The sequence below is a fragment of the Actinomyces sp. oral taxon 180 str. F0310 genome (assembly GCF_000185285.1).
Taxonomy (GTDB): Bacteria; Actinomycetota; Actinomycetes; order Actinomycetales; family Actinomycetaceae; genus Pauljensenia.
Genome location: NZ_GL622194.1, coordinates 2,097,044 through 2,154,714, shown reverse-complemented (window position 1 = coordinate 2,154,714; position 57,671 = coordinate 2,097,044). Strand labels below are relative to the sequence as shown.

Annotated in this window: 45 protein-coding genes and 3 pseudogenes (2 of these 48 running past the window's edge); 25 read left to right on the top strand and 23 right to left on the bottom strand. The window is 65.5% G+C overall.

Annotation, left to right across the window (positions count from 1 at the left end; all coding sequences use genetic code 11):
- The 3 genes from HMPREF9006_RS09190 to HMPREF9006_RS09180 form a co-directional block, all read right to left on the bottom strand.
- Positions 1–2,507, bottom strand: the 5' portion of a protein-coding gene (locus HMPREF9006_RS09190; RefSeq protein WP_009213324.1) for a fibrinogen-like YCDxxxxGGGW domain-containing protein. 955 nt of this gene lie to the left of the window's left edge; the window shows 2,507 of its 3,462 coding nt (coding positions 1–2,507); the start codon lies at positions 2,505–2,507; its stop codon lies beyond the left edge, outside the window.
- Positions 2,508–2,716: 209 nt separating this feature from the next.
- Complete coding sequence (locus HMPREF9006_RS09185; RefSeq protein WP_009213323.1) at positions 2,717–6,184, bottom strand: fibrinogen-like YCDxxxxGGGW domain-containing protein; 3,468 nt, start codon at positions 6,182–6,184, stop codon at positions 2,717–2,719.
- Between the two features lie 114 nt (positions 6,185–6,298).
- Positions 6,299–7,786, bottom strand: a complete 1,488-nt coding sequence (locus HMPREF9006_RS09180; RefSeq protein ID WP_009213322.1) for a flippase — start codon at positions 7,784–7,786, stop codon at positions 6,299–6,301.
- A 59-nt stretch (positions 7,787–7,845) separates the two neighbouring features.
- Between HMPREF9006_RS09180 and HMPREF9006_RS10675 the strand changes: the two genes are divergently transcribed.
- Positions 7,846–8,490, top strand: coding sequence for a hypothetical protein (locus tag HMPREF9006_RS10675; protein ID WP_034231682.1), 645 nt, complete (start codon positions 7,846–7,848; stop codon positions 8,488–8,490).
- Here the strand turns inward: HMPREF9006_RS10675 and HMPREF9006_RS09170 are convergent.
- The 7 genes from HMPREF9006_RS09170 to purU all read right to left on the bottom strand — a co-directional run bounded on the left by HMPREF9006_RS09170 (position 8,411) and on the right by purU (position 15,914).
- Positions 8,411–9,928, bottom strand: a complete 1,518-nt coding sequence (locus tag HMPREF9006_RS09170; RefSeq protein ID WP_009213320.1) for an O-antigen ligase family protein — start codon at positions 9,926–9,928, stop codon at positions 8,411–8,413. The two genes, HMPREF9006_RS10675 and HMPREF9006_RS09170, sit on opposite strands and share 80 nt — an antisense overlap.
- Positions 9,925–11,286, bottom strand: a complete 1,362-nt coding sequence (locus tag HMPREF9006_RS09165) for a glycosyltransferase family 2 protein (protein ID WP_009213319.1) — start codon at positions 11,284–11,286, stop codon at positions 9,925–9,927. Before HMPREF9006_RS09165 ends, HMPREF9006_RS09170 begins: the two co-directional genes overlap by 4 nt.
- Positions 11,283–12,632, bottom strand: coding sequence for a membrane protein (locus HMPREF9006_RS09160; protein ID WP_009213318.1), 1,350 nt, complete (start codon positions 12,630–12,632; stop codon positions 11,283–11,285). The genes HMPREF9006_RS09165 and HMPREF9006_RS09160 overlap by 4 nt, the downstream gene beginning before the upstream one ends.
- Positions 12,629–13,537: a glycosyltransferase family 2 protein gene (locus HMPREF9006_RS09155; protein WP_034232399.1), complete on the bottom strand. Its 909-nt coding sequence runs from the start codon at positions 13,535–13,537 to the stop codon at positions 12,629–12,631. Before HMPREF9006_RS09155 ends, HMPREF9006_RS09160 begins: the two co-directional genes overlap by 4 nt.
- A complete protein-coding gene (locus tag HMPREF9006_RS09150) occupies positions 13,530–14,300 on the bottom strand; it encodes a CDP-alcohol phosphatidyltransferase family protein (RefSeq protein ID WP_009213316.1) in 771 nt (256 codons plus the stop codon). The genes HMPREF9006_RS09155 and HMPREF9006_RS09150 overlap by 8 nt, the downstream gene beginning before the upstream one ends.
- On the bottom strand, positions 14,297–14,794 hold the full coding sequence (locus HMPREF9006_RS09145) for an adenylyltransferase/cytidyltransferase family protein (protein WP_034231679.1): 498 nt from the start codon (positions 14,792–14,794) through the stop codon (positions 14,297–14,299). The genes HMPREF9006_RS09150 and HMPREF9006_RS09145 overlap by 4 nt, the downstream gene beginning before the upstream one ends.
- Before the next feature lie 265 nt (positions 14,795–15,059).
- Complete coding sequence (gene purU / locus HMPREF9006_RS09140) at positions 15,060–15,914, bottom strand: formyltetrahydrofolate deformylase (RefSeq protein WP_034231676.1); 855 nt, start codon at positions 15,912–15,914, stop codon at positions 15,060–15,062.
- A 153-nt stretch (positions 15,915–16,067) separates the two neighbouring features.
- On the opposite strand from purU, the gene HMPREF9006_RS09135 reads away from it, so the two are divergent.
- Entirely contained in the window at positions 16,068–16,562 is a 495-nt protein-coding gene (locus HMPREF9006_RS09135; protein WP_009213313.1) for a GNAT family N-acetyltransferase, read from the top strand.
- 707 nt (positions 16,563–17,269) lie between these two features.
- On the opposite strand, the gene HMPREF9006_RS09130 is transcribed toward HMPREF9006_RS09135, so the two are convergent.
- On the bottom strand, positions 17,270–18,259 hold the full coding sequence (locus HMPREF9006_RS09130) for a malate dehydrogenase (RefSeq protein ID WP_009213312.1): 990 nt from the start codon (positions 18,257–18,259) through the stop codon (positions 17,270–17,272).
- 201 nt (positions 18,260–18,460) lie between these two features.
- Between HMPREF9006_RS09130 and HMPREF9006_RS09125 the strand changes: the two genes are divergently transcribed.
- Entirely contained in the window at positions 18,461–19,492 is a 1,032-nt protein-coding gene (locus HMPREF9006_RS09125; protein ID WP_034231673.1) for a cation diffusion facilitator family transporter, read from the top strand.
- 826 nt (positions 19,493–20,318) lie between these two features.
- Here the strand turns inward: HMPREF9006_RS09125 and HMPREF9006_RS09115 are convergent.
- The 4 genes and pseudogenes from HMPREF9006_RS09115 to HMPREF9006_RS09100 all read right to left on the bottom strand — a co-directional run bounded on the left by HMPREF9006_RS09115 (position 20,319) and on the right by HMPREF9006_RS09100 (position 25,146).
- Positions 20,319–22,319: a right-handed parallel beta-helix repeat-containing protein gene (locus tag HMPREF9006_RS09115; protein WP_009213309.1), complete on the bottom strand. Its 2,001-nt coding sequence runs from the start codon at positions 22,317–22,319 to the stop codon at positions 20,319–20,321.
- 429 nt (positions 22,320–22,748) lie between these two features.
- Positions 22,749–22,979 (bottom strand): annotated as a pseudogene (locus HMPREF9006_RS09110) (ferredoxin family protein); the annotation flags it as partial.
- A 27-nt stretch (positions 22,980–23,006) separates the two neighbouring features.
- A pseudogene (locus tag HMPREF9006_RS09105) lies at positions 23,007–23,579 on the bottom strand (MFS transporter).
- Between the two features lie 259 nt (positions 23,580–23,838).
- Complete coding sequence (locus HMPREF9006_RS09100) at positions 23,839–25,146, bottom strand: protoporphyrinogen/coproporphyrinogen oxidase (protein WP_009213305.1); 1,308 nt, start codon at positions 25,144–25,146, stop codon at positions 23,839–23,841.
- A 133-nt stretch (positions 25,147–25,279) separates the two neighbouring features.
- Here HMPREF9006_RS09100 and HMPREF9006_RS09095 point away from each other — a divergent pair, with 133 nt between their 5' ends.
- From HMPREF9006_RS09095 to HMPREF9006_RS09080, 4 genes are all read left to right on the top strand, one after another.
- Positions 25,280–25,678, top strand: a complete 399-nt coding sequence (locus HMPREF9006_RS09095; RefSeq protein ID WP_009213303.1) for a hypothetical protein — start codon at positions 25,280–25,282, stop codon at positions 25,676–25,678.
- 180 nt (positions 25,679–25,858) lie between these two features.
- Positions 25,859–26,734: a MerR family transcriptional regulator gene (locus HMPREF9006_RS09090; RefSeq protein ID WP_009213302.1), complete on the top strand. Its 876-nt coding sequence runs from the start codon at positions 25,859–25,861 to the stop codon at positions 26,732–26,734.
- The gene (locus tag HMPREF9006_RS09085) at positions 26,727–27,641 is read left to right on the top strand and encodes an ABC transporter ATP-binding protein (RefSeq protein WP_009213301.1); all 915 of its coding nucleotides are present in this window, start codon (positions 26,727–26,729) and stop codon (positions 27,639–27,641) included. Before HMPREF9006_RS09090 ends, HMPREF9006_RS09085 begins: the two co-directional genes overlap by 8 nt.
- The gene (locus HMPREF9006_RS09080; RefSeq protein ID WP_009213300.1) at positions 27,638–29,239 is read left to right on the top strand and encodes an ABC transporter permease; all 1,602 of its coding nucleotides are present in this window, start codon (positions 27,638–27,640) and stop codon (positions 29,237–29,239) included. Before HMPREF9006_RS09085 ends, HMPREF9006_RS09080 begins: the two co-directional genes overlap by 4 nt.
- Before the next feature lie 26 nt (positions 29,240–29,265).
- Here HMPREF9006_RS09080 and HMPREF9006_RS09075 read toward each other — a convergent pair whose 3' ends face one another.
- On the bottom strand, positions 29,266–30,057 hold the full coding sequence (locus HMPREF9006_RS09075; RefSeq protein WP_034232393.1) for a YhfC family glutamic-type intramembrane protease: 792 nt from the start codon (positions 30,055–30,057) through the stop codon (positions 29,266–29,268).
- Between the two features lie 189 nt (positions 30,058–30,246).
- On the opposite strand from HMPREF9006_RS09075, the gene HMPREF9006_RS09070 reads away from it, so the two are divergent.
- The 5 genes from HMPREF9006_RS09070 (at position 30,247) to HMPREF9006_RS09050 (ending at position 34,496) form a co-directional block, all read left to right on the top strand.
- Positions 30,247–31,653, top strand: a complete 1,407-nt coding sequence (locus HMPREF9006_RS09070) for an endonuclease/exonuclease/phosphatase family protein (RefSeq protein ID WP_034231643.1) — start codon at positions 30,247–30,249, stop codon at positions 31,651–31,653.
- Between the two features lie 269 nt (positions 31,654–31,922).
- The gene (locus tag HMPREF9006_RS09065; protein ID WP_009213297.1) at positions 31,923–32,228 is read left to right on the top strand and encodes an AbrB/MazE/SpoVT family DNA-binding domain-containing protein; all 306 of its coding nucleotides are present in this window, start codon (positions 31,923–31,925) and stop codon (positions 32,226–32,228) included.
- A gap of 36 nt (positions 32,229–32,264) precedes the next feature.
- Entirely contained in the window at positions 32,265–33,188 is a 924-nt protein-coding gene (locus HMPREF9006_RS09060) for an ABC transporter ATP-binding protein (RefSeq protein WP_009213296.1), read from the top strand.
- A gap of 5 nt (positions 33,189–33,193) precedes the next feature.
- Complete coding sequence (locus HMPREF9006_RS09055) at positions 33,194–33,943, top strand: ABC transporter permease (RefSeq protein WP_034231640.1); 750 nt, start codon at positions 33,194–33,196, stop codon at positions 33,941–33,943.
- Between the two features lie 4 nt (positions 33,944–33,947).
- Positions 33,948–34,496 (top strand): hypothetical protein, encoded by a 549-nt coding sequence (locus HMPREF9006_RS09050; RefSeq protein ID WP_009213294.1) that lies wholly within the window; start codon positions 33,948–33,950, stop codon positions 34,494–34,496.
- Between the two features lie 54 nt (positions 34,497–34,550).
- Here the strand turns inward: HMPREF9006_RS09050 and pgi are convergent, their stop codons facing one another.
- From pgi to HMPREF9006_RS09030, 4 genes are all read right to left on the bottom strand, one after another.
- A complete protein-coding gene (gene pgi / locus HMPREF9006_RS09045; protein WP_009213293.1) occupies positions 34,551–36,230 on the bottom strand; it encodes a glucose-6-phosphate isomerase in 1,680 nt (559 codons plus the stop codon).
- A gap of 154 nt (positions 36,231–36,384) precedes the next feature.
- Positions 36,385–38,640: a 6-phosphofructokinase gene (locus tag HMPREF9006_RS09040; protein WP_009213292.1), complete on the bottom strand. Its 2,256-nt coding sequence runs from the start codon at positions 38,638–38,640 to the stop codon at positions 36,385–36,387.
- Positions 38,641–38,776: 136 nt separating this feature from the next.
- On the bottom strand, positions 38,777–40,132 hold the full coding sequence (locus tag HMPREF9006_RS09035) for a dicarboxylate/amino acid:cation symporter (protein ID WP_009213291.1): 1,356 nt from the start codon (positions 40,130–40,132) through the stop codon (positions 38,777–38,779).
- A 172-nt stretch (positions 40,133–40,304) separates the two neighbouring features.
- Positions 40,305–40,595 (bottom strand): hypothetical protein, encoded by a 291-nt coding sequence (locus HMPREF9006_RS09030; RefSeq protein ID WP_009213289.1) that lies wholly within the window; start codon positions 40,593–40,595, stop codon positions 40,305–40,307.
- Between the two features lie 173 nt (positions 40,596–40,768).
- Here HMPREF9006_RS09030 and pta point away from each other — a divergent pair, with 173 nt between their 5' ends.
- From pta to HMPREF9006_RS09015, 3 genes are all read left to right on the top strand, one after another.
- Positions 40,769–42,250, top strand: coding sequence for a phosphate acetyltransferase (gene pta, locus HMPREF9006_RS09025; RefSeq protein WP_009213288.1), 1,482 nt, complete (start codon positions 40,769–40,771; stop codon positions 42,248–42,250).
- A 95-nt stretch (positions 42,251–42,345) separates the two neighbouring features.
- The gene (locus HMPREF9006_RS09020; protein ID WP_034231635.1) at positions 42,346–43,545 is read left to right on the top strand and encodes an acetate/propionate family kinase; all 1,200 of its coding nucleotides are present in this window, start codon (positions 42,346–42,348) and stop codon (positions 43,543–43,545) included.
- Between the two features lie 84 nt (positions 43,546–43,629).
- Positions 43,630–44,364 carry an NAD-dependent protein deacylase gene (locus tag HMPREF9006_RS09015; protein ID WP_009213286.1) on the top strand — a complete coding sequence of 245 codons (735 nt, stop codon included), beginning with the start codon at positions 43,630–43,632 and terminating at the stop codon, positions 44,362–44,364.
- A gap of 103 nt (positions 44,365–44,467) precedes the next feature.
- Here the strand turns inward: HMPREF9006_RS09015 and HMPREF9006_RS10455 are convergent, their stop codons facing one another.
- Positions 44,468–45,328, bottom strand: a complete 861-nt coding sequence (locus HMPREF9006_RS10455; protein WP_009213285.1) for a DNA adenine methylase — start codon at positions 45,326–45,328, stop codon at positions 44,468–44,470.
- Between the two features lie 253 nt (positions 45,329–45,581).
- On the opposite strand from HMPREF9006_RS10455, the gene HMPREF9006_RS10665 reads away from it, so the two are divergent.
- Both HMPREF9006_RS10665 and HMPREF9006_RS10760 read left to right on the top strand, forming a co-directional pair.
- The gene (locus HMPREF9006_RS10665) at positions 45,582–46,493 is read left to right on the top strand and encodes a DUF7687 domain-containing protein (RefSeq protein WP_198002554.1); all 912 of its coding nucleotides are present in this window, start codon (positions 45,582–45,584) and stop codon (positions 46,491–46,493) included.
- 248 nt (positions 46,494–46,741) lie between these two features.
- Positions 46,742–46,879 (top strand): annotated as a pseudogene (locus HMPREF9006_RS10760) (NAD-dependent protein deacylase); the annotation flags it as partial.
- 192 nt (positions 46,880–47,071) lie between these two features.
- Here HMPREF9006_RS10760 and HMPREF9006_RS09000 read toward each other — a convergent pair.
- Both HMPREF9006_RS09000 and HMPREF9006_RS08995 read right to left on the bottom strand, forming a co-directional pair.
- Positions 47,072–47,977 carry an inorganic polyphosphate/ATP-NAD kinase gene (locus tag HMPREF9006_RS09000; RefSeq protein ID WP_009213282.1) on the bottom strand — a complete coding sequence of 302 codons (906 nt, stop codon included), beginning with the start codon at positions 47,975–47,977 and terminating at the stop codon, positions 47,072–47,074.
- A gap of 2 nt (positions 47,978–47,979) precedes the next feature.
- Positions 47,980–48,990 (bottom strand): SPFH domain-containing protein, encoded by a 1,011-nt coding sequence (locus tag HMPREF9006_RS08995; RefSeq protein WP_009213281.1) that lies wholly within the window; start codon positions 48,988–48,990, stop codon positions 47,980–47,982.
- A 104-nt stretch (positions 48,991–49,094) separates the two neighbouring features.
- Here HMPREF9006_RS08995 and HMPREF9006_RS08990 point away from each other — a divergent pair, with 104 nt between their 5' ends.
- From HMPREF9006_RS08990 to HMPREF9006_RS08955, 8 genes are all read left to right on the top strand, one after another.
- The gene (locus tag HMPREF9006_RS08990) at positions 49,095–49,850 is read left to right on the top strand and encodes an NUDIX hydrolase (protein WP_009213280.1); all 756 of its coding nucleotides are present in this window, start codon (positions 49,095–49,097) and stop codon (positions 49,848–49,850) included.
- Between the two features lie 20 nt (positions 49,851–49,870).
- Entirely contained in the window at positions 49,871–51,979 is a 2,109-nt protein-coding gene (locus HMPREF9006_RS08985; protein WP_009213279.1) for an NAD(+) synthase, read from the top strand.
- A gap of 101 nt (positions 51,980–52,080) precedes the next feature.
- Entirely contained in the window at positions 52,081–53,088 is a 1,008-nt protein-coding gene (locus HMPREF9006_RS08980; RefSeq protein ID WP_009213278.1) for a siderophore ABC transporter substrate-binding protein, read from the top strand.
- Between the two features lie 59 nt (positions 53,089–53,147).
- Positions 53,148–54,173 carry an ABC transporter permease gene (locus HMPREF9006_RS08975; RefSeq protein ID WP_009213277.1) on the top strand — a complete coding sequence of 342 codons (1,026 nt, stop codon included), beginning with the start codon at positions 53,148–53,150 and terminating at the stop codon, positions 54,171–54,173.
- On the top strand, positions 54,170–55,255 hold the full coding sequence (locus HMPREF9006_RS08970) for an iron chelate uptake ABC transporter family permease subunit (RefSeq protein ID WP_009213276.1): 1,086 nt from the start codon (positions 54,170–54,172) through the stop codon (positions 55,253–55,255). The genes HMPREF9006_RS08975 and HMPREF9006_RS08970 overlap by 4 nt, the downstream gene beginning before the upstream one ends.
- Entirely contained in the window at positions 55,252–56,007 is a 756-nt protein-coding gene (locus HMPREF9006_RS08965; RefSeq protein WP_009213275.1) for an iron ABC transporter ATP-binding protein, read from the top strand. Before HMPREF9006_RS08970 ends, HMPREF9006_RS08965 begins: the two co-directional genes overlap by 4 nt.
- 122 nt (positions 56,008–56,129) lie before the next feature.
- Entirely contained in the window at positions 56,130–56,504 is a 375-nt protein-coding gene (locus HMPREF9006_RS08960; protein ID WP_034231632.1) for a hypothetical protein, read from the top strand.
- A 69-nt stretch (positions 56,505–56,573) separates the two neighbouring features.
- Positions 56,574–57,671, top strand: partial view of a hypothetical protein gene (locus HMPREF9006_RS08955; protein ID WP_009213273.1) — the 5' portion only. Its footprint extends 147 nt past the window's final position; the window shows 1,098 of its 1,245 coding nt (coding positions 1–1,098); it begins with the start codon at positions 56,574–56,576; the stop codon falls past the right edge of the window.

Genomic DNA, 57,671 nt, shown 5'->3' with positions numbered 1-57,671 from the left:
TACGTTGTGATGGGGCGGCCCTTGGCCGCACCGGGAGTGAGCTTGGTTCCCAGCGTGGGAGCGCCGTAGCCGATGGGCGCAGCGCCTCGCGGCCACGATGAGTCGTCGAACGTGGGTTGCGTCCAGTCTGCGGCGACGGCGTCGGTGGACCAGTGGTACGACCACGTGGCGTCCTCGGCGACAAGGAGCGTCGCATCCTCCGGAGTGAGGGCGGAGCCGTCGGAGGCGACCGAGTAGACGGGAGTCGAGGCCCCGCGCAGGCCCTCGGAGGAGACGGCGCGGACGAAGAAACGGTTGTTGCCCGCCAGGGGCACGGTGACGCTCGTCGACGAGGTCGTGGCCACGGTGCGGTCATCGCGCAGGATCTCGTAGGAGGCCGCCCCGGGAACAGTGGACCAGTGGAGGGTCACCTGCTGGGCGTTGCCCTCCGACGAGCGCACGCTGGCGGGGGTGGCGGGAGCAGCTCGCCGCGTGGGCATGCGGACGAAGCCACCTGACCATTGGCTGGTCGTGCGCGTGGTGAACGAACGGGTGAAGTCACCACCGGCCCACAGGGCGCCGTCGTCGGCCATCTCGAGTGCCCACCCGCCGGTCGAGCGTTGGGACGCCAGTCGATAGGGTGTCCATCCAAGCTGCTTTCCCGTGGCCTCGTCCCAGCCTCCGACCCACTGGATCTCGTCGGCGCGGGTCCAGGTGTTACCCAGCTCGAAGTAGCGGTAGGCGTCCTGGAACGTGAAGTCCGAGCAGTGGCACGAAGCGTAGAGGACCCCCGAGGCCGAGCGGGTGCTGGCTTGCAGATCGCCGCCGTTCGCCATGACGATGGATCCCGACGTGCGGGTCATCGTGTCGGCGTTGTATCCAAACAGGGAATGCTGGGAGCCGCCAAAGTAGACGCGGCCATGTGCGGCCGTCACAGTCTGCTGGTACTTGCCGGTGTAGAAGGAGTGACGGAAGGTCCACGACTGATCGAGGGCGGCTCCTGCCGAGGTGGAGACGCGGGCTGCGTTTTCGGCGCTCCTGTCGTGAACCCGCGTGAAGAAGCCGGCGGCGTAGTAGTAGCTGACATTCTCATCAACGTCGAGGTCAACGACTGTCCCGTTGAACTCTGGGTTCCACGTGCGGTCGGGGGTGCCGGTGAGGCTCACGCGCGCGCCGTTTCGAGCGTAGACGCGGGTCGATCCGTTGCTCAGGTGAGTGAAAGCCCCGGCGAGGTAGATCGTGTCGCCAACGAGCTTGGCGGACTTGACGGTGACCCTATTGGAGGAACCGTTGCGGATCTGGAGAGTCCATGAGGGGTCGACCGCACCCGTCGTCGTGTCGAGGAGGACTGTTCCCGTGTGCGCTTCGCCGTTGACCCGCGTGAAGTCCCCGACGGCCAGGAGCTTGCCGCCGGGGAGTTCGACGAGATCCTTCACCTGGTTATTGAAGGTGAAGGTCTGTCCGTTCCACTCCCCCGTTGTCGCATCGAATCCGGCGAGGCCGCTGGTCGCCGTCTCGGCACCGTCCTTTCCTTTCCGCACCCCGGTGAAGTTACCTCCGACGTACATCGTGGAACCAACCTGCTCGAAGGCCTGCACCTGGATGTTGCCTTCGCTCACGGAGCCGTTGAGGTTGCCGCTCACTCCCCACGACATGGGGGAGGCGTATTCGGACACGGTGGCCTTCGGTTGCTCGGCGCCGGTTCCGCCGTCGTTGATGGCGGCAAAGCCCGCGTCATCGGAGGAGATCTGGGGGCGGATGTAGACCTCTGCGTAGGGGTTGATGATGGTGCCGTTGCGGTGGAAGAACGACGTGGGCGAGGACGTGTCGTACCACGACTGGGCGAGCGGACCGTAGCCGAAGCCCATCGTGTACTTGTTCTGTCCCGTCGCCGTGAGGTTGACGTACCCCCATGCGGTGTTGGACCCGAAGCCCGACCAGACGATCCCGCCGTTCAGCCACGAGTCGTGGCCAAACTTAACACTGACCGGGTGGGCGCTCTTGAAGGGCCAGATGAAGTCACGCATCTTGGGGAAGCGCATGCGCACGGTCTGGTAGCTGGTGCCCCTGGGGTTGTACGCGCGCTGGACCATGATGCCGTCGTCAAGGTCTGAGACGGCACCGCCGCCGAGGAGCCCGTTCACGGTTTCGTGGGAAGCCTGGAGGACACCGAAGTCGCCTGCGGTGCGGGGGCGAGTGGCGAGCTTGGACTGATTGCCCTGCCCCTGAGCCCATGTCTCCCAGCCTTCGCGTCCGCGCCCGATGAGGACCCAGCCGCCGCCGTCGGTGGTCTGGTCGCAGAAGAAACGACCCGGAGCATTCATCGTGGGTGTCTCGAGCCAGTAGGTTCCGTCCTGAGCGGACGGGTTCTTCTGCTTGATTTCCCAGCATGATGCCGCAGCCGTCGCTTCGCTGAGTCCGTCGTGGAGGGGATCGGCAGCCGCGTTGGTTGCCGGGGTGAGCGTGAGCGCTCCGTAGGCGGCCAACGACGCACATCCGAGGGCAAGGCAGCGGCGCACAGTCTTCATCAAGTCCTCATAGGTCGCACGTTAATGGTTACTTCTATACTGTCACGGGCTTCGGCAGTACTCAACCAGTCGGTTAACAAAACCCGAGAGTCTTTGACCACACACAAGGGAACCCCCACCGCTGCGGTGGGGGTTCCCTTGTCAGCCACTGCGACCGAGCCTTAGCGGCACGGGCGCGGGGCTGTCGGCCCGATGGGACGCTCTCGTTTCTACCTGGCCAGCATGGCCGTCAGGTCGAATGTCATGGACGGAGTGCCCTTGTAGTTGACATGCTCCTCGACGCCAATCCTGTTTGTTCCGTTCGTCAGGAGCTTGGCCGGGATGGTCACCTCAAGCAGGTCGGAGCTTGCCTTGGAGGCCGACACGGCCGCGTTGGCGAAGGTCGTGTGCCCGATCTCCCCGTCCGACATGCGCCTGGTGGCAACCTGCGTTCCGTTGACGCGCAGGACGACGCCGTCATCCGCTCGAACCTTGACGGTCAGCGTGGTCGATGGCGTGATGGTGCCCAGGTCGATATCGCGCGCGAAGTAGTAGGTGATGGCACGGTCCTTCTTGGCGATGTCGAGGGGCGTGGCCGCGTTGGCGTCTCCCCAGCCGATGGGCCCGGACCCGCGAGACCAATCCGCGAGGGAGGCACCGGTCGACCAGTCGGATGCGGGCGCGGTAGTCGAGGTCCAGTAGTTCCACTGCGTGCCCGAGGGGATGACCGTACCGGTCTTGACCAGGGCCGCATCGATGCTGCGGCTCGCGTCCCCCGTGTTCTCGGCCTCGGCATCGTTGGCCCTGGCGCCGCCCGAACCCGTCGAAGTGTCCGGGCGCCCTTCGACACGCACGATCGATGCCTGCATGGACACGGTGGCGGTACGCAGGTAGTTGACGTGGGTCTCGACGGCGATGACGTTCTCACCCGTCTTCAGTGCGGAAGCCGGAACGAATGTCTCGGACTGTGCGGCGACTGCCGCACTATAGCGCGGGGCCGATTCGGCTCGCGTGTTGTAGTCGACGGCGCCGGACCCCATACGGGTGCGGTGGACCTCGACGCCATTGATGTACACGACGGCACCATCATCGGCCAGGTACTTCAGGGTGATCCCCTTGAGGGAGTTCGCGTCGTGCACGGTGAAGCGCGACCGGAAGTAGGTGGTCACAGGACGGGTCCCCCGGCGCTCAAGCTGCGTGGTGATACGCGGATCGCCGTAGCCCAAGGGGGCCGCTCCGGTCGACCAGTCGGAGTCGTCGAAAGAGTTCTGTGCCCAGTCCTCGGGAGCAGGACTGTTGTCGGCACGGTAGCTCCAGGTTGCACCGGCGTCCAGAAGCACCGGGTTCGCGGGGTCCGCCTGTCCGTGAGCCGGAGGCTGGTAGGCGGCCGTGGTGGCAGAACGATTGCCTGCGGCATCAACGGCGCGCACGAAGAAGCGGTTCTCGCCACCGCGCGGCACCGTCACCGAGGTCGCGTCTGTGGAAGCGATCGCCCTGTCGTCACGCAGGATCTCGTAGGATGTGGCGTCGGAGACGCCTTCCCACGACAGTGTCACCGTGGATTCGTCGGCCGAGGAGCTTCGCACGGCGCTCGGCGTCTCGGGAGCGACGTTGTCACGTGCGTCGTATCGGGCGAAGCCACCGTTCCACTGCGTGCGGGAAGCATCGATGTGGGACAGGGTGAAGTCTCCTCCCACCCACAGGTTGCCGTTGGTGTCGGTGGTGAGCGCCCAGGCGCCCGTCCTGCGCTGCGAGAGTAGCTCGAAGGGCGTCCAGTGGAGGTGTTCACCGGTGGTCGCGTCCCACGCGCCGACCCACTTGATCTCGTCGACGCGAGACCAGTCGTGACCGGCCTCCCACATGCGCTTGTCCTGATAGCTGCCGTCGGAGCAGTGGCAGGAGGCGTAGATGACGCCGTTGGCGGAGATCGTTGACGCCTGGAGGTCGCCGCCGTTACTCATCGTCACCGATGCGGAGGTGCGCTGATTGGAGCCGGTGTCGTAGCCGAAGAGCGAGTGCTCCGACCCTCCGATGAAGACGCGGTTTCCGTCCGCGGAAATGGTCTGCTGGTACTTGGCCTGTCCTTCGGAGGAAGGAACGAAGGCGAAGCCCGTATCCTGGGCGGCTCCGGCTTGGGTGGAGAACTTCGCTGCGTACCAGGCGCGCTCGCCTCCGTGGGCGCGGCTGAAGTATCCGCCGAGATAGATGGAGCTATTGGCCTCGCTGCCCCTGATGGCCTGGACGGCACCGTTGAGTTCGGGGTTCCAGGAGCGGTCGGGGACGCCATCGAGCGAGACACGGGCGGCGTTGCGGCCGTACACCCGGTTGCGGGTTCCTCCGCTCAGGTGCGTGAAGGAGCCTCCGAGGTAGACGTAGCCGTCGTGGTAGGTGGCCGCACGCACGCTGACCGCTCCGCCGCGCAGAGCGCTCGAAATGGTCAGACTCCACGAGGAATCAACCCGGCCGGTCGACGGGTCAATGACCGCCGTGCCCACGTGGGATTCGCCTCCGACGCGGGTGAAGTCCCCGGCGGCGAGCAGCTTGCCGTTGGGAAGAGCCACGAGGGCCTTGACCTGTCCGTTGAAGTCAAAAGTCTGGCCGGTGAAGTTCCCGGTTGCGACATCGAAGGCCGCAAGCCCCTGGGAGGGGACAACGGAGCCGTTTTCACCCTGCTTCACGCCCGTAAAGTTGCCGCCCACGTACATGGTGGAGCCGACCTGGGCGAAGGCCTGAACCTGAATGTTTCCCTCTCGCACGGAGCCGTTGAGGTTGCCCGTCACGCCCCACGAGGTACGGGCGGCGTACTGCGAGACGGCGCGGGTCACCGTCGAGGCGCCCACGCCTTCGTCAGGAATACGAGCGAAGGCCGAGGAGTCCGAGGCGATGCGGGGACGAATGTAGGTCTCCGCGTACGGGAAGACGGTCTGGCCGCTCTTACGGAAGAAGGATGAAGAGGAGGAGACATCGCCGCCCCATCGCGCTGCATCCACCCCATAGCCCCAGCCGATGTTCCAGCCGGTGCGCGTCGAAGGGTAGACCTGGAGCGCGTTCCATCCCCGGTCGTAGCCGGGTGAGTTCCAGATGTCGTTCGAGACGGCGCCGCGGCCATCGATCGACATGTTCACGGGATGCCCCATCTTGAAAGGCCATACGAAGTCGGTCATCTTGGGGAACTGGAGGTCCAGCTTCTGGTAGGAGCTGCCGTTCGTGCTCCAGGCGCGCAAGACGCGCACCCCATCAGACTGATCCTTCACCGACTCGTTGTTGAGGAGCTGATTGATGGTGTCGTTGGAGTACTGAACGACATCAAAGGCGGAGGCGTTGCGCTCGCGCGCGGTCAGCTTCGAGGGGTCTCCCTTGCCGCCGCTCCAGCCTTCCCAGCCCTCGCGTCCGCGGCCGATGAGAACCCAGCCTCCGCCGTCTGTTGTCTGGTCACAATAGAACTGGGCGGGGTGTTCCATGGCGGGAGTCTGCAACCAGTAGGCGCCGTCGGCGGAGCTGGAATCATGCTGCTTGATGTCCCAGCAGGAGGCAGCGGCCGTGGCGGCAGAGAGTCCGTCACGCACAGTTGTCTGACCACTTGCGGGCGCCGCGGGCTGAACGCCTGCGGCGCCCGCAGCGGGAGCGAACGCAAGCAGAGCACACGCAACAATCGGCGTGGTTGCACAGATCGCAAGGCGCGAAATCGCGGACGACATGGCACGACCTTTCGGAGTAAATGGACTTGATGAATAAATAATTACACAACAAGCCCTACCCCATCAACCGAACGGTCAAGCACGACTTTCACAGGCGCACCACGAGCCCCTCGCTCAACGCTTCCTCGCCCTCACAAGGGACCCAAGTCCCGTCAGATGGAGGCGTTCCCTGAATATCCAGCAGGCGCAGGCAAAAGTCACAATCGACAGCAGTGATCCAGTAACGGTTGCAACAAACGAATCGCGGCCGAGAACCGCAGCTATACACCCGCCCGGAATCGCCACGGAACCTCCGACAACGAGGATCGGCTTGACCACTTCGGATAGTTTTGGTGTCACGCCGACGAATCGCGAGACCTGAACGGTGGCCATTGCGGCGTCAAGGACCATGCACACCGCCCACACGATGGCTGCAGCGACCATTCCGCCGCGCGGAATGAAGATGATGTTACCCACAATGTTGAGCGCGAGGACGACGATCTTGTTCACCGCCGCCCACCCGGAGCGCCCACTCATGATGAGCAGGGAGTGAATGTTACCGGCCATGAAGGTCACGATGGAGCCTATGCACAGAACCACGAGGACACTGGCCCCCGGGGCGAAGCCATCCCCGAGGATCCGCATGAGCGCCGGGGCGAAGATCGCCATCAGCGCATAGATCGGAGCGGCGAACAGGACCAGCCAGATGGAGGCCGTCCCATAGAGATCTCGCAGCTCGCCGGTACGCCGTCGATGCAAGAGCTTGGAAAACTGGGGCGAGACGACAACTCGCAGCGCCGTATCAACCACCATTCCCGCCTGAATGAAGCGAATCGCTCCACCGTAGATGCCCGAGGCAGCATTGCCCGCCAGCATGCCCACGAGGAGCACGTCCAACCACTGCAGGGCCTGCTCGAGACCCGCGGTCAGGGTGCGAGGCAGGGCGAAGGAGAGAACCTGGCGCCGCCTCTTCGACGAGGGCCATCGTCCGAACGAGTCGACGGCGGAGGGCATGTGCCGCAGCAGCAGCCACCACGCCGCGACGAGAACAACCGCGAAAGGAAGCGCCCACGCAACAGAGACGAGCGCGAGCGATCCCGTGAGCGCCGCAGCGAGCGCGACCAGGAGAGGGCGAAGGCCAGGAAGCAGGAGATTTTGAACGAGGACGTACTCACGCATGTTTCCGAGGGCGCGCAGAGCCGCCGAGGCAACGAGCGTGAGCGCACCGATCGGGACAAACCAGAGGACGGCGCGGGTGGAGGACGCCACCTGGGCGTCCCAGATAAAGGGCGCGGCGACCTCGAGAACGAGAACGCACACGGTCGAGACGGCTACCGTCATCGTCGCCATGAAGGACAGCGTCGCCCGTATCTCCTGCGGGGCATCCAACGAGAGCCGCGGAAGCAGGTAGATGGCGGTCGAGTCAAGGCCGACCTTGGCCAGCGCCATGACGATGGCGAAGACGCCGGTCGCCTGAGTGACCACACCCGCCCCCTGCGCACCCAGCATCCGCGACAGGATGATCGTGAACGCGAACCCAAGGACCGCCGAGGCGGCAGCGCCCACGAAACCGGCAATGCCGCCGCGCGCCAACGAACGTCTGGCTTGATTTGTCTCACTCATGTCCGTCCTCCCCGCTAGCCAGCGGTAACCTTGCTCCATAACCGAACGATGGGATACTCATGGACTTCGTCAACTCACTCTCGCCGCTGCGCAAGAAGATCCTCCTCGCGGCCGCGATCCTCCTGATCATCTCGCTCGTCGTCGTGGCCGTCCTGCGTCTGTCGGGTTCCCCCCACGCCGATACTGCCGCCGCCTCGGGCACGCAGAGCGCCCCCGACGACCAATCCGGCGAGCCGCAGTCGATCCCGAAGACCATCACGCCCCAGTCCGGCGGCCCCTCGAACGCGTCCGGGTCCCTCAGCACCGACACGGAGGCGGCCGGACAAACCTCTTTCGTCGTCAACACGCTGTGGGGGGCGTACTCCGATCCTGCCCAGGCGCAGGCAACAGACCTGTCCTCCGTGCTCACCGCTTCCGCGCTGGAAGAGTTCGACGCCCAGGCAGTGGAATGGTCCCGCGACGGAACCCACGCCACGGGAACGCCCACGCTGGAGGACGTGCATATCCTGAGCGATGACGGGGCGGGCAACGTCACGGTATCCGCGTGCGTGGATTCCTCATCCGTGAGCGTCCTCAACGACGCGGGAACCTCTCTGACGGATGACACGACCATGGCTCGCGCCCTCACCTATTTTCAGTTTGTGAAGGATGGCGAGAACTGGAAGCTGTCGGGGGTGTCCTTCCCCGACGACCCGACTTGTTGAGCCGCTCCAGCATCCGCGTGGAGAAAGCCCCGTCGTTCGCGGCGGGGCTTTCCCATTCCCCGACGCGGACGATGGGCGCGGCGCGCATCGTCCCCGCGACGCTGCCCGGCGTGGGCGCGCCCTCACGCTCGGCAGCCTCGTGACGCAGAGGTTCGTTCTCTTCCTCGAGGTGTCGGGCCAGCAGCGCGACGGCCACGACGGAGAGCATCAGGCCGGTGTTCATGCCGTAGTAGAACTGCTCAACAAGGGTCGCCAGGATGATGCCGCCCAGGATCGACCCGTACACGTCCGTCGCGCGCCACACGCGCGGAAGCATCCGAACGAAGAACGCGATGAAAAGGAAAGCTCCGACGATTCCGTAGGAGAAGAGCACCGTCCAGAATTGTCCCTGCGTGCCCAGCGACGGAAGCCACGCGGAGGCGGACGGGCGCGGGGCTCCAAAGCCCAGGAGCGGGGATTCAGCCAGTTCCGAGATGGTTTCGAGGTAGTTCGAGGCTCGGTCCTGGGTCGAGGAGGAAGCTGCCACTCGTTCGAGGAGCGATTGTGAGGCTGGCGTCGCCAGCCATGCGCCAATACCGATGACGACCGCTGCTCCGATGCCTGCCACGGTTTGCCACGCCCCAACCCTCAGGCGTTGGAATCCGACCCACAGGACGACGATCAGCAATCCGATATACATGCCTCGATTGAGCGTTGCCGCGGCCGGGATGACGGAAAGAGCACACAGCGCCGCAGCGACGAAACGCCACCGTGAGCGTTCGCGCCACAGGACGAACGCGAACACCAGGGCCAGGGGGAAAATCAACGAGAAGACGTTGCCGTAGGTGTTGGAATAGATGAACGGGGCGGAAGGACGAGGATCGGACAGCGCCCACGACGTCGGGTTCCACTGGGTGGTTGCGCGCCTGACGAACTCCTTGACGAAGTCGTTGCCGTGAAGCGAACGCGGAACGACGTAGTACATGAGCGTCTTGAAGCGCAGGGTCGGAAACGCCATCGCGATGAATCCGCCCACCGTCGTGGATGCGAGAAAACCCCACATGGTTGCCACGATCGTTCGCACGCTCAAAGACTTGCGGGCGTTGAAGGCGTAGACGGCGAAGATGCCGGGGGCAAGCTCGAGAGCAAAGCGGTAGATCGCGCCGATGACGCGGCCACCGGAATCCAACATGGACATGGAGGCAATCACCCAGGCGAGGAAGAAGACCCACAGAATGGTCCCCGGCGGAAAACGCAGGCCGCTGCGGCCCACCATCAGGACGAGCATGACGATGGCGAAGAGCGGCCACATCAGGTCGCCGGCCCCCAGGACCCACCAGAGTAGGTATGCGCAGTAGGCGACGACGAACGGCCAGGCGGGCAGGTCCTGCACGTCCTCACGCAGTGGCCCGATGCTGGCGGGGGCCGGTTTGCCCCAGATTCCTCGGCGCGCGCTCACGCCTCCGCGTCTCCTTCCCGGGGGCGGGCCTCCTCCTCAGAGGCCGGACCGGTCGGGCACTCGCCGCGCGCGTCCTCCCGGACGGCGCTCTGGCCGCCCTCGTGTGCCCGATCCTGGGCGCCGCGACAGCTGGGCACCAACCTGTTGCGACGCCGCGAGGACAGGTAGAGGAAGGGCCCTTCCAGGAAGCCCTTGATCTCGGAGATGGTGAGGGATCCGGGCACATCGCTGTCGGTACCCGAGACCCGCTCGCCTCCGGGCTTGATGCGGGCCAGAACAGCTGGCACTCGCGCAAACAGGGAGGCAAGGATCGTGGGCTTGGCGAGGATTGCCTTGGTGAGCAGGGCGGCCATGCCCGAGCCGTTGCCACGGATCTGCTTGTCGAGGCCCGCCTCGTCAACCCGGTGGCGGTGGTGCACCAGCGCATCGGGAGTATGGACGATGATGTCACCCGTGGCCAGGATGCGCGCAAACATATCGAGGTCCTCGCCTCCGCGCGTCGATGTGCCCGCTCCGAGGGCAGGATCGAAGGGGCCGACCTCCATCAGAACGTCGCGGCGTATGGCCATGCATACCCCTGCCCCCACGCGGGCGGTCGTCACGGGGTACAGCGGCCCTCCCTCGCCCTTCTCCCCCAGCGCCTCGAGGCCGCGGGGGAGGTCTGCCGTCGACCACACGCGCGCGGTGAAGTCTTTGGGGAAGCCTCCTCGGGATTCGAACCAGCGTTGGGGCGCGTAGCGCTGCTGGAGAGGCAGGACGATGCCCGTCGTCGCAGCCACGTATGGGGAGGCCGTGAAGGGGTCGATCATGGCCGTCAGCCAGTGGGGGTCAACGATGGCGTCGTCGTCGGTGAAGACAATGACTTCGCCTCGAGCCGCGAGAACGCCGCGGTTGCGTGCCCGAGACAGGCCCGGACGCGACGCCGAGACGATACTCAGCCGGGTGTCCTCGATGCCTGCGAGCTTCGCACGCGTCAGGCCCGTGTCGGGAGCGTTATCGACGACGACGAGGGTGAAGCGCTGATGGTCCTGGGCAAGAACGGCTCGCACGGCCTCCTCGAGCATGTCCGAGGACCCGACGGTGCACATGATGACGGTGGCGTCAACGTCGGCGCCAGCACCCTCCTCCCATCCTCGGGCGGGCGCGGGTGGAACAGCGGCGACGCGCGGATCCTCCTCCGGGTGATCGGTGCCCTCGATCTCCACGAAACCGGAGTTGCGTCCATGGTCGCGCACGAGGACGAGCGCGCGAGGAGCCGACGGGTCGCCGGAGACGAGCTGGCTGACTCGGGCGCTGCGGTCAACGTGCCAGACGGAGGCCGCCAGGTGATCGTCGGCGAGCTGGTCCTCGACGCTCATTGTTGTTCCTTCACGTCGGCGATGAAGTCCCTGGCGGGCATCGTGTCCGTCGGACTTTCGCTGACCGGGGTGACGCGGCCTCCATCCGGCGACGAGGCGGTCGGGCCCTCAGGCGTCTCGGCCAGCGCGGCGCTCGGCCTCGGCGCCGAGGCCTGGGTGGCGCTGATCGGTTCGCCCAGGTAGATCATGCCGTTGACTTCTCGGTTGATGAGTGCCAGTTCATTCAGAAGAGCGTGCAACTTCTTCAGGTCATGCCCCCCGCGCACCGCGATCAGCACGTGTCGGGAGGGACGAACCTCGTCCAGGAGGGAGGCCAGCGGCTGGTTGATGTCGATGAGCCGCGGCGCCGGCACCCTCGTCTCGGCCAGGGAGCGTGAGAGGACGCGGTGCAGCGGGCGCGCCTGCGGGTCCGTGGCGTCCACGATCAGGTCAACCCAGTGATCGCGGTCGATCGCCATGGCAAGCATTCGGGTCGGGGCGAGCCACGGCTCGGGTGCCCCCTCCTCGGCGCTCCACACGGGCAGCGCCGTGAGGTCGGCGAGCTGAGTGGGGGAAGCGAGCGAACGCGATCGGGTTTCCTGAAGGAGTACCGTCACGAGTCCGATAAAGAGGCCGACCGCCGTGGTAATCAGAATCATGCGCGACTTCGAGGGGGTGACCTCGTCTACCGAGGCATCCGCGTTCGTCAGAACGAGGCCGGCGCTGGCGTGGTAGGGAACGAGCTGCGCACTCTGCTCGGTGAGCTTGCTGATCTGGGTGCGCAGCTCGGTGGCACGCGGGTTCGCGGTGGGCTTGCCGTCCTCGTCGACGAGCGCAGGTAGCGCCGCCAACTCGTTTTGCAGCGCCGTGATCTGCTCGTTGATGACCGCGCTCATCTCATCAGCGCGCTTTTCCACGAGGGAGGTGCGCTGCTCGAGGTAGTGCGCAGCGATCGCGTCGGCGGCGGCCACCGCCGCCTCGCGCGTCGACGCGGTGTAGCCGATGTTCACGATCGTCCCGTTCGTGTCACCCGACACCTCAAGGTTGTCACGCAGCTCGCTCGCTGTGATGCCGCCGCCGAGTTGGGCAGCAGCGGCATCCAGGACAACCGCAGACTTGGCGATCCCCTGCTCGGTGGCCATGTCGGTCGTGTTCGACAACGACGCCCGCACCGCGGGAGCCGGTGTCGGAGACGGGGAGGTGACCGTCATCGCGACGGTCGCGGAGTGGGCGACCGGCACGGCGAATGCGGCGGCGACACCCACGACCAAGCCGGCCACGGTTCCTACGACAATCGACTCCCAGCGGCGCGCCAGCGCGTGGCGCAGGATCTGCTGGCCGCCGGTGGGCGGAGGAGTAAGAATCATGACTGTTCTCCTTGGAGGTGAGAGCGCACCCACGCGGCGCGCGCGTTCAGCCGACGCTCGAGGACGCGGCGAGACGAAGCGGGTCGAGACGCGACCCCCTGAGTGTAGACCTGCACGAAGCGGTCGAGCTTACGCTCGGCCCGATCGCGAGGAAGAGAAAGCAGCGACACCAGACGCGGCAGCTCCCGGCCCGTGAGCGCGACCGACAGGTCCGCAAACGCGCGCGCCTGCTCCGGATTCCTCCATGAATCCGCTCGCCAGGAGGCGTTTCCAGTGACTTGTCCGGGATGAATGCGGTAGAGCAGACCCCACGCCGCCAGGCGACGGATGCGCCCGCCAACGGCACCGACTCGCAACCACAGGTCGTAGTCTTCGGCGGGAACAGCGCGATAACCTCCGACGCTGTCGATAATCTCGCGCGTGGCGAGCATCGTCGGATGGCACACCGGGTTCGTCAGCAGAAGGTGCCACCCCATGTCCTCGGGAGTGATCTCGTAGGGAACACGAGGAACCGGGCGCGCACCCCGTAACTCGATCATCTGCGTAAAGACCATGTCGTCGCCGCGTTCGATAGCGCGCATCGCGCGCTTGAAACGGCCCTTGAGGGACACGTCGTCGGCGTCCATTCTGCCGACAAGGCGTGAATCCGTGCGCTCCATGAGCTGGGTGAGGACTCGCGACACACCTCCCTCGCCCGGCGTGATCTCCTCGATGCGCAGGCGCGGATCGACCACTCCCCCACGCGAGGCGCCTCGGATCGCCTCCCCGACCGTCGAGTCGCACGACGAGTCGTTGCCGACGACCAGCTCGGCGTCACGAGGCATCGCGGCGAGGGTGGAGGACACCGCCCGTGTGATCGTGTCCGCCGCGTTACGTGCGGGCAGGAGAACGGAGAGATCAGGCACGACCGCCACCCGCCGCCGCGGCGGCGTCAAGCGCCCGCAGGTCGCTGAAGCGACGACGCAGCGATATCGCGCAGTGGGCGATCGCCACCGCCGCAAGGAGGGAGTACAGAACCATGAACGGAGCTCCCAACCCCCACAGCACGAACGACCAGCACAGGACACCGGGGTCGGTGGGCAGCAGGATGAAGGACCTCAGGTTGCCGCCGCGGGTCTGCTTGCGTCCGGCAGCGCGCACGAATTGTTCGGCGAGGATCTGACTCATGAACTGGCCGGAGGTCACCCACCCGTAGGCAAGCGCCACGAGCGCGAGCCACCACGACTCCGGGAGGTGGGCCATGACCGCGATGGCGGTACAGAAGTGGATCGCGGGCGAACGGAACGCGTCAGCAACGTGGTCGACCCACTCCCCCGTCTTGGACGAAGCACCGGTCACGCGCGACACCTGCCCGTCAGCGGAGTCAAACATGAAGCCGACGGCGAGCGCCAGGCCCACGATGAGGCCCGACCACCAGGCGGGAGACACGGCGACCAAAGCGACGAGGCCGATCGCCGAGAAGCACACCGAAACGAAACTGACAAAGTTCGGCGTCCACCCTGAGGCGGCGCAGGCGGCGGCGACCACGCGGGCGGCACCCCGGTTAACCCACCGCATGTAGGCGGGCACGCCGGCACCCGGTTTCTGCGCGGCGGCGAGCGCCGAGCGGTAGGCCGCGAAACGGCTGCCCCACGAGGAGGAGGGATCGACCGCGACGGGCAAGCTCATTGTGCGTCCCCTTCCGCCGTCGTCTCGCTCGTCGTGCTCGCGGCCTCGTCGGCGAAGTCTTCCGGAGCGATGAAGCGACGCAGCTTCGTTGAGGATGTCGAGGGCGTGTAGGGCAGGTAGACCACGCGAGCACCAACCTCCGCCATCTCAGCTTCGAGCTGAGCGCCCTTGGGGGTGCCTTTCCAGTCGTCGCCTTTGAAGAGAACGTCAAAGGGCTGCAGGCGCCACGCCAGGCGTTTGTCCTGATCGAGGTCCACGACGACCGCGTCGACGAAGCGCAGGGAGGACACGAGGTCGCAACGCTCCTTCAGCGGGATGACGGGGGCACGCCCCTTCATGCGGATGAGGGCCTCGTCCGAGGTCACCCCGACCACCAGACGATCGCAGCGCTCACGGGCCGCGCGCAGGATATTGAGGTGTCCCTGATGGAACATGTCAAAACCCCCGGGTACGTAGCCGGTGACGGAGGTGCGTTGCTGAGTCGTTTCGTCCACGCATACAGTGTGCCATTTATCAGACGGTCAACGCGACGCTTACCCACTAAATGACCGAAAGATCACGTCTCCGCTTTATCCACACAGTAGCAAACTCGGCCGCGAAAGCTAGGAAAGTCAAGCAAAAATGACCACGTGGCCGCACCGGTGTTCCAACAGGGCGCGCCGTGCCCGCCCCAGCTCACGGCCGACGCTCGCCAGGGGCACCCACCCAGCGCCCGGGCGCTGGCCACCGCGCAGGAGCGCGCGGCCCGCCCGAGTGCGCTCAGCGCGAGAACACGACGGTGCGGTTGCCGTTCATGAGGACGCGTCGCTCTGCGTGGAATCGAACAGCCTGAGCGAGGACCCGTCGCTCGACATCTTGACCGAGCGCGACCATGTCGGGAGTGGAGTCGGCGTGGGATACCCGCGTCACGTCCTGCTCAATGATCGGCCCCTCGTCGAGGTCGGCCGTGACATAGTGGGCAGTTGCACCGATGAGCTTGACGCCGCGCTCGTGGGCCTGCGCGTAGGGGCGCGCGCCCTTGAAGGAAGGCAGGAAGGAGTGGTGGATGTTAATGACGCGGCCTTCCATGGCGCGGCAGACCTCGTCGGAGAGGATCTGCATGTAGCGGGCCAGGACGACCAACTCGACGTTCTCGGAGGCGATGAGATCGAGGAGCTGGCGTTCCGCGTGCGCCTTCGCGTCCTTCGTGACAGGTATGTTGAGGAAGGGCACGCCGTAGAACTGGGCGACGGGGGCAAGGTCGGGATGGTTGCCAACGACCGCGATGACGTCGATCGGCAGGCCCTGCGTCTGCTGGCGGTACAGGAGGTCGGTCAGGCAGTGGCCTTCGCGCGACACCATGATGATGGTGCGCAGCTTGCGGCCCAGGTCGTCGACACGGTAGGTGGCGTCGAATTCTTCGGCGACGGCGGCCAGGCCCTCGTCGATGGGTGCGCGGCCCTTCGGGGAGTCCACCTCGACGCGCATGAAGAAGGTACCCGTGTCAGAGTCGCCGAACTGCTGGGACTGGACGACATTACCGCCGGACTCGCCGATCACGCCGGTGACGGCATGCACGATACCCGGACGGTCCGGGCAGGACAGGGTCACGACGAGCTGCGCATTTTCAGTCATGGGTTTCAGTCTACCCAGGTTCGTAGCCGTCAACGAAGCCGGGGCATCGTTTGCGGGAGACGCCACGGCCGGGCGGGACATCACTATTCCACGCCGAACATCGGTCCTTCAGAAAAAGCCATCTCCGCTCGAAGAAGTCCTATCATCGTGCGCATGAGGATTCGCTTCGCCGCCGCCACCGACCTCGATTTCATCGAGAGTGCGTACGCTCATGCCCGCGCATTCATGCGGGCGAACGGGAACGCGACACAGTGGCCCGACGGGTATCCAAGCCGTGCGGATGCACAGGAGGACATCAGGCGCGGGCACTGCTACATCGTCGCGGACGATGACGGGCCGCTCGGCGTCTTCTCCTACGCTCCAGGCCCTGAGCCAACCTACACCCAGATCGACGGCTCATGGCGGTCGGAGGCCAACTACCACGTCATCCACCGCGTCGTCGCCGTGCGCGGGCGGGGCGTCGCGCGCGCGATCTTCTCGTACGCCGCCGAGGGCGCCGACTATCTTCGCTGCGACACGCACGAGGATAACGTCCCCATGCGTCACGCCCTCGCTGCCTTCGGTTTCCGCGAGTGCGGCACGATCACGGTGGCCAACGGGACCACGCGCATCGCCTACGACTGGCTCGCGGAAGACGTCTGCGACTGAGCTGACCTGCGACCGCGCGGCAAGGCCGAAGTGTCGGCGCGCTCTCCGACGCTGCGGCAGTTGCTGAACCGCTGCGGAAACCACGTCAACGCACTTGACGAATGGCCGCGAGGTCTCCCCGACGCGGCCTGCGGTGCGATGATCCGGACGGGGTCGGCCGCGAACCGGCTGGGGCTTTTTCTACATCTATGAGGCGACACGCCGACGACACGCCGCTGCAAGGACTCTAGATGTAGATATTCTTCCCCCCCCCCGAGTCACCGCAGCGGCGCACCTCCCGGCGCCTTGCTCTCGGGCGCTCACCCGAATCCCGACAACCACACGTCTGCCGGTATCCGCCACAGCGGACGCAGGCGCGCATTGGCCGCTTTCACAGCCGCGGCGAGAGCCGGCAACCCGCGCCTTCGCCGGTTTCACGGTTGTTTCACGCCACCTAGGGCACAACTCACCATAGTCGCCACTCCGCGCCCGCCCGACGCCAGCGTTCAGCACGCCCCGACACGGGCCTCGACGCCACGGGAGGCCGAGCGCACGCCATCACACCCCAGCACGACGATCCGCGGCACACGCAATCGCGACGCGATCCGACGAGCGTCATCGCTTATGCCACACGTGATGCACGCGCACCCCGCAACATAAGCGGGCGCGCGCCCGGCCGACTAGCCGGGCGCGCGCCCTTCCCACCAACCGCCGCGAGGGCGGTAGCCTCACTTGATGAAGCCGAGCGCCTTGACGGCGTCGTACTCTTCCTGAAGGGCCTTGATGTTGTGGTCGATTCCAGCGCGGGTCGCGTCGGAGATCTCCAGGCCGTCAACGACCTGCCACTCGCCGCCATCGGAAGTGACGGGGAAGCCGAAGTTCAGTCCGGCGGGCACGCCGTAGTGCGTGCCATCGCTCATGACACCGGCGGTGACCCACTCACCGGCGGGGGTACCGTGGATCCACGAGTACATGTGGTCGATCGCGGCATTCGCCGCGGAGGCGGCCGAGGAGGCACCACGCGCCTCAATGATGGCGGCGCCACGCTTGGCGACGGTGGGACGGTAGTAGCTGGACAGCCACTCGTCGTCCACCAGCTCGGTCGCGGGCTTGCCGGCAACGGTCGCGAAGGAGACATCCGGGTACTGGTCGGCGGAGTGGTTACCCCACACGACAACGTCCTTGATGTCGGCGTTCGCGGCGCCGGTCTTGTGGGCGAGCTGGGCGACCGCACGGTTGTGGTCCAGGCGCATCATCGCGGTAAAGCGCGACGCGGGAACGTCCGGAGCGGCGTTCTGGGCAATCGTCGCGTTTGTGTTCGCCGGGTTACCAACAACGAGGACACGCACGTCGTCGGCGGCACCGTCGTTAATGGCCTTGCCCTGGGGACCGAAGATGCCCGCGTTGGCCTCAAGCAGGTCGGCGCGCTCCATGCCCGCGCGGCGAGGCATTGCGCCCACCAGGTAGGCGACGTTCGTCCCCTGGAATGCACGGTTCACGTCGTCGAAGATCTCGACGCCAGCCAAAGTCGAGAACGCACAGTCATCGAGCTCCATGGCGGTTCCCTCGGCAGCCTTGACGGCCTGCGGGATCTCCAGCAGGTGCAGCTTGACAGGAACGTCCGGGCCGAACAGCTGGCCGGAAGCAATGCGGAACAGGAGGGCGTAGCCGATGTTGCCGGCTGCGCCAGTGACGGTGACGATACGAGGTTCTGCCATGATGTGGCGCTCCTTTACAGGTCCTGTGGGCACGTGCCCTTCAGTCGCGGGGTTTCCCACGCTCTGCCCCTAGGATACGTCGTCGGTCACAGTGGAACCCGGGCATCCAGTCCCAGGAGACCTCACCCAGGTGGTGATCTACGACATATGGAGAGGTTGAGTGCCTCGACAACAGACTCTCTCGGTACCTACAGTGGGGGTATGTCCGACGACCGCCCCAGCCCCTCTCCCAGCGCCGGAGCGGCGCAAGAATCGGCCCCCGCCTCGTCCCACGTCGACGAGGCCGTAGCGCACTCCGACGACCACGCGCACTCCCCGAGCGGCGTCCGCGGCGCGCACTCACACGATCATGCCCACTCATCGGCGTCCGCGGCACGCATTGGGTGGGCGCTCGTGGTGACGGGTACGGTCGTCGCGGCCGAGCTGATCGGCGCCTTCTGGTCAGGGTCCCTGTCGCTGGCGGCGGACGCGGGGCACATGGTCGTGGACGCCTCCGGCCTCGTTATCGCGCTGATCGCCGCACGCCTCATGCGCCGCCCGCGCGACGAGAAGCGCACGTGGGGATGGGCGCGCTCCGAGGTACTGGCCGCGGCGCTACAAGCCGGCATGCTCCTGACAATCAGCGTCATGGTCGCCTGGGAGGGCGCGTGGCGAGTGCTCTCACCACCCGAGGTCGAGGCAGGCCCCATGCTCCTCATAGGCATCGTCGGCCTGGTCGCTAACGTCGCGTCTCTGGCAATCTTGGCGGGTGGTCGCGACGCGAACCTCAACATGAAGGCAGCGTTCCTGGAGGTCGCCAATGATGCGCTCGGATCCGTCGCGGTCATCGTCGCGGCCGGCACCGAGTGGGCATTCGGCTGGACACGCGCCGACGCCCTCGCCTCGCTCCTCATTGCCGCGCTCATGGCGCCGCGCGCGCTCGCGCTCCTGCGCAGGTCCCTGGCGATCCTCATGGAGCAAGCACCTGAGAGCGTGGATGTGGGCGAGCTCCGCACACACATGATGGGCACCGAAGGAGTGCTTGATGTGCATGACCTGCACGTGGCCGCCGTGTCCTCACGCCTGGTGACGGTCACCGCGCACGTGACCGTCACGCACGAGGCCGACGGCCCCTGCCGTGACCGTATCGTCCACGAGCTCGGCGAATGCGCTTCACACCACTTCCCCATCAGTCACTCAACCTTCCAGCTCGAATGTCCACAGCACCGCGAACACGAGCACCTGGAACACTAGCGCACAAAACCACCGCGATTGACAGGCGGTCAGCCGTCTTATGGTCGCTCGAATTAACGCTGATATAGGTTTCACTCCGGGCACACTGATTGAGGCGGCCCGGAGCATTCAGCCTATCGCCGACCCCTTTTCGCAGTCCATCTCCACCCTGGGAGAAGAGCTCGAACCCCCGTGCCAGGGCGCTAATGGCCCGTACGTAGAGGCGCTCTCTCACGCAACGACGAGTTGGAGCAATTCCCTCAGCGTCCTCTACGAGGATCTCGGGCGACTATCGGATGCCCTCGTCGGGGTCGAGCAGCCATTTGGCGTCTGCGAGACAGCGATCATCCAGTCTCTGATCGAGGCAGCGTCAGGTTCGAGCGGAGATGACAGCACTTCCCCTAGCGGTAGTTTGGGCGCTGTCTTACAAGCCCTATCTGAGCAGGACGCTGGCGGAGGCGCACAATGAGCGGCGAATCGAAACTAGTGTTTCACGAGGCAGACGCCCGTGCAATGGCCGCCCTTTTCTCTGAGAAGGCAACGCTCGTTGGCAATTTCATTCCCGACGTGAACGACGCAATCACGAGCGCGGTTAAGGACTGGACGGGCGAGTCACGTGAGGCATGCGATGCCGCACTGAAGCGCTTGGAGGCGCGCGGGGAAGCATTATGTACGTTGCTCACCTCCGCGTCCGAAGCAATGACGAAAATTCACGAAGAAGGCAACAAGGCCGAGGTCAAGGCCTTCGCCCTTCTCCACACCGGGGTTTCGCAGCAGCTTCAAGGAGTAAAGGCCCCTGGCGCCACTCGTGGGAGCGGCGCCAGGGGCCCTGCTGGCTGCCCGGAGCTCAGTCGCCCCAGGCGACGTTCACGAGGGCGCCCCTGTTGACGGGAGCATTGGCGTTGAGGTCAAGGGATTCCGCAACCTCGGGGTCGAGTGTGGTGCCCGACTTCTCCAAAGGGCTGCCGGGAGCAGGATGCAGGTCGGAGGCTCCGAACTGGTTCTCCTGGCCGGGCAGGTTCACGAAGAGCTTCTGCTCGGTGCGCGGGGCGACGATGTCTTGCCCGTGTGCCTCGCGTCCCTTGGCCTCGCGCCCCGGCGCCGAGTCCGTGCCCACCTGCGGATGGGATGTGAACTCAGCGAGCGTGGGGGCGTTGAATGCGCCGCTTCCACCGCCATCCTTGGCCCACTCCCAGTGGATGGTGAACCGCTCGGTGTCCTTAGAGGTGCGGTAGTACGTGTTGTAGTCAAGCCCCTGAGCCTCTTCGGGGCCGTACACGGCGGTGCCGTCGCCGTTCACGCCGCCGCTGAAGCGCAGCATGACCGAGTAGCGCCACGGGTCGTCCTTCTTAGAGTTGGTGGACTTCGTCAGCACATTGTTGTAGATCTGGTTGTCGGTGGCGTTCCAGGTCAGGCCGTGTTCGCCCGACCACTTCTCGGGGGCAGTGCATTCTCCGGCCTTGTTGCGTGCGTTGCAGCCGTCGTAGCGCGTGTCCTCACGGATCACCATGGGGGAGAGAGTATCGACGATGGTATTGTTGAAAATCTTGTCGGAGTCGGTGCCCGACAGGACGATTCCCTCGAAGGAATTCTCGACGATGTTCGAGGCGATAATGTTGCCGGAACTCACCTCGTCGAAGATCGCTGACTTCCCGACGTTGATGAAGTGGTTGCCGACGATCTCGGAGTTGATGACGCCCTCGTCGAACCAGACGCCGATGAGGCGACGCGGGCTATCCACGTTGGGATCGTTGTGATTGTAGCCGGCCTCAGAGTAGTCGTGCGTGTTGAAGGCGTAGCGCACGCCATCGACGTGCGTGATCTTTGTGTCGCCGATGGTGCAGAAGGCTCCGCAGTTGTCAACGATGAACCCCGCCTGGTTGTTCATCGACCAGGTGTTGTGCTCGACGGAAATGTCCGAGGATCGGTTGATGCCGAAGCCGACGCCGCCGTTGTGGGTGATCGTGTTGCCCGACACCGTGGAGCCGTCGGCGTTCGTCAGGCCCAGTGCTGTGCCCATCGCCGAGTACTGGAAGGTGTTGTTGGTGACTGAGACGTTCTTCGCGCCAACGAAAAACATGACGCCGCCGGTGAGGGTGCCGATCTCGGGATCCTTGTAATCCCACTGCTGCAGGGGCGAGTACTTCTCGACGGTGAAACCATTGAAGACGGATCCCTCTCCGCCCAGCGTGAGCGAGCGGTGGTGTTGGACGACCTCGACGGTATGTCCGGAGGGGTTGTCGCCCAGGACGTAGGAGACGCCGGTGTGGGGCTTGACGTTGTATCCCTGGCGGTTGTTCTGAGGGTTGACCAGGGTCACGGGGTCGGGGTCGTTGACCCAGAAGGTGCCCGGACCCACCTCGGAGCGATCCGCCACCTGGGTGAGTTCCTTACCGTCAACGAAGACCTGTTCGGGGTAGGCGGCCATGCCCTCGATTGCGGGGTTCGCGTTCACGGTGCTCACGTGCGAGAAACGGACGAAGTCGCTGCGGGCTGAGGAGTAGGTGCCGTCACCGTTGTCGTTCCAGTCCGTGACGATGTCCGCGCCGTTGAGTGAGACCTGCTGCCCTTTCCCGGCGGTGATCGTGAGCTTCTTGGATGTGGAGAGTTCGCCTTCACGGTAGGTGCCCGAGGCAACTTCGACAGTCGCTCCTGAGGGAGCTGCTTTCAGTGCTGCTCCCAGCGTGGCAAACGGGCGCTCTGCGCTGCCGTCGTTGGTGTCTGAGCCGGAGGCTTGGGAAACGTGGATCGTAGTGACCGGGGCGGCGAGCGCCGGGACGGCGATAAGTCCCGCCGATACGAGCGCGAGGGCGCCCACGGCTCCGATTGTCCTGTTGAGATAGCGCATGAATTCACTTTCTGGGTATCCGGTGTTCACGAACCAACACAAACCGAATGGTAAAAGTTGGTCACCCAGTACGATACCCCCTCTTGTCGCGTAAGCCAAGCCGGTGAGGATTCTGTCTGTCGTAACGGTCAACCGCTCAGCGCTGGTTGGGTTCCCAGCGAGGTTTACCTTGTTGGACGGTGCGGGCCACAATGCCTGCTCAAGCCGCGGTCGCTGTCCCTTGCCACTTCGTTTGACGACTGTGTCTCGCCGCGGCGTGACTCAGTGGGTCAGATGCTCGCGTTCGCGGTGCTGTGGGCATTCGAGCTGGAACGTTGAGTGTGCGATGGGTTCGCGGTGGCATGCATACTCGCCCCTCATGCTCAGGGTCGCCCCCAGGCGACGGCGATGCCTCGTCAAAACCTCCCTACGCTCCCCGACCTCGTCCCCGGACACGGCGAGACAGGTCCCGCACTCCAGGCACGCCGCGTACTCGACACCAACCGTGCCATCGGCTTCAACCGAGTACACCTTCGCCGGGCAAATCCGCTCCAACAAGGCGCCGGCACCAGTGGCGCGAGCGAGTTCCTGATTGACCTTGATGTGCGATTCTTCCTCATCCAGGTTGTAGGTGTTCCCGGCCAGTCGGGCCGGGACACTCTCGATGACGAATGATGCCATTACTCGTCCTCCTTTTAGAAAACCTCGTCACAGGGCGCGGATGCCCGCGAGGACATCGCCGATGGTCTGAGGCCCGTAGGTGTACAGGGCGAACATGGGAATGGCCTGGCACAGCCAGATGACTCCGATGAACACGATTCGGCGCAGATAGACTCCCCGCAGGACCTTGCGCACTAAGGTCGGCGCCGCTTCTTCGGACTTGGGCAGGCGAACGTTTGCCCCCAGGGTTTCGTGGACGATACGCTGCGCTTCCTCGGTTCGTCCCTTGGAGACGAGGCAGCGCGGTGACTCCGGGATGTTCCACCTGCCGAGGAGGATAAGGAATCAGGGAACAGCCGAGGAAGCGAGCATGTATCGCCAGCCGTGAGCGGTGTTGATGAGCGCGAAGCCGACCAGAGCGGCGACATTGGCGCCGAGGTACCAGGCGGCGGCGATGACCCCCATGGCCGCGGCGCGGTGCTTGCGCGGCGAAAACTCCGCGATCATCGACGTCGCAATCGGGTAGTCGGCGCCCACGGCGACGCCGACCAGGAACCGTAGGATGACGAGCATCGGCGGGGCGTGGACAAAGGCGCACAGGACCGACAGGACGGCGATCACCACCAGGTCGATGACGGGTTCGTTGGAAGCACAGCTCGCCTTCCTTGACCTTCCACAGTCGGGCCGTCAGGGTGCTTCCCGGGTGCACCGGGGAGGTGATGCGGGTCCTAAAGCGGGTAACGCGCTCGGGTTCGCCGGGGACGAATGCGTTGATGGCGTGACGCATGTCACCGCGCAACGCAGTAGACGGATTCCCCGATCACGCACGGAGACCGCGGTACGCGAGACGGCACACGACAGCGTCTTCCCCGCGCGCCTCTCAGTCGCGCCCGCCCGACACCCGGACGCAGTTCGCCGCCCATAGGCCCGTCAAGGCCGCCGAGTCCGACCACGGGAACGCCAGGTAGTCGCCCGCCAGAATGACCGGGCCCCTGTGCTCAACGCGATAGCGGCGAACCCTGCCGACTCGCCCGACCCGGCAGGTCGGCATCGCGGCGGGAATCCTCACGACGCGGCTCGCCTCCCCGTCAACGGCTTCTTGCAGAGTCGGCGCGAGCTCGCACAGCGCCGCAACCGCTCGCGTCACCACATCGGCGTCTGGCTCTCCCTGGGAGATCAAACGCTCCGCCGCCTCCCCATCGAACATCACGGTCACGGCATCTGCGCCCGGCGCCGCGTGCCCGGCGCGGCTCGCCACACACAGCGCGGCAATGGGGCCAGCCTGACTCGGCGACGCCAGCAAACCGTATGCACCGCCCAACTCGCGTTCCGTCAGGCGACGACGGCACGCGAGGACGACCAGGAGCCCCGAGCTATAGGGGGTCGACAGCAACTGGGTTTCGAGCGGGGACGGATCCGCCACGAGCGAAGCGGCCGCGGGTGCGGGAACGGCCAAGACGATCCGATCCCCCTCAACCACCGTCCCGTTGGCGAGGACCAACGCGCCGCCGGTCCTGTCGCGTTCGACACGCACAACAGGAGCCTCGTAGTGGATCGACAGTCCCGCGGCCAACGCCCGAGGTATCGCCTCGAGCCCGGGATTTGCGGTGAGCGTCGTGAACGGGCGCGAGCCGTAGGACACCATGGCCAGCGCCGCCGACGCCGACGTCTGCGCAAGGCCCTGAAAGTAGTATCCCCGAAACGACGAGCCGATGACAGCGTTCGTGAAGGCCCGCCCAAATCGCCCGGAGCACCACGCATCGGCGGGCACGTCAATGTCGGCCCACTGGGCCGGGTCAGCCGGATTGGCCTTCGCCAGGCGCGGAAACTGGCGGGCCAGCTGCCAGCCCGCCTGGGCGGCTTCGCGCCAGCCCATCACGCCCGCTCGCACCATCGCGAATCCGTTGGGGACGTAGGTCACAGCCTGCGAGTCGACGATGATTCCTGCGCGCGCACGAATCGGGCGGAGCGCAACGCCGAGGCGCTCGGCCATGCGCGGGATGACACGGTAGGTGGAGGACAGGAAGTTAGCGCCGACCTCGACCCGACAATCGGCGACCGTTGCGGTCTCCATGCGTCCGCCCGCGCGCCCGCTCGCCTCGTAGACCTCGACGTCCTGGCCCCACCCGGCCAGCGCATCCGCGCACGCGAGTCCCGAAATCCCAGCGCCGACGATCAAGGTTCTCATGACGCCATACTAGCGACTCACGCGAGCATTCCGTGAACGTCTAGGTTCTTGTGGTGGTTGCGGCGATTCTTGGTGAAGAAGTTCGTGGACGCCTCCCCTGCGCGCTGACGCCGGCGCCCCCCTCGTTCCGCCCTTGGAGCAACAGGCACTGGCGGCGCTGCCCTCGATCGGTCGGATGCCGGTTCTCCAGGGGATCATCCTATTTGTCGGTCTTTTCGCGGCACACGTGAGCGCCAGCCTTGTTAAAGCGCTCCTCGCCGGACCTCTCGGCCCCGCGTTAGCCGCCACCATCGGGTACGTGATCGCCAGCGTGATCGCCGTTTGTTTCTATCTTCTCGCCGTACGCCTCGTCGGGACCAGGCAGGCGAGCGATTTTGAAGGGCCGGGGTGGTTGCGGGAACTCATCTCAGGCGTAGTCCTCGGAACGCTCCTCATGGGCGTCGCCGTCGCCTGGGCGTTCGGCGCCTACACGGTGATCGGGTTCAACCCGCATTCGCAGGCCGGGCGGCTCCGGCGAGATCGCGGCCTGTAACGGGGGCGGCGCGCCGACGACGAGTTCTCAAACCTCCTGGGCAGCGAGGATGCGACCTCATGCGCCAGGTCCAACCTGACGCACCGAGTTATCCTCGCGCCCCTCCTGGGAGATGCCAGCGACCAGCCTGGTTCCATCACCCACATTCCCCTTGACAGCGACGCCGCGTCACAGTGTTCGATGGTACCCATGAGAGTCAAAGTGATGGCCGACCTGGCGGGGACCACGACGCGGACGGTGCGCTACTACCACCGCCTGGGGCTGCTCCCTGTGCCCCCACTCGTCGCGGGGCGCCGCGACTACGGGATTGAGCACCTGGCCCGCCTGCTGCGCGTCCGGTGGCTGGCCGAGTCTGGGATCCCCCTGGCGAAGATCGCCCAGATGCTGCCCGACGAGCCCTCCCAGGGGCGCAGCGCCATCGAGGCGGACCTGCTCGCCACGCGGGCGCAGATCGACGCGCGCATCGAGGTCCTGCACCACCAGCGGGCCCGCATCGACGAGCTCGTAGCCAGGGTGCGCTCCGGCGAGGCCCTCTCGCCCCTGCCCATCGTCCTCGAGCGCTTCTACGATCGCATCGAGGGCCTCGCTGAGGACCCGGCCACGCTGCCCATCGTCCACACGGACCGGCGCATGGTCCTGGCCCTGGCGATCTCGGGACTCATTCCGGCCTCGCTGGGCCCTTTCATTGACGGACTCAGCGACGAGGACCACCGAGCGGTGGTCCGCATGTTCACCATGTTCGCCACACTCGACCGCAGCCGCTACCCCGGCGCCTACGGCGACGAGGAGAGGGAGCGCGTCATTGAGGAGCTCGAGGAGGCCGAGTGGGCCGTCCTCGAGCGCAACAGGGCCACCGCCCTCGCGTTGCTGCGTGACCTGCCCAGTGGCGGGCCCGGGCACCTGTTGTGGAAGCGGGTGGCCCGGCTGTCCAAGATCGGCTACCCCGAGCCCGATCAGAGGCGCGTCATCGACGACCTGGTCCGCCGCTTGCAGGCGGACCCGGAGTTCGGGCCCGTGCTCGAAGAGAAAACAGGAAAGGAATGGAGCATTGTCTGATCTCATCGAGGCCGAGGGCCTCATCAAGAGTTTCGGGAAGGTCAAGGCCCTGGACGGCCTCGACCTTGGTGTCGGGAAAGGCCAGATCCACGGCTTCCTGGGCCCCAACGGCGCGGGGAAGTCCACGACGATCCGCGTCCTGCTGGGCATGTACCACACCGACGGCGGCCGCGCCCGCGTCCTGGGGATGGACCCCACCCGCGAAGCCTCCGCCATCAACCGCCGCCTCGCCTACGTGCCCGGCTCGGTGAGCCTGTGGCCCAACCTCACGGGCGGGCAGGTGCTCGACACCCTGGCGGGCCTGCGCGGCTCGCGCGACCGCGCCCGCGAGGAGGAGCTCACCGAGCGCTTCGACCTGGACCTCACCAAGAAAGTGCGGACCTACTCCAAGGGCAACGCGCAGAAGGTGGCGCTCGTGGCCGCCCTGTCCGCGCCCGTGGACCTGCTCATCCTCGACGAGCCGACCTCGGGCCTGGACCCCCTCATGGAGCGCGTCTTCACCGACGTGGTCCGCGAGGCCGCCGACGGTGGCGCCACCGTCCTGCTGTCCAGCCACATCCTGGCCGAGGTCCAGGACCTGTGCTCGCACGTGACGATCATCAAGGACGGGCGCACCGTGGAGAGCGGCGACCTGTCGTATCTGCGCTCCCTGGCCGAGACCGCCATCCGCATCGGCGTCGGCGAGGCGGACGCGCGCCGCCCCCGCCTCGTCGAGGCCCTGGCCGGGCTCGGCGCCCCCGTCCGCCCCACCGGCACCCGCGTGGAGACGCACGTCCCCTCCTCCCTGGTGCCCGCCGTCCTGGGCGCGGTCGCGAACCTGGGGGTCGACGACGTGCAGGTGGAGCCCGCGAGTTTGGAGGACCTGTTCATGAGCCACTACTCGGGGGACCAGGGGGCGCGGTCATGAGCGCGCTCACGGGAGTCCGGCGGTGCCTGGGACTGGCGACGCGCCGCTACAGGTGGCAGGCACTCGCGTGGATGGTGCCGCTGTGGCTGTTCCTACTGGGCCACCCCATCGCCCTGCAGCGCACCTACCCCTCCTTGGAGGTGCGCACGGCGATCCTGGCCCAGATGCGCGACGCGCTGGGCGTGCGCCTGCTCTTCGGCCCCGTCCCCGACACCGGCGGCGTGGGGGAGTTCGCCAGTTGGGAGGACGGCGGGTACCTGCTGTGGTTCGTCGCGATCATGGCGATCATGCTCACGACTGCACTGGCCCGGCGCGATGAGCAGGACGGGCACGTCGAGGTCGTCCTCGGGGCGGGCGCGGGCCGCTGGGCGCCCTTCGCTTCGGCGACCGCGTGGGCGCTGGGCGCGATGGCGCTCACGGGCGCGGGGCTGGCGGCCTCGCTGATCGGCGTGGACGCCGTCGTGGGCGAGACGCCCCTGCGCGGGGCCCTCGTGTTCGGCGGCGTGGCCATCGCCCAGGGATGGGCTTTCGCGGGCGTCGCTCTGGTGGCCTCGCAGTTGGTTCGCGACGCCTCGGCGGCCCGGGGGCTGTGTTTCACGGTCTTCGGGGCGGCCTTCGCCGTCCGCGTCGTGGCCGACGAGACGGGGGCCGCGTGGCTGCGGTGGCTGAGCCCCCTGGCCTGGCGGGATATCGCCGAGCCCTTCGGGGCGGAGCGCGTGTGGGCGTTCGGCGTCTTCGTGGGGATCGTGGCCGCGCTGGTGGCGCTGGCGGGGCTGCTCCACTCCCGCCGGGAGTTGCTGGGGGCGGTGCTGGCCGACCGCTCCGTGTCCGTCAGGCGGTGGCGCGTGCGCGGCCCCCTGGGCCTGACCGCGCGCCTGGGCGTTCGGCGCCTGGCGGCCTGGGCCTTCGCCCTGGTGCTCACGGGCGCGCTCTTCGGCGCGATGTCGGGCGATCTGTCCGACCTGATCGCCAACAACCCGGCCAGCGCAGCCTACATGGACAAGATGGCTCCCGAGATGCGGCCCGTCGTCCAGTACACCACGTTGTTCACGGTTCTGATGGTGGCCCTGGTCGCCACCGCGGTCGTCCAGCGGGTGCTCGGCCTGGCCGCGTCTGAGGAGCGGGGGCTGTCCGAGGCGGTGCTGGCCTGCGGGGTCCCGCGCACGCGCGCGCTCATAGCGGCCGTGGCCGACGCCATCGGCGCGGGAGTGGTCCTGCTCGTCGTGTCAGGCGCCGTACTGGCGGTCGCCATGGCCACTCAGGTGAGCGAGGACCACGCTCCCGCCCGCGCGCTCGTCTCCACACTCACCCAACTGCCGGGGGTCGTGGCGGCGGCGGGAATCGCCGCGTTGCTGGTGGGCGCAGCGCCCCGGTGGCGGTCCCTGGCGTGGGCGGTCATCGCGTGGAGTTCCTTCGCGCGCTTCTTCGGGGGCCTCATCGACATGCCGAAGTGGGCGCAGGATCTCAGCGTCCTGGGGCACGTGGCCGATCCGTGGGGGACGACCCACTGGCTGCCCATGGCCGTCCAGCTTGGGGTTGGCATCGCGTGCTGCGCTGGCGGCCTGATCGCCTACCGCGTGCGCGACATTCCCGCGTGAGCGCTCGTGTCCCGCCCGCCGCTCGCTCACGATGCCTGCGCGCCCCCGCGAGCGAGCGGCGCCTTGGTGGACACGTAGACTCGCCTGACCGCCAGCGCGAGGATGACGGTGACGATCAGCGCCCATCCCTGCGCCACGAACACGCTCACCGCCCCGCTCTGATACAGGGCCGCCCCAGCGTCCGCGAGGGCGTGGGCGAGGATCGCCCCGAGGATCCACCAGCGGCGGATCCGCCCCGTGAACGCCATCCAGACCAGGACCGACAGGGTGATGTGCAAGACGATGGCGATGGCGCGTTCGCCGATGCCCAGCAGGTAGAGGGGGGCCGGGGTGTTGATGAGTGAGTCGAGCTGGCGGGCGGCGACGTCACGCTGGGCGTCGGGCAAGCCGGCGAGGAACGCCTCGCTGGCCCCCGCGTTGATGATGCTCACCGAGGTCACGAGGCTGGAGACCATCCCCACTCCCACGAGCAGCATTGCCTCGATGCCTCCGTGTCCAATGCCCGCTCCGAGGGCGCGCCCGACGTCGTCGGGGCGCCGATCGCTTGCTCGTAGCACGGCGAAGCCACACACCCGCCCGAGCTCCTCGAATACTCCGGCCGTGAGCGCCCCGTAGAGGGTGTATAGGGCGGGATTACTGCGCAGGCTTGGGACGGCCGCGAATACAAGCGAGTGCGTTCCTCCCTCGAGGAGGAGAGCAAACACGACGAACACGAGCGCGCCGACGGCGGCGGACCACAGGGAGAAGCGCCACCTGCGCCGCGCAACGACGAGGATGACGATCGGCAGGACGAGCGTGGCCAGAGCGCTGACGCCCATGCACGCCAGGGACGGTGTTGAAACCATGGAAGCCTCGATTCGTTGGTCGGGAAGGGGAGCCGACGAGCGCCCGTACGGTTGAGGATACTCCCGGTCCCCGCCCACCCGTACCACATCCTTGTTTGTTGCCCTCCCGGGGATCTACCATCTGTTGTACCCATCCCAACGGTGTTGAAGGAGATTACGGCGATGAAGCCCCTCTCGGTCGCCACAGCGGCCTGCCTCCCCCTTGCTCTATGCCTACTACCGGCTGCCCCCGCGCTCGCCGATCCCGCGCGGTCGGCGACAACCGATGCCCTCACGGTGGCCACGTTCAACGCCAGCCTCAACCGAGACTCTCCGGGTCAGCTTCTCGACGACCTTGCCACGTCAGGCAATACCCAGGCGTCCAACGTCGCAGAAACCATCCAACGCGTGAATCCGGACATCATTTTGATCAACGAGTTCGACTACGACGCGAATTCGGCGGCTGTTGACCTCTTTCGCACGAACTACCTCGAAGTCCCGCACAACGGCGCCCAGCCCGTCACCTACCCCTACTCGTGGGCAGGTTCGGTGAACACGGGAGTCCCCAGCGGCTTCGACCTGGACGGGGACGGAAGCACCTCGGGCCCCTCCGACGCCTGGGGTTTCGGCAAGTTCCCGGGTCAATACGGTTTCGTCGTCTACTCGAAATACCCGATTAAGACCGACCAGATCCGCACGTTCCAAAACTTCTTGTGGAAGGACATGCCGGGCGCCCTCCTTCCGACCAACGCCGACGGCTCGGGCTGGTACTCCGACGAGATACTCCAGCGCTTCCCCCTCTCGTCTAAGACGCACGCCGACCTGCCGGTCGATGTCGACGGCACGACCGTCCACGTGCTCGCCGCTCACCCGACCCCACCGTCATTCGACGGACCCGAGCAGCGTAACAAGAAACGCAACTTTGACGAGATCCGCGTGTGGTCCGACTACGTAGCGAACCGGGCCGACTACCTCTACGACGACAAGGGCGTCAAGGGCGGCCTGTCCACCGATGCGAACTTCGTCATTCTGGGCGACTACAACTCCGATCCACTGGACGGCGATTCGTACCCGGGAGCCATCGACCAGCTCCTGACCAGCCCCCGAATCGTCGACACGATGCCGACCTCGCAGGGCGGGCCCAGCGAGGCGAAGCTCCAGGGTGGGGCCAACCTGAAGCACAAGACGGATCCGAAGTACGACACAGGCGACTTCAACGACGATCCGCGGCCGGGCAATCTGCGCATCGATTACGTGCTGCCGAACACGGGCACGCAGGTCGACGAGGCGCAGGTCTTTTGGCCAACCCGCGACGACGAGCTGTTCCGTCTCACCGGCCTCCATCCCTTCCCGACCTCCGACCACCGCATGGTCTGGACAAAGCTGCGCTTCCCGGCAGCAGAGCCACCGGCACCGGAACAGCCAAACCCCGGTGATCAAGGGCAGGCGGGCCCCTCGGGAGCAGGCAAGTCCGGCAAACTGGCGAATTCGGGCACGCATGTCGGCCTTCTCGGCATGATCGCCCTCACGGCGGGCCTGGGCGGCGCTCTCCTCATCGTCCAGCGTCGCGCGCGTCGTCGCCGGGCGTAGCCGCGATCACTCAACGCCTCGGGGCGGGTCTGATTGACCCGCCCCGAGGCGTTTCGCATGCGACACGGAATTCCTCGCGTGTCAGCCCGCCAACTGGCTGCCTCCCGCAGATGCATCTGTGCGTCCACAGCGGCATCGCACCCATAGCCCGGACACAAGATGAGGGACTGGTCACATGCCGATCCGGGCGTAAGTACATCCGAAGAGGCATATAATACATATATACATGTTTTGCATGTTATGTTGGATTTAGCAGAGAGGCTGGCACTATGACACCACGAAACCCCGCACACATCGGCCCCGGCGGGCGCGGCTTCTTCGGAACCGTCACCGTGGGCACGCGAGGACAGATCTCCATTCCCGCGCAGGCACGCAAGTCCCTCGGCCTGGAGCCCGGCGACCAGCTGGTCGTACTCACCGACCCCGCCCAAGGACTCGCCCTGATCCCCCTGTCCCTGCTGCTCGCCCAGCACGCCGACACCAACCCCATCGCGGCCCTCGTGCGCACCACCATGGCGGGCGACACACCTCCCGAGGCGGACAGCGGTCCCACAGGAGCAACCCCCGCCTCTTAGACCCAACACCACCCCACTGCACCACCAGGAGTAGAAATGACCACCCCAGCTATTAGCGCAGCGGATGTCACCAAGCGCTACGGCGACCTCACCGCCGTGGACGGCGTGTCACTGGAGGTCTCCCCCGGCGAGATCGTCGGGATCATCGGCCCCAACGGCGCAGGAAAGACCACCTTCATGGAATGCCTCGAGGGCCTGCGCCTGCCCGACAGCGGCGAAATCGACGTACTCGGGGAAGACCCCTCCCACCCCACCAAGCGGTGGCGCGAACGCATCGGTGTCCAGCTGCAGACAGCAGCCCTGCCGCCCAAGATCACCGTCAACGAGGCGCTCGCCCTCTTCGCGTCCATGTACTCCGACCCCGCCGACCCCGCCGCACTGCTCCACGAGCTCGGCATCGCCTCCAAAGGGCGCTCCTACGTGGACAAGCTCTCAGGCGGACAGCGCCAGAGGGTCTTCATCGCACTCGCCCTGCTGGGCAAGCCCGAACTGGTCTTCCTCGACGAGCTCACCACCGCGCTCGACCCCCAGGCGCGCCTGGCCATGTGGGACGTGGTGCGCTCCATCCGACAGGGCGGGGCCACAGTGGTCATGACCACCCACTACATGGAAGAGGCCGAGGCCCTGTGCGACCGGGTCGCCGTCATCGACGCGGGCCGCCTCATCGCGCTCGACACGGTCCCGGGCCTCATCGGCTCCCTCGGGAAGGGGACCAAGGTCCAGCTGCGCACCTCCCGCACGATCCAGCCCAGCGCGCTCGACGGCGTCGAGGGCATCAGCGACGTGGCGGTCGCCGGCACCGCCGTGTCGATGCTGTGGGCCGGCTCGGGGATCCCCCAGGCCGCCGTCTCCGCCATCGAGGCCACCGGCGCCACCGTGTCCAACATCCGCACCAGCTCCCCCGGCCTGGAGGACGTGTTCCTCGCCCTCACCGGCCGCGACATGCGTCAGGAGGCATGAGAGCCATGCGCACCTTCGTCCAACTCTGCCGCGTCACCGCGATGCGCGTGCTCCGCGAACCCGTCACCGTCATCTTCATGATCCTCTTCGCCCCCGCGTTCATCGGGTGCATGGGCCTCATCTTCGGCAACAACCCGGCGCCCGAGTTCGGCGGCAAGGGATTCCTCGAGGCGAACTTCACGGCCTTCCCGGGCATCGTCATCGCGATCACAGCGCTCATCATCGTCCCCGTTGACCTAGTGACCCAGCGGGGCGCGGGCGTCCTGCGGCGGTTCCGCGCCACCCCGCTCAACCCCGCGCTCTACCTGGCCGCCGACGTCGTCTCCCGGATGGTCCTGGGCCTGGTGTCCTTCGCGGCCATGTACGCGATCGCTGCCCTCGGCTTCGGGGTGCGGCCCGCCTCGGCCGGGGCATTCGCGTCCTCCCTGGTCGCGACGATGCTGGGGCTCGCCGCGTTCCTGGCGCCGGGCTACCTGATCGCCGGGCGCTTCCGCAACGTGGGCGCCGCGCAGGGGCTGGGGAACATCCTCATGTACCCGCTGATCTTTACCTCCGGTGCAGCGGTGCCCCTGGCGATGCTGCCCCCCGGGGTCCTCTCGGTCGCGAAGTATTCGCCGATGACGCAGCTCACCTACCTGACGCGGGGTCTTTGGGTGGGCGATGGGTGGGCAGAGCACTGGGTGGCAGCGCTTGTTCTCGTCGTCTTCGGCGCCGTCTGCGCCGCCGCTGCGGCGCGTTTCTTCCGCTGGGAGTGAGGCCATGGGTTCTCAGGTGCCCCACGTCCATTCGACGGGTCGCCCGCCCGGACGCTGGGCGCGCGTCGCCTGCTGGACGGCCTTCATCAGTGCCCTCTTGCCCGTGGCGTGGAGGATCGGGATGCTCTGCGGGGTGGACCTCGGCTTCTCCCAGGCAGACTTCTTCCGTTCCAACGCCTCGGCCACGGCCTACGTCCTGGGGCTCGAGGCCATCCAGGTCCTCGCTGGAACCCTGTGCCTCGGCCTCATCTACCCCTGGGGCGAGCGCGTTCCCCAATGGTGTCCCCTTCTCGGCGGAAGACAGATCCCCACGTTCTTGCCCCTCGTGCTCGGAGGGATCGGAAACGCCCTGCTCTACCGCATCAGCGCCACCCTGATCATCAGGTTCGGCTCCATCTGGCTGGGCCTGACCGAGGGGCAGACCCCGGCCGACGGAATGAACCACTGGCAACTGGCCATCCTGGTCGCGGCCTACGCCCCGATGCTGTTCCTGTGGGCTCCCGCCCTCACGATCGGCCTGATCGGCTACTGGCGTCGGCGCACAACCCGATAACACAGTGGGGGCCGCGCCTACCGGCGCGGCCCCCACGTCTAAGAGCAGGCGAGACTACTTCGTGCGGTGCGCTCGGTAGTACTCGATGAGAGCGCGAGTCGACTGATCCTGCGCGTCCAGGGCCTCGGACGAGCCCTCGATGGCAGGCAGGATCTGCTTGGCCAGAACCTTGCCCAGCTCCACGCCCCACTGGTCGAAGGAGTCAATGCCCCACACAGCGCCCTCCACGAAGGTGATGTGCTCGTACAGGGCGATCAGCTGTCCCAGAACAGAGGGGGTCAAGGCGGGCGCCATGATCGAGGTAGTGGGCCTATTTCCCGTGAAGACACGGGCGGAGACAATTGCCTCGGGCGTCCCCTCCGCGCGCACCTCCTCGCTCGTCTTACCGAAGGCCAGCGCCTTCGTCTGGGCGAAGAAGTTCGACAGGAACAGCTCGTGCATGTCGGCGTCGCCATCGCCCAGCGCCCACGTCGGGTTCGCGAAGGCGATGAAGTCGGCGGGGACCATGCGGGTGCCCTGGTGGATCAGCTGGTAGAAGGCATGCTGGCCGTTCGTTCCAGGCTCGCCCCAGAACACCTCGCCGGTCTCATACGTGACGGGGCTACCGTCGCGGCGCACCGACTTGCCGTTGGATTCCATGGTGAGCTGCTGCAGGTACGCGGGGAAGCGGTGCAGGTACTGGGAGTAGGGCAGGACCGCGTGCGTGTCGGCGCCCAGGAAGTTCGAGTACCACACGTTGAGCATCCCCATGAGCAGGGGGACGTTCTTCTCGGGCGGCGCCTCGACGAAGTGGCGGTCCATCTTGTGGAAGCCGTCCAGGAAGTCGGCGAAGCCCTCGGGGCCGATGGCGATGGCCAGCGACGTGCCGACGGCGGAGTCCACGGAGTAGCGTCCGCCCACCCAGTTCCAGAAGCCGAAGGCGTTGGCCGGGTCGATGCCGAAGGCCGCGACCTTGTCCAGGGCGGTGGACACGGCCACGAAGTGCTTCGCGATCGCGTCCTGCTCGGAAGCGGCATCGGTGACGATGCCGCGCTCGCGCAGAGCATCCAGGAGCCAGGCGCGCACGACCTTCGCGTTCGTGATGGTCTCCAGGGTGGTGAAGGTCTTGGAGGCAACGATGACGAGGGTCGTCTCGGGATCGAGGTCCTTCGTGGTCTCGCCGGCGTCGGTGGGGTCGATATTCGAGATGAAGCGGCACTCCAGGCCCGCCTGCACGTAGGGTTTGAGGGCCTCGTAGGCCATGACGGGGCCGAGGTCGGAGCCGCCGATGCCGACGTTGACGACGGTCTTGACGGGCTTGCCCGTCACGCCCTTCCATTCCCCGCTGCGCACGCGACGTGCAAAGGCGTAGATCTTGTCGAGTTCGGCGTGGACGTCTGCGACCGCGTCTTGTCCGTCCACGGACAGGGAATCGGTGGCCGGGCGACGCAGGGCGGTGTGCAGGACGGCTCGATCCTCCGTGACGTTGATGTGTTCACCCGCGAACATGCGGTCACGCAGATCGAGGACGCCGGTCTGCTCAGCGAGCGCGAGGAGGTGTCCCACCAGCGTGGGGCACACGAGGTTCTTCGACAGGTCAACGTGCAGGTCGGCCGCATCGAAGGTGAATGCCTGCGTGCGCGTGGGGTCGTCCGCGAATAGCTTGCGCAGGTCGGGATCAAAGGTTTCGGCCAGCTGATCGAGCGTGTCCCACGCGGGGGTCATCGTCGGATCGATCACGGGGATATCACTCATGGGGTCTCCTGAGAGTCGAGGAACGTTCGCTCCTATTTTAGCGACGCTGAGCCCCGCGGTCACCCCCGGTTCTCCCTCCCGGATCGGTGAGGCCGCGTCCCCCCTCAGAAAACGGGGGTCCGCGGCCTCACCACCGGGCGCATGCGCCCACGCGTCACTCGATCGAATCGTCGATGTGGATCGGTGCGGCCTCAATCCCGGGGTTCTGCAGGGAGACGATGCGCTGGACGGGAACCATGTCACGCCACCACTGGAGGAAGGGCCGACGGTTGACGATGTCCAGGTCGTCGAACATGTTCTTCACGGGCCGCGCCTCGGTGTTGTTGCCGACCTGTCCGATGTAGTAGGCCCCCCGGTCCCCACGCTCGAACTGGTCGACGAGCTGCGCGAAGGCGCGACTCACGAGCCGGGTCGCCAAGAGTCGATCGTAGGGCGACGGCGACCCGCCCTGCTGCAGGTGCCCCAGGGCCATGTGACGCACATCAAAGATGCCCTCGGACTCGGCGTTGAACACGTCGGCGAGGAACTCGCGGTCGTAGTACTGGGACGTCGACTCGTTGACGAGGGTGAGGAAGAGCCGACGCCCAGACTTGAAGGACGTCACCATCCGAGCCGCATCTACGGCAATCTGTTCGAGGGAAGGAGTGTCCTCGTTCATGTACATGTACTCCGCGCCCGTCGACAGGGCGCTCATGAGAGTCAGGTATCCGCAGCGGCGCCCCATCGTCTCCGCGATAAAGCAGCGCTTGGAAGCGGCGGCGCTCTCCTTGATCCGGTCGATCGCCCACGTGGCGTTGTTGATCGCCGTGTCGGTGCCGATCGCGAGCTCACAACCGGGCAGGTTGTTGTCGATCGACGCGGGAATCAGGAGCATCGGAATCTGGAACGCCGGGTAGCGGTCCTTCTCCGAGGTGATGGCGTGGACACCGAGGTAGGCGTTGAGTCCTCCGATCACGAGGAGCGCGTCGATCTCATTGCGTTCGATGGCTCGCCCCAGCGCGTAGAACTGCTCCACGGGCGGGATGTCGCGCTTCGTTCCGAGCTCCGCGCCTCCCTTGAAGGCCCACCCCTCAACGTCCGACCAGCTGAGGGGACGCACCCGGTCGTCGGCGAGGCCACTCCACGACCCCTCAACGCCCAGCATCGTCCAGCCGCGGGCAATGCCCAGGCGCACGGCCACCCGGGCAGCCGTGTTCATGCCGGGCGCGAGGCCGCCGGCGTGGATGATCGCGACCCGCATCGTTTCACCCTCCGGTTCCGGGGTGAGCTGAGGAGGCGTCGACAGCACCTGGTTGATGCCCACCATCGAGGAAAAAGACGTGCCCCGCGACGCCTGGGCGGCCTTGTAGTCTCCCGCGGCGACCAGGTCCTTCACAGCGCGAGTGTCGCGCACCGCTTTCATGAGGGGAATCCGGGTGATGCGGTTGTGACGCACCCCCAGGATGACGGGCTCATCATCGCCCGTGCGATCGAGGATCTCCTGGACGGCGGCGTAGCCGAGCAGGGTGGACATCCAGCGGTCGTAGGCCGACGGAGTGCCCCCGCGCTGGACGTGACCAAGAATCGTCACTCGCGCGTCTTCGCCGGTACGTTCCTCGATGGTGTCGGCGACCAGCTGCGCGGGTAGCTCGTTGCCGTCGCGATCGCGCGCTCCCTCGGCAACCAGGACGATCGACTCGCGGCGCCCCGCCTCGCGGCCCAGGCGCAGGTGCTCCGCGAGGTCATCCTGCCAACCGGGACCGGCCGGATCCTCGGGGGTGAAGACATAGTCGGCGCCGCCCGCGACCGCGGCCATCAGGGGCAGGTAGCCGCAGTGACGGCCCATGACCTCGACGACAAACGTGCGCTGGTGGGAGGCCGCCGTGCTGGTCAGCTGGTCGATCGCGTCCAAGATGCGGTGCAGCGCGGTGTCAGCGCCGATCGTCATGTCGGTGCCCACCATGTCGTTGTCGATCGATCCGACCAGACCGACGACGATGAGATCCGGGTGGGCGAGAGCATCCTGCTCCGAAATAACGCCCTCATCGGCGAGTTCTCGAACGTGCTGCCCCCACTCGCTTCTAAACTCGTCCGTTCCCGACAGAGATCCGTCGCCGCCGATCACAACGAGGTGGTCGATCCCGTGTTCGAGGAGGTTGGCCGCGGCACGGTGGCGCCCCTCGTAGGTGCGGAAGTCCGCGCTGCGGGCTGTGCCGATGACCGTCCCGCCTTCGGCGAGGATCGAGGAAACGTCCGACCATTCCATTCTCTTGATGGAATCGCCTCCGTCGCATGCACCCTGCCATCCTTCGAGGATGGCGTAGGGCTGCGCGCCCCTGGCCAGCGCCGTTCGCACAACTCCGCGAACGGCCGCGTTCATTCCCTGGGCGTCTCCGCCGGATGTGAGGACTCCGATGCGCACAGTGCTCATTTTTCTGCCATCTTTCATTGACGGAAGGGCCGGGTAAGCCGACAGGCCTATCGCCGTCAATTCTACGCCACCACCCCGCCAGACACCAGGGCCTTACTCCCATGAGACGCCGAGACGAGAGCGTACCCGCGACCCCCTAGGGCTGCCCTCCCAGGAAATGCCCCGGAACCCGTGTGGTGCCATGACGAGCGGCCGAATCGGCCAGTTCCTCGGGACTGACAACGCCCTCGACGGAGACGCGATCCAGGTAGACCATGCCGTCGAAAGCCAGCTCGCGGGCGTTCTCCGGGTCTCCCTCGCGCCCGATCGTTCCGTGAGCGACGCGGTCGACGATCATCGCGATCGCCCCGTCGCCCGTGACGTTCGTGGCGGTACCAAAGGAATCCAGGGCGATATAGGTCGCAATCATGAGCCCGACCTGCGCCTCGTTGAACCCCAGCATCGAGGACAGCAGGCCCGTGGCCGCCATGATGGCGCCGCCGGGCACGCCGGGGGCGGCGACCATCGTGATGCCGAGCATGAAGATAAATCCAACCCACTGCACCGGCGAAACGCTGAGCCCCTGGGTCAGGACGATCGCGAAGGCGAAGGCGAAGATCTTCGACGTCGAGCCGGCCAGGTGGATCGTCGCGCACAGCGGAACGGTGAAGGAAGCGACCGCCTCCGACACGCCGTTCTTCTTCGTCTGGCGCAGCGTCACCGGGATGGTTGCCGCCGAGGAGGAGGTCCCCAGCGCCGTCAGGTAGGCCGGCATCATGGTGAGCAACGCCTTGACCGGGTTGCGACGCGCGACCGCTCCCGCGACGCAGAACTGCGTGAGAAGAATGACGACCTCCAAGACGAGGACGACAACGACCACGCGCAGCAGCGTGCGGATGACGGAGATTGCCTCTCCCGTGTAGGTCAGGTTCAGGAAGATGCCGAAGATGTGCAGGGGCAGGAGCGGAACGATGATCGTTTCAATCAGGCGGGTGATGATCGCGCGAAACTCGATGAATCCCTTGCGCAGGACGCCTCGCGGCACCATCGACAGGCCGATGCCGACCACGAAGGACAGCAGCAGGGCGGTCATGACCTGCATGGGCGGGGGCATCTCGATCGTGAAGTAGGACTCCAGGGCGCTACCCGGCTTGTCCACGCTCGACAGTTGAGTCGACGCGAGCAGGCGCGGGAAAAGCGAGAAGCATACGAGGAACGTGAGGAAGCCGGAGAACAGGGTCGATCCGTAGGCAAACGCGGTCGTAATGCCCAGCCACTTCCCGGCCCCTCGACCCAGGTCGGCGATGGCGGGAGTCACGAGGCCGATGATGATCAGCGGGATCGCAAAGCTCAGGAACTGGCTGAAGATGTCGGAGAAGGTTGCAAAAACGCGTCCGACCCCGACCGGGATCAGGTGGTTGCCGCCAATGCGAATCGATCCGAGGACGCTCGCGAGGATGATCGCCGCGATCACCCACACGAGAATTCCCGACTTACGCAGAAACTCGCGCATGTGTTTCACCTTGAGAAGATTATGGATGATGGGTTAGACATAGCATGCACGAGCGTGACGGATCGTTACACGGATAACCAGGATGCGGAACATTGCCCATGCGCGGGTCAGCAGCCTCGTTCATCGCCCCTTATCGCGGGCTCTTCCGCGCGTTTTCACAAAATGCTGGACGTCAGCGCACCGCCATCGTCGACACGTAGGGAGCTAGATACCAGATAATCGCGGCGAGAATCACGTACACGGAGACGTCAACGAGGCGCCCCCTCGAGGCAAACCACGGACGCCCAGGGGTCCACAGACGCAGGGCACCCATCCCCGCCAGCACCGCAACCAGGACCATCACAGCCCGGTAACGGTGATCCGTCGCCGACAGCGCGATGACGCCGAGGACGCCGAGGACGCTGAGAGCGCAACCGAGCCACGCGCCCAGCCGTGCGCGCACTCCCTTCTCCTCGTTCTTCACGCCCCCTACCCTAGCGCACGATCGAACGCGACCGGCATCCTCCTCTCGCCCGCGCGACCGGCTTGGGCCGGAAGAGACTCCGCTGTGACGAAAAGGGATGCGCGCGGGTTTAAGATGGTCCCAAAGGCCTATGTGGCAACGGTTATTCTCTCGCAACCAAAGGAGCAATTCGAGTGTCCCGTTTCATTGTTGTCGCCCCCGGCTCGTCGGAGGCAGCCGCCCTCGCCACGGAGGAGCTCGCCCGCGTCCTGGGTGCCGCCACCTGCGTTGATGCCCTTGCCGGCACGAGCGCCTCGGACGCGGCCCTGCGTCCCGCCTCCGCTCTTCCCGCGGCGGTCCAGGCCGTGCGCGCGTCCGGCGATGACGCCCTGATCATCCCGGCTCGCGAGGCCTCGAACCGTTCGTTCGACCACGTTGCCTGGAACCTCGCGCTGGCGGCATCCACCCGCGCCGCTGTCGTCCTCGCTTTCGACTCCGAGGGTGCCAGCCCCGAGCTGCTCGCCGAGGAGATCGCCGCCGCCCGTCTGCGCGCGCAGGCCGCTGCCGCAAGCGTCGTCGCGGTCATCCTCACCGGCGCCGTCCCCGAGGTCACGTGCGACCTGCCGCTCTTCTCCCTGCCCCTGACCGAGGAGGCCGCCCAGTGCTTGCGCGAGCGTCCCGCGCCGAGCGCAGTCACCCCCATCGCCTTCCAAGCCGACCTTATTGAGCGTGCGCGCGCTGATCGCAAGCGCATCGTCCTGCCCGAGCCCGACGACGACCGTGTCCTGCAGGCCGCGGCGCAGGTCCTCGCCGCGGGCATCGCCGACATTACCTTCGTGGGTGACGCCGATTACGTCGCTAAGCGCGCCGGTGAACTCGGCCTCGACCTGAGCGCCGCCCAGGTCGTCTCCGTTAACGATCCCGCCTACCTGGAGCGCTACGCCGAAGAGTTCGCTCGTCTGCGCGCGAAGAAGGGCGTCACGCTGGAGCAGGCGCGCGAGAAGGTCACGGATGTCTCCTACTTCGGCACGATGATGGTGCACATGGGCGACGCCGACGGCATGGTCTCCGGCGCAGCCCACACGACGGCTCACACGATCGTTCCCTCCTTCCAGATCATCAAGACCGCCCCCGGCGTCTCCGTGGTGTCCTCGATCTTCCTCATGGCAATGAAGGACCGGGTGTGGGCGTTTGGTGACTGCGCGGTCAACCCCAACCCCACGCCGGAACAGCTGGCCGACATCGCGATCACGTCGGCGCACACCGCCGCCCAGTTTGGCGTCACCCCCCGCGTCGCCATGCTGTCCTATTCCACCGGCACGTCCGGCTCCGGGCCGGACGTGGATGCGGTTGTCGAGGCCACGCGTCTGGCCCGGGAGAAGGCCCCCGATCTGGCCATTGAGGGTCCCATCCAGTTCGACGCTGCCGTCGACGAGGCCGTGGCGTCCAAGAAGTTGCGCGGTTCCGAGGTCGCGGGCAAGGCCACCGTCTTCGTGTTCCCCTCGCTTGAGGCCGGAAACATCGGATACAAGGCCGTGCAGCGCTCCTCCGGCGCCGTCGCCGTCGGCCCGGTCCTGCAGGGCCTGAACAAGCCCGTCAACGACCTGTCGCGCGGCGCTCTCGTCGAGGACATCGTCAACACTGTCGCCCTGACCGCCGTCCAGGCCCAGGGCTGATCGAGGCATGGCGGCGGGGCCCGGTTGCCGCCGATCGGCCGTCGGGCCCCGGCCTCGTCCTTCACTCCCATCTACTCCCTATGAAAGGCTCACACGTGTCTGCTTCCTCCGTTCTCGTCATTAACTCGGGGTCCTCCTCCATCAAGTATCAGCTCGTCGACCCCGAAACGGGCGATGCTATCGCGAAGGGCATCGTGGAGCGCATCGGCGACTCCATGGGCATCGTGAGGCACGTCCACGGCGAGTCGGTGACCGAGGAGGAGATCCCCATTGCGGATCACACCGTCGGAATGCGCGAGGTCCTGCGCCTCTTCGACGCGGAGGGCCCGACCCTGGCCGAAGCGGGCATCGTCGCCGTCGGCCACCGCATCGTTCAGGGCGGCCGTCACTTCGACGGCCCGGCGCTAATCACGGACGAGGTTCGCGACCTCATTGAGGAGCTGTGTCCGCTCGCTCCCCTGCATAATCCCGCCCACCTCAAGGGCATTGACGTGGCGCGCGAGCTCATGCCCGACGTCCCGCACGTCGCCGTTTTCGACACGGCGTTCTTCCAGCAGCTCCCCGACCGCTCCGCGCTGTACGCCCTCGAGACCGAGACGGCCGAGAAGTACTCGGTGCGTCGCTACGGCGCGCACGGCACCTCCCACCAGTTTGTCTCACAGGAAATCTCCACGATGCTCGGGCGCGACGATCTCAAGCAGATCGTCCTGCACCTGGGCAACGGCGCCTCCGTGTCCGCGGTCAAGAACGGCCACCCGATTGACACGTCCATGGGCCTGACCCCCCTCGAGGGGCTGATGATGGGCACGCGCACGGGCGACATTGACCCGGCCGTGGTGTTCCACCTCCAGCGCGTGGCGGGCATGAGCGTCGACGAGGTCGACACGCTTTTCAACAAGAAGTCCGGCATGAAGGGCATGACCGGCGAGTCCGACATGCGCTCCGTGTGGGCAATGATCCACAACGACGAAGATCCCGAGAACCAGCAGCGCGCCCGTACCGCGATGGACGTCTACGTCAACCGCCTGCTGAAGTACGTGGGCTCCTACACGGCGGAGCTCGGTGGCCTCGATGTCATCACCTTCACCGCCGGCATCGGCGAGAACGACAGCGACGTGCGCCGCGAGCTGGCCGAGGCCCTCGCGCCCTTCGGGGTCAAGATCGACGTGGAAGCGAACAAGGTACGCAGCGGCGAGCCGCGCATCGTCTCGACGCCGGATTCGACCGTGACGCTGGTCGTCTTCCCCACCAACGAGGAGCTGGCGATCGCACGTCAGGCGCTGACCTTCGCCTGAGTCGTTCGCCTACAAGGCCGGGGTTCCCACGGGGCCCCGGCCTGACGCGTATCCTGGGAAGGGAGCGCGAGCAAGGAGGCCCTCATGAACGACGACGTTTCGACCCTGGCGGATTGGATCGCTGATTCGCCCTCCACCGTGTTTTTCGGCGGCGCGGGCGTGTCCACGGAGTCGGGAATCCCCGATTTTCGAGGGGCGAACGGCTTCTACTTTCAGGAGCGCGAGATTCCCCTTGAAACGGTGCTGAGCATCGACTTCTTCAGCCGCCACCCCGAGGCGTACTGGCAGTGGTTTGACGAGGTGTACCGCCCGGTGGAGCCCAACGGCGCACACAGGGCCCTGGCGTCTCTGGAGGCCGCGGGTCGCCTGGACGCTGTCATCACGCAGAACATCGACGGCCTGCACCAGCGGGCCGGGTCGCGCGCCGTGTGGGAGCTGCACGGCAACTGGGAGCGGCTCGTGTGCCCGGGATGCGGAGCCGTCCAGCCGCTGGGTGAGTCTCTCCGTTCCAGCACCGACCCCGTCCCTTCGTGCCCGTCGTGCGGTTCCCATCTGCGCCCGGATATCGTCATGTACGGCGAGGCCCTCGACCAGGGCGTCATCGAGGCCGCCGTCACCGCTATTTCTCGGGCGTCCGTTCTCATCGTGGCCGGGACGTCCCTCGTGGTGTATCCAGCGGCGGGCCTCATCGACTATTTCTCCGGGGACCACCTGGTGCTCATGAACGCGACCCCCACCTCGGCCGATGCGCACGCGGACATGATTATCCGCGAGCCGGTCGCCCACACATTCGACCAGGTCATGGCCGACCTATTTTGAATAGCCCCCCAGAAGCTACGCAACGTGTATGAGCCACACACCGTCGTGAGATATTTCTTGGAACTGATAGCAACTCAAAAGCCCTCAGAGATGGCATTAGCGGTCATAGGCCATAGGTCAACAGCAATCGATCAACGACCTCTTCACCATCAAGCACCTCACCAGCTAACTGAAATCTCCTCAACATAGACTTACCAACAGAGATTCGCACTTCGCTTTCAAATAGATTCCTAGGCAAATCGAGATCCACCCATTTCCGCCCCCCCTGCTTCGAGCCGTCAATCGACATCGCTACTCGAACACCACGAGACTTAGCATCATCAATACAACCAATCAAATCATCAAAGTCAAAAGACTGCGCGCCATAGAGAATCTTCTGTGTATCAACATACGGCGGATCACAGTACACCAAATCCCCTGACTGCGGCAATTCAAATGCCTCCCTGTAATCCATACAGTCAAATGTCGCACCAACCACGCGCTCACGCCATGAATACACACGCTTCCGGAAGGACTCTGTAGAAATTGGCATGTGCGCACCAACCGGAGTTGACATATAGCCGTCAGCCTTACGAAAACGAATAACACCGCCATAGCACGCGCGGCTCAAAAAGACGAATGCCCTATCATCATTAGACAAGTTATAATCATCGAGTGCGCGCCGATAAACACAGCGCTTATCAACTCCCTTATCAATCTGCGCTCGATAACGATCATAATCTGAGATCAGCTCCTCTGGAGCATGTACGAGACGGTCCCAAATTCGAATCAATGCAGGTAGAACATCACTTCCCACCGCACAATTTGGAGCAAGCGCCCCCATAACCGCTCCCGAGCCAAGAAAGGGCTCGTAGTATACACCAAAGTCTAACGGGAACGCATCGACGATTTGCCGAGCAATGCGCTGCTTATTGCCGACCCACTTCAAGAGTTGTGGTGGCAATGATTTCAAACACTCTTCCATATCAATATTATATCTCAATTGGCGAAAGCAACACTCAATAGAACTATGTACCGCAATGTGCGAATCGACACGATAATCGTTCGATTATACAACACTATGTCTTAACAAGATTCAACAAGTGCCTCGCCAAAGCAAGGCAATTAGCTTAAACAATCCCCTACCTCCGACAGGATTTGCCACCTTGACATCCCTTCCGCCAGTACCTAGGCTATATGCACATGCACCTTCAATAAGGCTTGTCAAGGAGGAGATTATGAAAAGCATCAGCCGATGGAACAGAGCGGACGCATCTTTCTGGCACCATGTTCGCATCTTATCGGAACACTTGGGATATTCTCGAAGAAGGACAGTGCTCCGCCACTCCCACAGAGACATTCTGGACGCACTGAGAACACTCAACCTGAACTACTCAACTAGCGATGCCCTTGTCTACAATCTTGTCGACTACTTTAATTTTAGAGCCAACCTGATCGAAAATGAAATCGCAAATTACCTTCAGGATGCCGATCAAGCACGACTCCTCTTTGAGGAAGTCGCCGCTCGCTACACATCTGGATACACCTCCCAGATTAAACACGGAAGTGAAACTTCGCGCATCTACAATGTAATAGAAGGTGTTCCAACAATTGCACCATTCAACAAGCAGAAAGGAAATAAACGTGACATCGATTTCCTTACCGCAACATCTAACATCCTAATATCACACTATCTCCAAGGCGACAGTTTCGACGCAGACCCACGAAAGCTCCCCGTCTTCACAGATGGAACAACCATCACTTCATCAATGAGTAGAAGGATGGACGGCGCTTACCCTCGTTGCACAAACCCAATCGCACTTTGGGAATTTAAATGTTACTACTACACGACAACTTTTGGCTCTAAGATTAGCGATGCAGTTTATATTGCCGACCTTGACGGATACGAACGATACTCCACTAAGGCAGCCACAGGTTCCTCGGTTCATCTGTCACTATTCATCGACGCTTATTCAACGTGGATGCAACAGGGCAAGAGCTACCTTTGCCGTATCATCGACCTCTTACAGCGGGGTGCCATTGACGAACTTATTGTCGGACGCGAAGTCACAACCGCTATCCCAGAAATGGTTGAGGAATGGCGTGCCACAGAGACTTTCAACAGTAAAGCTATAGACTTCATACTCTAATTCCTCTGACATGGTTGATAACGTATAATGCTTCGTTCACGCCAAGAATCTGTATTCAACACAGACTATCCGACGCGCTCACATCCCTAGCATTTCTACACTCACAGCACGTTAATTGTGGACATCATCGCACTATATGGCGCACGTTGCAGATGTACTAGCGGTTATTTGCCTTCTATTACCCATCATAAACATCATCTTGAGGCATGACTTGCCTGATTGAAGTTCGCCAATATCAGCTATTATTCGGGGACCACCTCGTGCTCATGAACGCCAGCCCAACCTCGGCCGACGCACATGCTGACCTGATAATCCGTGAGCCGGTCGCCCGCACGTTCGACCAGGTCATGGACGAGCTACGCGCGCGGGGCGCCGTGTCTGCGTAGACGTTACGACACAGGGGCATTCACTCACGCGGATAGGTTGTACGCATACGGATAGGTTATGCGTATGCGGATAGCTTATTTTCCTATCCGCATGTTCGTAACCTATCCGTATCTTCATAACCTATCCACATGTTCGTCACATATCCGCCTCTCTGTTTCCTATCCAGAAGCTCTCCGCACCAACCCGCAGGATCAGCCCTCCTCCAGGCCGGCGGGATCGACGAGGGCCAGGGCGCGCGGGGCGCGCGAAATCCGCACGCTTTGTCCCCACGTGAGGGTGAGGCGGTCGGACTCCATGCCATCGCCGAACAACACGAGGGATTCGGAGGCAACGACGAGGCCGAGATCTTCGCCCTCATCCAGGATGCCCTCGGTGTACTCGACGCCGGTGAAGGGCGAGGGCCACGCCTCGCGCACGAACCACGCGAGGCAGCGCGAGGTCGGCGCGGGCAACTCCCCCATGTGGCGGCCACGTTTGAGGGATGCGCCCCACCCGGTCGCCCCGGTCCCAGTCGAGACAACGACGCCCGAGGAGGACTGCCGCTCGACGGTGGCCCCAAGGGTCAGCTCGTAGCGGGCGCTCTGGTGGCTCGGATGCCCAATGAACACTTCGTTGAGGGCGGTGAGCGTGCGCGAGTCGTCGGCGGTCGCCCGCACCATCGTCAGCTGGTCCACCCGCAGGTCGGCGCCCGCGTCGATACGCCCGAGGGCCGCGACCCCCTGGTCGGGAGTGCATCGGACGAGCACGCCGGCGTTCGATTGGGGCACCGAGTTGATGCCGACCACGGCCTGGTTGCCCGCGTACTTGGCGACGTTGGCGACCAGACCGTCGGGGCCCACGACGACGATGACGTCCTCGGGAGCGAAGAGGAAGCGTGACAGGGAGTCGCGCTCCACGTCGGCGCTCGCCCACCCCTGCGGTATTCCTGCCCGCACGCGAGCCAGGGCGGCCACGTGCGCCTCATGTGCGCGCTCGACGGAGGCGAGGGTGCGTCCGCGCGAGCGCAGGACGAATTCGACCTGGCCGCGCGTGGAATAGCGGTCCATGAGCTCGTCGAACTCGGTGGGGCGTCGGACGATGACGGCACGGCGGCGCATGTCTACTGACCCGCCTTCGCGGAGCCGGTGAAGGCCGCGACGAGGTCGCTGAGCACGTCGGCGGTGATGGTGATGTTCCCGAAGGACGGCATGTTCTTCGCCATTTCCTTGAGGGCGAGGGCGCGGGCCACTTCGGGCCCGGCTGCCGCGAGCGCCTGGATGTATGCGGCGTCGTTCGCGATCCTGGCACGGCCAGCAGTGTTCCAGTCGATCTCGTAGGCCTTAGCTTTTTCGGTGATACGGCGCGCTTCCGCTTCGACCTCAATCGCGTCCGCGGCGGCCTTCTCTTCGGCCTCGCGCCGGGCGTTATGCCCTTCCTGATCGACCAGGTCGGCGCGCTTGCGAGCCAGGTCGAGCTTGGACTGCATCTCGTTTTCGGAGATCTGGGACTCGCGTTCGACCGCGAGCGCCCGGCGCTCGTAGAGGGCGCGGTCGGCCTCGGCCTGGAGCTGTTCGAGGAGAGGGGCACGCAGGGAGGATTCAACCCCCTCGTCCGGGCGCAGGCTCAGCAAGCGCGCATCGACGACGGCGACGCCGGTGGCCCGCAGCTGATCATCCGCAGCGAAGGCCTGGGCGAGCACGCGAGCGACCCGCTCCAGTGAGCCGCCAATTGCATCGGCGAGCGTCATCTCTCCGATTGCCGAGGCCAGGGCTGAGAACGCGATTCGGGTGACGGTCTCGTCGATCTGCCACAGCCCCTGAGCATCCGCTCCCGCTTCGCGCGGGTACAGGCCGAAGTCGTAGTGCACGGCGGCGGCTTCGGCGTCTTCGACGTGGTAGGTGATCGAAACCTGCGCGTTGATGTTCTGCTGGTCGGCGGTGGTCGTCTGGACGAGGAAGCTGTGGGCGCGGTTGGCGGTGGGGACCTCCGCGAGCGCGCAGCGCCCGGCTCGCAGCCAGAAGGACTGGCCGACCCCGGATCGGACGGTGCGTCCGGCGCGGATCTGGACGACGTGGTCGCCGGCTCCGCCCTGGTAGTGGATGAGGAAGGGGTGGTGGTGAAGGGTTCCCATGTCTGCTCCTTGGTAGGGTGGTCTCCCACTTGTTTATGTCACTCTGACGATAACTCATGACCGGATTTAATGTCAACTCGACACAAATGCGTTAGGCTTGCTCCATGACCCTGCCCTTGACCTTCCCGATCGCGGTCGACATCGTCGCTCTGACCGTCATTGACCACACGCTCCACGCTCTCGTCGTGCGGCGCGGAATTGAGCCGTTCAAGGATCGCTTGGCGCTCCCCGGCGGCTTTCTGCGCGACGGCGAGCAGACCGAGGAGGCGGCAGCACGCGAGCTTGAGGAAGAAACAGGCATCACTCCCCCCGGGCATCTCGAGCAGCTGCGTTCCTACGGACCGGAAGGCCGCGACCCGCGCGGGCCCGTCCTCTCCGTCGCCTACCTCCTCCTCGCCCCCTCGTTCTCACCAACCCGCTCGGGCGGTGACGCCGCGGGAGCCCTCTGGCATCCCGTCGACGCCCTCCTTGCTCCCACCTCACCCCTCGCCTTCGATCACGCGAGCATCCTCGCCGACGGGGTTGAGCGCGCACGCTCGAAGATCGAGTACTCACCGCTGGCCACATCCTTCTGCGGCCCCGAGTTCACCATCACGCAGCTGCGCGAGACCTACGAGGCGATCTGGGGCAGCGCCCTCGATCCGCGCAACTTCCATCGCAAGGCCACCAAGACCGCTTCCTTCATCGAAGCAACCGGGGGCACCGTCCGCGAGGGAGCCGGTCGGCCCGCCGCCCTCTACCGCCTCGTCCCCGGCGTCGACGACACCGCCTTCGTCCTCGACCCTCCCCTGCGCAGGCCCACCCGCGCAGGGGTGACACCCCCGACGCAGAGCGCGACCGCGCGCAGTGCGCAAGAATAGCCCAATACCAAAGGAGAACCATGAACTTCCATTCCCTCTATGACCAGGGCTTTGCTCGCGTCGCCGCCGTCACCCTGCCGGTCCACCCGGCCCGCCCCGCCGACAACGCGCGCGAGATCATTGACGCCGCACGCCAGCTTGACGCGCGCGGGGTCGCCGTGGCCGTCTTCCCCGAGCTGTGCGTCTCCGGCTATTCAATCGACGACCTGCTCCTGCAGGACGTCCTCCTCGACAACGTCGAGAAGGCCCTGGCGTCGATCGTCGAGGCAAGCACAGACCTGCTCCCCCTCCTCGTCGTCGGCGCCCCCCTGCGCAAGGACAACGCCCTGTACAACTGCGCGGTCGCCATCCACCGCGGGCGCGTCCTCGCGATCATCCCCAAGTCACACCTGCCCAACTATCGGGAGTTCTACGAGAAGCGCTACTTCGTGACCGCGCCTGCGCGCACGCGAGAGCGCATCGAGGTCCCCTGGGGCGGCATCGAGGAGTTCAGCGGCACCCCCGTGTGGGTCCCCTTCGGCCAGGTCCTCCTGTCCGCAGCCGACGTGCCCGGCCTGAGCGTCGGCATCGAGATCTGCGAGGACATGTGGGTGCCCGTCACCCCGGCGACCGAGCTGGCGCTCGCGGGCGCGACCGTCCTGGCGAACCTGTCGGCCTCCCCGATCACCGTGGGACGGGGAGCTGACCGAGAACTCATGGTGCGCTCGGTGTCCGCACGATGTTCGGCCGCCTACGTGTACACGGCGGCCGGCATGGGCGAGTCCAGCACGGACCTGGCGTGGGACGGGGAGACCATGATCTACGAGGCCGGGGACCGCCTGGCGATTGGCGAACGCTTCCAGGAGGGTGCGCACATGACGATCACCGACGTGGACCTCGAGCGCCTGCGCACCGAGCGCAAGCGGCAGAACTCCTTCACGGACAACGCCCAGCGCTACTTTGCGGGCGACGAGCGCATGGCCCCCCAGGAGGTCGAATTCACGCTCAACCCGCCGCGCACGGACCTGGGCCTGATTCGCCCGGTCAACCGCTTCCCCTTCGTCCCCAATGATCCGACCCGCCTGGAGCAGGACTGCTACGAGGCCTACAACATTCAGGTCGCGGGCCTGGTCCAGCGCCTGCGCGCGATCGGAAACCCGAAGATCGTCATCGGAGTGTCCGGCGGCCTGGACTCGACCCACGCGCTGGTTGTGGCCTCCCGCGCAATGGACCTGCTGGGCCGTCCGCGCACGGACATCCTGTGCTACACGCTGCCCGGATTCGCCACCTCCGAGCGCACCAAGAGGAACGCGACCCTGCTGTGCCGCTACCTGGGCACGTCCTTCCAGGAGATCGACATCCGCCCGGCGGCCACGCAGATGCTGGCCGACATCGGACACCCCTACGGGGAGGGCGAGGCCACCTACGACGTGACCTTCGAAAACGTCCAGGCCGGCTTGCGCACCGACTACCTGTTCCGCCTGGCCAACCACCTGGGCGGCATCGTTGTCGGCACGGGCGACCTGTCCGAGTTGGCGCTGGGCTGGTGCACGTACGGCGTGGGCGACCAGATGAGCCACTACGCGGTCAATACGGGCGTGCCGAAGACCCTCATGCAGCACCTGATCCGCTGGGTCGTGGCCTCCAAGCAGTTCGACGACCACGTCGGCGAGGTGCTCCTGTCGATCCTCAACACGGAGATCTCTCCCGAGCTGGTTCCAGCCAAGCCCGGCGAGAAGATGCAGTCCACACAGGACAAGATCGGCCCCTACAACCTGCAGGACTTCACGCTGTACCACGTGCTGCGCCGCGGGGCACGTCCCTCGAAGATCGCGTTCTTGGCGGAGAAGGCCTGGTCGGACGCTTCCGTGGGCGACTGGCCGGTCGGCTTCCCCGAGGAGGACAAGGTCGCGTACTCGCTCGAAGAAATCGTCAAGTGGGAGCGCCTGTTCCTGTGGCGTTTCTTCAGCCAGCAGTTCAAGCGCAGCGCCCTGCCCAACGGCCCGAAGGTCATGGCCGGGGGCTCCCTGTCCCCGCGCGGGGATTGGCGCATGCCCTCCGACGTATCGGGCGCGGATTGGGTCGCCGAACTCGACGAGGCCGTTGTCGGCCTGGTCGAGGACCGGGGTAACACTGTTCACATGTGCTGACGCGGTAGGAATCTGTCGCTAAGGTTAGTTTCGATAGTTAGGTAAGCCTACCTTTCTATCCACTAGCATCACCGCAGTTTTCCCAGCATTTACGGAGAAGAATGTCTCGCACGAATACCTCCCTGGCCGCTATTGCCGCCATCGCCGCGCTCGGCCTCGCCGCCTGCTCCTCGGGCACGACAACCCCCGCCACGCAGTCCTCCGCGCCCGCCTCCGCCGACGCCTCCCAGGCCTCGTCGGTGTCCATCGAGTCGAACGACGGCACCGTCGAGATCAAGCTGCCCGTCACCCGGGCGGCGTCGCTGGATAACCGCACCTTTGAGGTCCTCCAGCAGTGGAACGTGCCGCTCGTCGCCGCACCCAAGAAGCTGATCCCCACGACCGTCACCGCGTTCAACGGTGACGATGTCGCCGACGTGGGTATGCACCGCGACCCGAACCTGGAGGCGCTCGTTGCGGCCGAGCCCGACCTGATCATCTCGGGTCAGCGCTTCACCAAGTTCGACGCGCAGATCAAGGAGCTCGCACCAAACGTGCCGATGATCAACCTTGAGCCGCGCGACGGAATGCCCTTCAACGAGGAGCTCATCAGGCAGGTCACCGATCTGGGCACGATCTTCAACAAGCAGGCCGAGGCCCAGAAGCTGGTCGACGATTTCAACGCCTCCATCGAGCGTGCGAAGAAGGCCTACGACGGCTCCTCGACGGTCATGGCGGTTGACGTCTCGGGCGGCAACATCGGATACGTCGCACCCTCGAAGGGCCGCACGTGGGGGCCCGTCTTCGACATCCTCGGCCTCAAGCCCGCGCTAGAGGTAGAGGGATCCACCGATTCTCACACGGGTGACGACATTTCCGTCGAGGCAATCGCCGAGGCCAACCCCGCGTGGATCTTTGTTCTGGACCGAGATGCCGCGATCACCAAGGACGGATCGAACACCCCCGCCGAGACCGTCATCTCGGGCAACACCGTCCTTAGCGGCGTCACCGCCCTCCAGAAGAACCAGGTCGTCTACGCGCCGAACGATACGTACACGAACGAGTCGATCATCACCTACACGAAGATCTTCAACTCGATCGCCGATTCCTTCGAAGCCGCAAAGAAGTGACCCTCTGACCCCTCGGTGCGGGTGGCGCCTCCCCGGGCGCCACCCGCACGCCACCCCTCATGACTCACTCCCCCACCACCGCCCTCCCGAAGGACCCAACCATCGAGCGTGAAGGCGCCTCGACCACGTCGAAGCGCCGCCCCCTGGCGCTGGCCCTGGCCACGCTCGCCGTGGCTGCGCTCCTCGTCCTGTCACTGTCCACCGGCGAGTACTCGATCCTCTCCCAGGACGACGGCTGGAAGATCTTCCTCGCCGTGCGCGTCCCCCGCACGATCGCGCTCGTCCTTTCGGGCGCCGCGATGTCAATGAGCGGTATCGTCATGCAGCTGGTCACCCAGAACCGCTTCGCCGAGCCCTCCACGACGGGCACGACCGAGTGGGCGGGACTCGGCCTCCTCGCAATCATGATCGCGTGGCCCGGAGCCCCGATCCTGGTGCGCATGGCCTGCGCCATCTCCTTCGCCTTCGTCGGCACCATGGTCTTCTTCGCCCTCCTGCGACGCGTCTCGCTTCGGTCCTCCCTGCTGGTCCCGATCATGGGCATGATGCTGGGCGCCGTGGTGTCCGCAGTCTCGACGTTCGTCGCGCTGGAAACCAACACGCTGCAGAGCGTGTCCGTGTGGTTTCAGGGGTCCTTCACTTCCGTCTACGAGGGTCAGTACGAGGTCCTGTGGATCGTCGCCATCGTCGTGGCGATCGTGTTCATCATGGCCGACCGCCTGACGGCCGTCTCCCTCGGCGAGGACATTGCCATCTCCCTCGGGGTCAACTACCACCGCATGATCCTCATCGCGACGGGGCTCGTGGCCGTGGCGACCGGCGTCGTCACCGTCGTCGTCGGTTCGCTGCCCTTCCTGGGACTGATCGTCCCCAACCTCGTGTCCATGTCCATGGGCGACAACCTGCGGACGAACCTGCCGTGGGTGTGCCTGGCGGGTATCTCCCTCGTGACGGTCACGGACCTCCTCGCACGCACGCTCATTTCCCCCTTCGAGATGCCAGTCTCGGTCATCTTGGGCGTCCTCGGCGCGTTCGTCTTCATCGCGCTCGTGCTGCGCCAGGCCAAGAAGGGAGCCGTCCTATGAGAGTCCTGACCTCCCCCGCGCGACGTGAGGCCGCCTCCCCGGCCCCCGCCCCGGCCTCGTCCGCGCGCACACCGCACCCGATCCGACGCACCAGCGCCTTCACGTCCGCGGCCGCCCGGCGCCGCTGGTGGCTCGTCTTCGGGGTCGTCTGCGCCATCGCGGTCCTGGCCTGCGTCGGCCTGCTCGTGTGGAAGAACCCCGCCCAGTTCGCCACCCCCGTCTTCTGGCGCCTGGCGCGCAGGCGCGCCTTCGCGGTCCTGGCAATCGGTCTCGTCGCCACGTGCCAGGGGATGGCCACGGTCGCCTTCCAGACGGTGGCCAACAACCGGATCATCACTCCCTCGATCCTGGGTTTCGAGTCCCTGTACCGGGCGATCCACACCTCCACGATCTTCTTCCTGGGCGTCGCCGGCCTCAACGCCTCCGCGACGGTCGGCAACTTCGTCGGCCAGCTCGCGCTCATGATCGTCCTCACGCTCGTGCTCTACTCGTGGCTGCTCACCTCTCAACGGGCATCCATGCACGCGATGCTCCTGATCGGCGTCATGCTGGGAGCTGGCCTCGGGTCGGTCTCCACCTTCATGCAGAGGCTGCTCACACCCTCCGAGTTTGACGTGCTCACCGCGCGCCTCTTCGGGTCGATCGCGAACGCCCAGAAGGAATATTTCCCCATCGCGATTCCCCTCGTCGCGGCCGCGGCCATCGCCCTCGTGTTGCTTACGCGCCAGCTGTCGGTGCTGTCGCTCGGCCGCGAAACGGCCACCAACCTGGGCATGAACCACCGACGCACGTCCGTGCTCGTCCTCGTGCTGGTCTCGATCCTCATGGCGACCTCGACGGCGCTCGTCGGACCGATGACCTTCCTGGGCTTCCTCGTGGCGACACTCGCCTACCAGTTCTCCTCCACCCACGACCACCGCTACCTCTTCGCAATGTCCACGGCGCTGGGTATCGCGATCCTGTCGAGTGCGTACTTCTTCATGAATCACGTCTTTAACACGCAGGGTGTTGTCTCGATCATCATCGAGTTCGTCGGCGGTCTCGCTTTCATCATCACCATCCTGCGGAAGGGACGCCTGTGATCTCCATCGATTCCGTCGTTAAGCAATACTCGCCGTCGGTCCGCATCGGGTCGATCTCCCTGACCATTCCCACCGGAGGAATCACGGCGCTGGTGGGCCCCAACGGTGCGGGCAAGTCGACTCTTCTGACGATGATCGGTCGCCTCCTGGACATCGACGAGGGAGTGATCGAGGTCGGTGGCCTGAACGTCGCGACGACAAAGTCGGCGGAGCTGGCGCGCACGCTGTCCATCCTGCGCCAGGAGAACCACTACATTTCCCGCCTAACGGTCCGTCAGCTGGTCAGCTTCGGCCGTTTTCCTCACACCCGCGGGCGCCTGACCCCCCAGGACGAGGAGATCATCGACCGCTACATCGGCTTCCTTAACCTGGGGGACCTCCAGGGGCGCTACCTGGATCAGCTCTCCGGCGGACAGCGTCAGCGGGCGTACGTCGCCATGGTCCTCACCCAGGAGACCGAGTACGTCCTGTTGGATGAGCCCCTCAACAACCTCGACATCGCGCGCAGCGTCGAGATGATGACCATGTTGGAGCGCGCGGCCCGCGAGTTCGCCCGCACGATCGTCATCGTCTTACACGACATCAACTTCGCGGCGCGTTACGCCTCCCAGATATGCGCGCTCAAGGATGGCGCGGTTGCCTACGTGGGTCCCCCGAGCCAGATCATGACGGACGAGGTTCTGACCGACATCTTCGACACTCCCGTGACGGTCGTTCCCGGCCCGAAGGGCCCCATGGCCTGCTACTTCTAAGGAGGAAACCAGGCTCGCCCAGCACCCGCCTCGCCCCCCGCTGGCTCGTCGGTAGAATGGATGGGCGGCCCGCCCCCTGGGCGCGACACGGCCGCGCAACGATTCTTTCCCCGGGGGTTGTCGTGTTCGCCGGACTCATCGTCCTCTTCGTTCTCCTCTCCGCCCTCCTCACCGTCGGCGGCATCTATCTCTTCGCCTCGGGCCTGACCGCGCGCGCAGGCGCGTGTCGGCCGCCTCTGGGCTTGAGGCTTGACGGGATTACGCCAGGATCATGCGAGTGGGAACGCGCCCACCGAGCATCGTGGCCAATCCTCTTCGGTGGGGGCGTCCTGGGAACCGCACACGGAATCGCCCTGGCGGCAACGACGCTGATGGATGCGCGCACCTCCGTCGTGGTGGTCTTCGTCGCCTCGGGCGTCATCGTCGAGGTCGGCCTGTGGCTGGTGGCCCGGGCGGCGGCCAGGTCGGCGCTGCGCGAGCACGGCCCGCATCGTTGACCGGGTCGGGATAGGCGAATAGACTGACGACAGGCGACGTCGCCTGTCGTCACGTCGAGGGAGCCGAAGATGAAGAGGATCGCCACCTGCGCCTTACTCGCCTTACTCGCCTGCGCCTCCTCCTGCTCCTCCCACGCGGGCCTTCACGACGTCGCCGTTGCCTCCCTCACCAGCGCCGACTCGGTCATCGCCGTGCGTTTGAGCAACGCCTCAGTGCTCTCGGGGGGCGTCCCGCGACCGAGCCGCGGGTACACCGCTTTTCTTGCCGAGGACGGGACGGGAAGCATCGCGTCCACCGGCGGCATACGCGGCTCGATCGTCCAGTGGACGCCCGCCGGCGCCTTCTTCGCATCGGCAGCCGACGAGTATGTCTCCACCGATTCCGGGACGACTCGCACGCCGCGCGACGCCAGGCAACAGTACGAGATCGGACGCTACCCGCTCTCCAACGGGGGCACCGCGGCCTTCTACGTGGATTCGACGAACCAACCTCTCTACACGGTCGCCCCCGATGGGTCCTCAACCCGCACCAACAACATCGGGCTCTTTCAGAACAACGGCCAGTGCGGCGACCGGATCATGTCTCTCACCGAGACGCAGCACTCGACCGACCTGGAGTCGTCGGCCGCCGAGGCGTACGCCTCGGCGCATCCGTTCGATCCGATGCCCGATAGTTTCGACCTGCTGGTTGAGCTCTCCGGTCACGCCGGGGATCTGCCCACCGTCGTGGGCGTCTCCCAGAGGGATGAGACGCTCGAGTCGGGGCAGCAGATGTTCGCTTGCGATGGCTCCTCCGTCGTCATTCCCACGCTGGCGCGCACCCACCCCGATGCGTCGCGTGAGAACGGGTTGGATCCCGCTGACGGCCGCCTCGTTCTCCAGTCGTGGGACCTGTCGACGGGAACCAGGACGATCACGCCCGTCACCACGAGCGAGGGCGATCCCATCGACCTCTCGAGGTCTCGCGAGGTTCACCTCTCCCAGGGGATCCTCGTGGGTAGAGAGTACCGTTTCGTGAGCGCGCGAGGTGACGTCTACACCGTCAACATCGACACCGCGGTCGGCCGGTACGTCGGTTCGATCGGGACTCAACAGGGCGAGGAACGCACCGTCTTCCAGGTCACCGAGCGCGGCGTCTATGCCTTGACGACCTCCCCGCAGGATCTG

Bases quoted from the DNA above. Each gene is read 5' to 3' on its own strand.
- HMPREF9006_RS09180 (WP_009213322.1), bottom strand. From the start codon at position 7,786: ATGAGTGAGACAAATCAAGCCAGACGTTCGTTGGCGCGCGGCGGCATT.
- HMPREF9006_RS08975 (WP_009213277.1), top strand. From the start codon at position 53,148: ATGACTCACTCCCCCACCACCGCCCTCCCGAAGGACCCAACCATCGAG.
- HMPREF9006_RS08985 (WP_009213279.1), top strand. From the start codon at position 49,871: ATGAACTTCCATTCCCTCTATGACCAGGGCTTTGCTCGCGTCGCCGCC.
- HMPREF9006_RS09070 (WP_034231643.1), top strand. From the start codon at position 30,247: ATGAAGCCCCTCTCGGTCGCCACAGCGGCCTGCCTCCCCCTTGCTCTA.
- HMPREF9006_RS09055 (WP_034231640.1), top strand. From the start codon at position 33,194: ATGCGCACCTTCGTCCAACTCTGCCGCGTCACCGCGATGCGCGTGCTC.
- HMPREF9006_RS09130 (WP_009213312.1), bottom strand. From the start codon at position 18,259: ATGGCAGAACCTCGTATCGTCACCGTCACTGGCGCAGCCGGCAACATC.
- HMPREF9006_RS09165 (WP_009213319.1), bottom strand. From the start codon at position 11,286: ATGAGCGTCGAGGACCAGCTCGCCGACGATCACCTGGCGGCCTCCGTC.
- HMPREF9006_RS09080 (WP_009213300.1), top strand. From the start codon at position 27,638: ATGAGCGCGCTCACGGGAGTCCGGCGGTGCCTGGGACTGGCGACGCGC.
- HMPREF9006_RS09185 (WP_009213323.1), bottom strand. From the start codon at position 6,184: ATGTCGTCCGCGATTTCGCGCCTTGCGATCTGTGCAACCACGCCGATT.
- HMPREF9006_RS09035 (WP_009213291.1), bottom strand. From the start codon at position 40,132: ATGCGCGAGTTTCTGCGTAAGTCGGGAATTCTCGTGTGGGTGATCGCG.
- HMPREF9006_RS10665 (WP_198002554.1), top strand. From the start codon at position 45,582: ATGAAAAGCATCAGCCGATGGAACAGAGCGGACGCATCTTTCTGGCAC.
- HMPREF9006_RS08990 (WP_009213280.1), top strand. From the start codon at position 49,095: ATGACCCTGCCCTTGACCTTCCCGATCGCGGTCGACATCGTCGCTCTG.
- pgi (WP_009213293.1), bottom strand. From the start codon at position 36,230: ATGAGTGATATCCCCGTGATCGATCCGACGATGACCCCCGCGTGGGAC.
- HMPREF9006_RS09050 (WP_009213294.1), top strand. From the start codon at position 33,948: ATGGGTTCTCAGGTGCCCCACGTCCATTCGACGGGTCGCCCGCCCGGA.
- HMPREF9006_RS09100 (WP_009213305.1), bottom strand. From the start codon at position 25,146: ATGAGAACCTTGATCGTCGGCGCTGGGATTTCGGGACTCGCGTGCGCG.
- HMPREF9006_RS08995 (WP_009213281.1), bottom strand. From the start codon at position 48,990: ATGGGAACCCTTCACCACCACCCCTTCCTCATCCACTACCAGGGCGGA.
- HMPREF9006_RS09040 (WP_009213292.1), bottom strand. From the start codon at position 38,640: ATGAGCACTGTGCGCATCGGAGTCCTCACATCCGGCGGAGACGCCCAG.
- HMPREF9006_RS09060 (WP_009213296.1), top strand. From the start codon at position 32,265: ATGACCACCCCAGCTATTAGCGCAGCGGATGTCACCAAGCGCTACGGC.
- HMPREF9006_RS09125 (WP_034231673.1), top strand. From the start codon at position 18,461: ATGTCCGACGACCGCCCCAGCCCCTCTCCCAGCGCCGGAGCGGCGCAA.
- HMPREF9006_RS09115 (WP_009213309.1), bottom strand. From the start codon at position 22,319: ATGCGCTATCTCAACAGGACAATCGGAGCCGTGGGCGCCCTCGCGCTC.
- HMPREF9006_RS09075 (WP_034232393.1), bottom strand. From the start codon at position 30,057: ATGGGCGTCAGCGCTCTGGCCACGCTCGTCCTGCCGATCGTCATCCTC.
- HMPREF9006_RS09000 (WP_009213282.1), bottom strand. From the start codon at position 47,977: ATGCGCCGCCGTGCCGTCATCGTCCGACGCCCCACCGAGTTCGACGAG.
- HMPREF9006_RS09150 (WP_009213316.1), bottom strand. From the start codon at position 14,300: ATGAGCTTGCCCGTCGCGGTCGATCCCTCCTCCTCGTGGGGCAGCCGT.
- HMPREF9006_RS08970 (WP_009213276.1), top strand. From the start codon at position 54,170: ATGAGAGTCCTGACCTCCCCCGCGCGACGTGAGGCCGCCTCCCCGGCC.
- HMPREF9006_RS09135 (WP_009213313.1), top strand. From the start codon at position 16,068: ATGAGGATTCGCTTCGCCGCCGCCACCGACCTCGATTTCATCGAGAGT.
- HMPREF9006_RS08980 (WP_009213278.1), top strand. From the start codon at position 52,081: ATGTCTCGCACGAATACCTCCCTGGCCGCTATTGCCGCCATCGCCGCG.
- HMPREF9006_RS09090 (WP_009213302.1), top strand. From the start codon at position 25,859: ATGGTACCCATGAGAGTCAAAGTGATGGCCGACCTGGCGGGGACCACG.
- HMPREF9006_RS09015 (WP_009213286.1), top strand. From the start codon at position 43,630: ATGAACGACGACGTTTCGACCCTGGCGGATTGGATCGCTGATTCGCCC.
- HMPREF9006_RS09065 (WP_009213297.1), top strand. From the start codon at position 31,923: ATGACACCACGAAACCCCGCACACATCGGCCCCGGCGGGCGCGGCTTC.
- HMPREF9006_RS10455 (WP_009213285.1), bottom strand. From the start codon at position 45,328: ATGGAAGAGTGTTTGAAATCATTGCCACCACAACTCTTGAAGTGGGTC.
- purU (WP_034231676.1), bottom strand. From the start codon at position 15,914: ATGACTGAAAATGCGCAGCTCGTCGTGACCCTGTCCTGCCCGGACCGT.
- HMPREF9006_RS09160 (WP_009213318.1), bottom strand. From the start codon at position 12,632: ATGATTCTTACTCCTCCGCCCACCGGCGGCCAGCAGATCCTGCGCCAC.
- HMPREF9006_RS10675 (WP_034231682.1), top strand. From the start codon at position 7,846: ATGGACTTCGTCAACTCACTCTCGCCGCTGCGCAAGAAGATCCTCCTC.